The 43812-nt window shown below is 69.5% G+C and carries 45 protein-coding genes; 28 read left to right on the top strand and 17 right to left on the bottom strand.

Translation table 11 applies throughout. From position 1 onward, the window contains the following. Window positions 1–54: 54 nt before the first annotated feature. The 12 genes from AC3WPZ_RS16995 (at window position 55) to AC3WPZ_RS16940 (ending at window position 12157) form a co-directional block, all read left to right on the top strand. Window positions 55–531 carry a DUF1579 domain-containing protein gene (locus AC3WPZ_RS16995; RefSeq protein WP_382159151.1) on the top strand — a complete coding sequence of 159 codons (477 nt, stop codon included), beginning with the start codon at window positions 55–57 and terminating at the stop codon, window positions 529–531. Window positions 532–607: 76 nt separating this feature from the next. Then, on the top strand, window positions 608–1678 hold the full coding sequence (locus AC3WPZ_RS16990) for a flavodoxin family protein (protein ID WP_492440714.1): 1071 nt from the start codon (window positions 608–610) through the stop codon (window positions 1676–1678). Between the two features lie 92 nt (window positions 1679–1770). Beyond that, window positions 1771–2271, top strand: a complete 501-nt coding sequence (locus tag AC3WPZ_RS16985; protein ID WP_492432489.1) for a hypothetical protein — start codon at window positions 1771–1773, stop codon at window positions 2269–2271. Between the two features lie 149 nt (window positions 2272–2420). Beyond that, window positions 2421–2888 carry a (2Fe-2S)-binding protein gene (locus AC3WPZ_RS16980; protein ID WP_382323900.1) on the top strand — a complete coding sequence of 156 codons (468 nt, stop codon included), beginning with the start codon at window positions 2421–2423 and terminating at the stop codon, window positions 2886–2888. An 11-nt stretch (window positions 2889–2899) separates the two neighbouring features. Next, window positions 2900–5281, top strand: a complete 2382-nt coding sequence (locus AC3WPZ_RS16975; protein WP_382323899.1) for a xanthine dehydrogenase family protein molybdopterin-binding subunit — start codon at window positions 2900–2902, stop codon at window positions 5279–5281. 17 nt (window positions 5282–5298) lie between these two features. Continuing rightward, window positions 5299–6090: an FAD binding domain-containing protein gene (locus tag AC3WPZ_RS16970; RefSeq protein WP_492432491.1), complete on the top strand. Its 792-nt coding sequence runs from the start codon at window positions 5299–5301 to the stop codon at window positions 6088–6090. Continuing rightward, window positions 6087–6992: an AAA family ATPase gene (locus AC3WPZ_RS16965; RefSeq protein ID WP_492440712.1), complete on the top strand. Its 906-nt coding sequence runs from the start codon at window positions 6087–6089 to the stop codon at window positions 6990–6992. Before AC3WPZ_RS16970 ends, AC3WPZ_RS16965 begins: the two co-directional genes overlap by 4 nt. A gap of 451 nt (window positions 6993–7443) precedes the next feature. Next, window positions 7444–8619 (top strand): vWA domain-containing protein, encoded by a 1176-nt coding sequence (locus AC3WPZ_RS16960; RefSeq protein WP_492440710.1) that lies wholly within the window; start codon window positions 7444–7446, stop codon window positions 8617–8619. A 46-nt stretch (window positions 8620–8665) separates the two neighbouring features. After that, window positions 8666–9247 carry an SRPBCC family protein gene (locus AC3WPZ_RS16955; RefSeq protein ID WP_492440708.1) on the top strand — a complete coding sequence of 194 codons (582 nt, stop codon included), beginning with the start codon at window positions 8666–8668 and terminating at the stop codon, window positions 9245–9247. A 2-nt stretch (window positions 9248–9249) separates the two neighbouring features. Then, on the top strand, window positions 9250–10326 hold the full coding sequence (locus AC3WPZ_RS16950; RefSeq protein WP_492432493.1) for an XdhC family protein: 1077 nt from the start codon (window positions 9250–9252) through the stop codon (window positions 10324–10326). Further along, complete coding sequence (locus AC3WPZ_RS16945; protein ID WP_382323895.1) at window positions 10323–10961, top strand: nucleotidyltransferase family protein; 639 nt, start codon at window positions 10323–10325, stop codon at window positions 10959–10961. Before AC3WPZ_RS16950 ends, AC3WPZ_RS16945 begins: the two co-directional genes overlap by 4 nt. Before the next feature lie 122 nt (window positions 10962–11083). Beyond that, entirely contained in the window at window positions 11084–12157 is a 1074-nt protein-coding gene (locus AC3WPZ_RS16940) for a sigma-54-dependent Fis family transcriptional regulator (RefSeq protein WP_492440706.1), read from the top strand. Window positions 12158–12174: 17 nt separating this feature from the next. Here the strand turns inward: AC3WPZ_RS16940 and AC3WPZ_RS16935 are convergent, their stop codons facing one another. After that, window positions 12175–12783: a glutathione S-transferase gene (locus tag AC3WPZ_RS16935; protein WP_492440704.1), complete on the bottom strand. Its 609-nt coding sequence runs from the start codon at window positions 12781–12783 to the stop codon at window positions 12175–12177. A gap of 151 nt (window positions 12784–12934) precedes the next feature. On the opposite strand from AC3WPZ_RS16935, the gene AC3WPZ_RS16930 reads away from it, so the two are divergent. Then, on the top strand, window positions 12935–13387 hold the full coding sequence (locus AC3WPZ_RS16930) for an Lrp/AsnC family transcriptional regulator (RefSeq protein ID WP_492440702.1): 453 nt from the start codon (window positions 12935–12937) through the stop codon (window positions 13385–13387). A 753-nt stretch (window positions 13388–14140) separates the two neighbouring features. After that, window positions 14141–16897: an autotransporter family protein gene (locus tag AC3WPZ_RS16925; RefSeq protein ID WP_492440700.1), complete on the top strand. Its 2757-nt coding sequence runs from the start codon at window positions 14141–14143 to the stop codon at window positions 16895–16897. A 15-nt stretch (window positions 16898–16912) separates the two neighbouring features. Here AC3WPZ_RS16925 and AC3WPZ_RS16920 read toward each other — a convergent pair whose 3' ends face one another. Then, on the bottom strand, window positions 16913–17731 hold the full coding sequence (locus tag AC3WPZ_RS16920) for a hypothetical protein (RefSeq protein WP_382323890.1): 819 nt from the start codon (window positions 17729–17731) through the stop codon (window positions 16913–16915). A 158-nt stretch (window positions 17732–17889) separates the two neighbouring features. On the opposite strand from AC3WPZ_RS16920, the gene AC3WPZ_RS16915 reads away from it, so the two are divergent. Next, on the top strand, window positions 17890–18189 hold the full coding sequence (locus AC3WPZ_RS16915) for a hypothetical protein (RefSeq protein WP_382323889.1): 300 nt from the start codon (window positions 17890–17892) through the stop codon (window positions 18187–18189). A gap of 13 nt (window positions 18190–18202) precedes the next feature. Here the strand turns inward: AC3WPZ_RS16915 and AC3WPZ_RS16910 are convergent, their stop codons facing one another. From AC3WPZ_RS16910 to pedF, 4 genes are all read right to left on the bottom strand, one after another. Further along, on the bottom strand, window positions 18203–18574 hold the full coding sequence (locus AC3WPZ_RS16910) for a DUF779 domain-containing protein (RefSeq protein WP_382159183.1): 372 nt from the start codon (window positions 18572–18574) through the stop codon (window positions 18203–18205). A gap of 119 nt (window positions 18575–18693) precedes the next feature. Then, complete coding sequence (gene exaC / locus AC3WPZ_RS16905) at window positions 18694–20214, bottom strand: acetaldehyde dehydrogenase ExaC (RefSeq protein WP_444688653.1); 1521 nt, start codon at window positions 20212–20214, stop codon at window positions 18694–18696. Window positions 20215–20458: 244 nt separating this feature from the next. Then, window positions 20459–21331: a substrate-binding periplasmic protein gene (locus tag AC3WPZ_RS16900; RefSeq protein ID WP_492440698.1), complete on the bottom strand. Its 873-nt coding sequence runs from the start codon at window positions 21329–21331 to the stop codon at window positions 20459–20461. Window positions 21332–21345: 14 nt separating this feature from the next. Continuing rightward, window positions 21346–21837: a cytochrome c-550 PedF gene (pedF, locus tag AC3WPZ_RS16895; RefSeq protein ID WP_382323886.1), complete on the bottom strand. Its 492-nt coding sequence runs from the start codon at window positions 21835–21837 to the stop codon at window positions 21346–21348. Between the two features lie 442 nt (window positions 21838–22279). On the opposite strand from pedF, the gene AC3WPZ_RS16890 reads away from it, so the two are divergent. Beyond that, a complete protein-coding gene (locus AC3WPZ_RS16890) occupies window positions 22280–24337 on the top strand; it encodes a sigma-54-dependent Fis family transcriptional regulator (RefSeq protein ID WP_382323885.1) in 2058 nt (685 codons plus the stop codon). Here AC3WPZ_RS16890 and AC3WPZ_RS16885 read toward each other — a convergent pair. Together AC3WPZ_RS16885 and AC3WPZ_RS16880 are read right to left on the bottom strand one after the other, a co-directional pair. Beyond that, the gene (locus AC3WPZ_RS16885) at window positions 24314–25309 is read right to left on the bottom strand and encodes an MBL fold metallo-hydrolase (protein ID WP_444688650.1); all 996 of its coding nucleotides are present in this window, start codon (window positions 25307–25309) and stop codon (window positions 24314–24316) included. The two genes, AC3WPZ_RS16890 and AC3WPZ_RS16885, sit on opposite strands and share 24 nt — an antisense overlap. Next, window positions 25306–26442 carry an alpha/beta fold hydrolase gene (locus AC3WPZ_RS16880; protein ID WP_492440695.1) on the bottom strand — a complete coding sequence of 379 codons (1137 nt, stop codon included), beginning with the start codon at window positions 26440–26442 and terminating at the stop codon, window positions 25306–25308. The genes AC3WPZ_RS16885 and AC3WPZ_RS16880 overlap by 4 nt, the downstream gene beginning before the upstream one ends. Before the next feature lie 24 nt (window positions 26443–26466). Here AC3WPZ_RS16880 and pqqA point away from each other — a divergent pair, with 24 nt between their 5' ends. The 9 genes from pqqA (at window position 26467) to AC3WPZ_RS16835 (ending at window position 32393) form a co-directional block, all read left to right on the top strand. Then, window positions 26467–26541: a pyrroloquinoline quinone precursor peptide PqqA gene (gene pqqA / locus AC3WPZ_RS16875; protein ID WP_068167214.1), complete on the top strand. Its 75-nt coding sequence runs from the start codon at window positions 26467–26469 to the stop codon at window positions 26539–26541. A gap of 72 nt (window positions 26542–26613) precedes the next feature. Next, window positions 26614–27531, top strand: coding sequence for a pyrroloquinoline quinone biosynthesis protein PqqB (pqqB, locus tag AC3WPZ_RS16870; protein ID WP_444688648.1), 918 nt, complete (start codon window positions 26614–26616; stop codon window positions 27529–27531). Window positions 27532–27544: 13 nt separating this feature from the next. Continuing rightward, complete coding sequence (gene pqqC, locus AC3WPZ_RS16865) at window positions 27545–28276, top strand: pyrroloquinoline-quinone synthase PqqC (RefSeq protein WP_444688647.1); 732 nt, start codon at window positions 27545–27547, stop codon at window positions 28274–28276. A gap of 112 nt (window positions 28277–28388) precedes the next feature. Next, a complete protein-coding gene (gene pqqD / locus AC3WPZ_RS16860) occupies window positions 28389–28652 on the top strand; it encodes a pyrroloquinoline quinone biosynthesis peptide chaperone PqqD (RefSeq protein WP_382323882.1) in 264 nt (87 codons plus the stop codon). Continuing rightward, entirely contained in the window at window positions 28636–29763 is a 1128-nt protein-coding gene (pqqE, locus tag AC3WPZ_RS16855; RefSeq protein ID WP_382323881.1) for a pyrroloquinoline quinone biosynthesis protein PqqE, read from the top strand. Before pqqD ends, pqqE begins: the two co-directional genes overlap by 17 nt. After that, window positions 29760–30497: a hypothetical protein gene (locus AC3WPZ_RS16850; protein ID WP_382323880.1), complete on the top strand. Its 738-nt coding sequence runs from the start codon at window positions 29760–29762 to the stop codon at window positions 30495–30497. Before pqqE ends, AC3WPZ_RS16850 begins: the two co-directional genes overlap by 4 nt. Beyond that, window positions 30472–31083, top strand: coding sequence for a DUF2135 domain-containing protein (locus AC3WPZ_RS16845; protein WP_382323879.1), 612 nt, complete (start codon window positions 30472–30474; stop codon window positions 31081–31083). Before AC3WPZ_RS16850 ends, AC3WPZ_RS16845 begins: the two co-directional genes overlap by 26 nt. 12 nt (window positions 31084–31095) lie before the next feature. Continuing rightward, window positions 31096–31620, top strand: a complete 525-nt coding sequence (locus AC3WPZ_RS16840; protein ID WP_382327035.1) for a hypothetical protein — start codon at window positions 31096–31098, stop codon at window positions 31618–31620. A gap of 119 nt (window positions 31621–31739) precedes the next feature. Continuing rightward, on the top strand, window positions 31740–32393 hold the full coding sequence (locus tag AC3WPZ_RS16835) for a hypothetical protein (RefSeq protein WP_492440691.1): 654 nt from the start codon (window positions 31740–31742) through the stop codon (window positions 32391–32393). Between the two features lie 27 nt (window positions 32394–32420). On the opposite strand, the gene AC3WPZ_RS16830 is transcribed toward AC3WPZ_RS16835, so the two are convergent. From AC3WPZ_RS16830 to AC3WPZ_RS16800, 7 genes are all read right to left on the bottom strand, one after another. Then, window positions 32421–32741, bottom strand: a complete 321-nt coding sequence (locus AC3WPZ_RS16830; protein ID WP_444688642.1) for a c-type cytochrome — start codon at window positions 32739–32741, stop codon at window positions 32421–32423. Between the two features lie 82 nt (window positions 32742–32823). Continuing rightward, complete coding sequence (locus AC3WPZ_RS16825) at window positions 32824–34521, bottom strand: PQQ-dependent methanol/ethanol family dehydrogenase (protein WP_492440716.1); 1698 nt, start codon at window positions 34519–34521, stop codon at window positions 32824–32826. A 256-nt stretch (window positions 34522–34777) separates the two neighbouring features. After that, the gene (locus tag AC3WPZ_RS16820) at window positions 34778–35743 is read right to left on the bottom strand and encodes a quinoprotein relay system zinc metallohydrolase 1 (protein ID WP_444688641.1); all 966 of its coding nucleotides are present in this window, start codon (window positions 35741–35743) and stop codon (window positions 34778–34780) included. Then, on the bottom strand, window positions 35740–36528 hold the full coding sequence (locus AC3WPZ_RS16815) for a quinoprotein dehydrogenase-associated SoxYZ-like carrier (RefSeq protein ID WP_444688640.1): 789 nt from the start codon (window positions 36526–36528) through the stop codon (window positions 35740–35742). The genes AC3WPZ_RS16820 and AC3WPZ_RS16815 overlap by 4 nt, the downstream gene beginning before the upstream one ends. 2 nt (window positions 36529–36530) lie before the next feature. Beyond that, window positions 36531–37373, bottom strand: a complete 843-nt coding sequence (locus tag AC3WPZ_RS16810) for an ABC transporter permease (protein ID WP_382323871.1) — start codon at window positions 37371–37373, stop codon at window positions 36531–36533. After that, on the bottom strand, window positions 37355–38539 hold the full coding sequence (locus AC3WPZ_RS16805; RefSeq protein WP_444688639.1) for an ABC transporter substrate-binding protein: 1185 nt from the start codon (window positions 38537–38539) through the stop codon (window positions 37355–37357). Before AC3WPZ_RS16805 ends, AC3WPZ_RS16810 begins: the two co-directional genes overlap by 19 nt. Beyond that, window positions 38539–39507 carry a PQQ-dependent catabolism-associated beta-propeller protein gene (locus AC3WPZ_RS16800; RefSeq protein ID WP_444688638.1) on the bottom strand — a complete coding sequence of 323 codons (969 nt, stop codon included), beginning with the start codon at window positions 39505–39507 and terminating at the stop codon, window positions 38539–38541. The genes AC3WPZ_RS16805 and AC3WPZ_RS16800 overlap by 1 nt, the downstream gene beginning before the upstream one ends. A gap of 248 nt (window positions 39508–39755) precedes the next feature. Here AC3WPZ_RS16800 and AC3WPZ_RS16795 point away from each other — a divergent pair, with 248 nt between their 5' ends. Genes AC3WPZ_RS16795 through AC3WPZ_RS16785 form a run of 3 tightly spaced genes read left to right on the top strand, consistent with a single transcriptional unit; the run spans window position 39756 to window position 41669 of the window. Then, window positions 39756–40739, top strand: coding sequence for a tripartite tricarboxylate transporter substrate binding protein (locus AC3WPZ_RS16795; protein ID WP_444691508.1), 984 nt, complete (start codon window positions 39756–39758; stop codon window positions 40737–40739). Further along, on the top strand, window positions 40736–41470 hold the full coding sequence (locus AC3WPZ_RS16790; protein WP_444688636.1) for an ATP-binding cassette domain-containing protein: 735 nt from the start codon (window positions 40736–40738) through the stop codon (window positions 41468–41470). The genes AC3WPZ_RS16795 and AC3WPZ_RS16790 overlap by 4 nt, the downstream gene beginning before the upstream one ends. Before the next feature lie 7 nt (window positions 41471–41477). Then, window positions 41478–41669 carry a hypothetical protein gene (locus AC3WPZ_RS16785; protein WP_382159231.1) on the top strand — a complete coding sequence of 64 codons (192 nt, stop codon included), beginning with the start codon at window positions 41478–41480 and terminating at the stop codon, window positions 41667–41669. 18 nt (window positions 41670–41687) lie between these two features. On the opposite strand, the gene AC3WPZ_RS16780 is transcribed toward AC3WPZ_RS16785, so the two are convergent. Then, window positions 41688–43544, bottom strand: a complete 1857-nt coding sequence (locus AC3WPZ_RS16780; protein ID WP_382323868.1) for a sensor histidine kinase — start codon at window positions 43542–43544, stop codon at window positions 41688–41690. Next, a partial coding sequence (locus tag AC3WPZ_RS16775; RefSeq protein WP_492440687.1) for a response regulator transcription factor occupies window positions 43537–43812 on the bottom strand: 276 nt, incomplete at its 5' end. The genes AC3WPZ_RS16780 and AC3WPZ_RS16775, both read right to left, overlap by 8 nt.

Here is a 43812-nt window from a genome sequence, read left to right as displayed (position 1 = left end):
CACCGCCTCACCCCCACCGCCCGTTCCGCTTTGCACGCCTGAAGGAGCCACCCCATGAACACCAGCGACCACGACTTCGACTTCCTGCACGGCCACTGGCGCGTGGAACACCACCGCCTGCGCGAGCGCCTGAGCGGCTGCACCGACTGGGAGCGCTTCGACGGCACCTGCACCGCCTGGCCCGTGCTCGGTGGCCAGGGCAACGTGGACGACAACCTGCTGCACCTGCCCGGCGGCAGCTACCGCGCGGCCACGCTGCGCAGCCACAACCCGCACACCGGCCGCTGGTCCATCTGGTGGCTGGACGGCCGCCAGCCCCACCAGCTGGACGTGCCGGTGGTGGGCCACTTCGACCGCGGCGTGGGCACCTTCTTCGCCGAAGACGTGCTGGACGGCCGCCCGATCCGCGTGCGCTTTCGCTGGACCGACACGCAGACCGCCTCGCCGCTGTGGGAGCAGGCGTTCTCGGCCGACGCCGGCCGCAGCTGGGAGGCCAACTGGACGATGCGCTTTCACCGAGCCCCGGCCTGAAGCCAGGGTGCGGTGGCGAACAGACGCGCCCGCGGGCGGCTCCGATATTGGGTCACCCCACCCACACCACCGCACCATGACCCAGATCCGAAAAGGACAGGCGCCCGCTCCCCTGGAGCGCGCGGCATTCAGCGAGCGCTTTCGCGCCTCCTTCTTCGACCCCGCCTTCCGCACCGAGGACGCGAGCATCGAACGGCTGGAGGCCATCGCCTGGGAGGCCTACCAGGAAGGCCGCAAGGCGCCCGTGACGCAGAAGGCCGGGCCGGGCTACGCCGACCCGGACTACGACCTGTCGTCCGAGTGGGTGGCGACCAAGGCGCGCCTGGACGCCGCGCAGGCGAGTTGGTCGTTGCCCAGCACGCCGTCGCGGGTGCTGCTGGTCTGCGGCTCGGCGCGCAACGACGGCACCTGCCCCGGTGAGATCTCCAAAAGCTACCGGCTCACCCGGATCGCGCGCGAAGCGCTCGAACAGCAGCACATGCAGGTCGACGTGCTGGACCTGAGCCTGCTCACTTCCGAATACGCGCTGCACATCCACCCCTGCAAGGGCTGCGTGTCCACCGCCATGCCGCTGTGCCACTGGCCCTGCAGCTGCTACCCCAACCACGCGCTGAACCAGACGCACGACTGGATGGCCGAGATCTACGAACGCTGGGTGGCGGCGCACGCCGTGCTGCTGGTCACACCGGTCTACTGGTACCAGAGCCCGAGCCCGCTCAAGCTCATGATCGACCGCCTGGTGTGCGCCGACGGCGGCAACCCCGACCCGACCTCCACCGGCGGCAAGAAGCCCGAGAAGGCCAAGGCGCTGGAAATGGCGGGCTGGGACTACCCGCAGCACCTGGCGGGCCGCGCCTACGGCGTGGTGGTGCACGGCGACGTGGCCGGCATCGAGGGCGCGCGCCGCTCGCTGTGCGACTGGCTGGACTGGATGGGCCTGATCGACGCCGGCCCGCAGGCGCGGCTGGACCGCTTCATCGGCTACTACGAACCCTACGCCACCAGCCACGACACGCTGGACGACGACCTGGCCGTGCAGGACGAAACCCGCAACGCGGCCTTGGCGGTGAGCAAGGCGGTGGTGGAGCTGCGCAGCGGGCGGTTGCAGGCGGTGCAGCCCCACCTGCCCCGCCCTCGGCCCAAGTAGCCACCGGGTATTCTTGCCGGGCCACCGGCGGGCCCCGCGCCCGGGTGCCGAACCACCCGAACTCCGCGGCTTCGCCCGCATCCAACGCCCACATGAACCAATTCCTCGTCTGCTCGGCCCTGCTCCTGTGGTGCGTGGGCGCTTCGGCGCAGGCGCTCTGGCGCGGCGTGCCCGCCGGCGCCACGCCGGCGGAGGTGGTGGCGCTGATTCCCGAGGCGGCGGCCCCGGGCACGCTGCGCCCGGCCACCGAAGACGGCCGCGTGCTGCTGGAAATTCCCGCCCATGACGTGGTGGGCGCCGACTTCCAGGTGGCGTTCGGGTTCGAGCAGGACCGGCTGCAGAGCGTCGTGCTGCGCGCCCAGGCCGGCTCACCCGAAGAGGCGCGCGCCCTTGCCCAGCGGCTGACGGTGTCGCTGCGGTCGAGGTACGGGCTGGAGATCAGCACCAAGAGCCGCCAGGACCCCTTGACCGTGGGCATCGACCGCAAGTGGTCGTACCGCCGCACCAGCGTGCACCTGCAGGTGGTCGAGGACACGGTGGTGCGCCTGCGCTACCGCGCCGAGCTGCCCCGCTCATCCAGCCCGCAGCTCTGAGCCGGGTCGCGCAAGCCCCCTGAGCCGCGCGCGTCTCAATTTGAGAATGATTGGCGCCGGCCAGAGGATTTCAGGGTTAACCCGCAAATCACCGCCCGGGCCGCGTGCTCAACTTGTTGGTGCCCCATCACCACAACAAGGAGACAAGCATGCAGGTTCAACTCAGGGTCAACGGCAAGGCCGTGACCATCGACGCGCCGCCCCACACGCTCTTGGTCCAGGCGATCCGCGAACACCTCCGGCTCACCGGCACCCATGTGGGTTGCGACACCGCCCAGTGCGGCGCCTGCACGGTCTTGCTCGACGGGCGCGCGGTCAAGTCCTGCAACATGCTGCTGCCCCAGGCCGCCGGCTGCGAAGTGACCACCATCGAAGGCCTGGCGGCGGCCGACGGCACCATGCACCCGATGCAGGCGGCGTTCAAGGAATGCCACGGCCTGCAGTGCGGCTTCTGCACCCCGGGCATGGTGATGAGCTCGGTGAGCCTGTGCAAGTCGAACCCCGGCGCCACCGGCACCGAGATCCGCGAGCTGCTCGAAGGCAACCTGTGCCGCTGCACCGGTTACCAGAACATCGTCAAGGCCGTGCAGCAAGGTGCTGCCGCCATGAAGGCCTGAGGAGAACGACCATGGGTGCTTCCGACTTCTCCAAACTCCCCCACATCGGTGAATCGCTCAAGCGCAAGGAGGACTACCGCTTCCTCACCGGCGCCGGCCAGTACACCGACGACATCGTGCTGCCCAACATGCACCACGCGGTGTTCGTGCGCTCGCCGCACGCGCACGCCAACATCCGCAAGATCGACAAGTCCGCCGCGCTCAAGGCGCCGGGCGTGATCGGCATCCTCGACGGCGACGACGTCGCGGGCGACAAGATCGCCGGCCTGCCCTGCGGCTGGCTCATCACCGACACCGCCGGCCAGCCCATGAAGGAGCCGCCCCACCCCATCCTGGCCTTCGGCAAGGTGCGCTACGTGGGCGACCACGTGGCCATGGTGGTGGCCGACACGCTGGAGAACGCGAAGAACGCCGCCGAGCTGGTGGAGGTGGACTACGAGCCGCTGGCCGCCGTGGTGGACGTGCGCGACGCCATGAAGTCCGGCGCGCCCGCGCTGCACGAGGCCGCCGCCGACAACCACTGCTACAAGTGGGCCATCGGCGACAAGGGCCAGGTGGACGCCGCGTTCAACGGCGCCGCGCACGTGACCCAGATCGACCTCGTCAACAACCGCCTGGCGCCCAACCCGATGGAGCCGCGCGCGGCCATCGCCAGTTACAACCGCGCGGGCGACGACTACACGCTCTATGTGGCCAACCAGAACCCGCACGTGGAGCGCCTGCTCATGACGGCCTTCGTGCTCGGCCTGCCCGAGCACAAGGTGCGCGTGATCGCGCCCGACGTGGGCGGCGGCTTCGGCGCCAAGATCTTCCTGTACGCCGAAGACGTGTGCCTGACCTGGGCCTCGAAGAAGCTCAACTGCGCGATCAAGTGGACCTGCGACCGCTCGGAAGCCTTCCTGAGCGACGCGCACGGCCGCGACCACGTGACGCACGCCGAGATGGCGCTGGACAAGGACGGCCACTTCCTCGCCTTCCGCGTGCACACCGACGCCAACCTCGGCGCGTATCTCTCCACCTTCTCCACCGCCGTGCCCACCATCCTGTACGCCACGCTGCTCGCGGGCCAGTACAAGACGCCGCAGGTCTACGTGGAGGTGGACGCCTGGTTCACCAACACCTCGCCGGTGGACGCCTACCGCGGCGCCGGCCGACCCGAGGCGACCTACCTGCTCGAGCGCATCGTGAGCCGCTGCGCGTGGGAGACCGGCCTGTCGCAGGACGAGATCCGCCGCCGCAACTTCATCACCGAGTTCCCCTACCAGACCCCGGTGGCGCTGCAGTACGACACCGGCGACTTCCCCGCCTGCATGGCCCAGGCCAACGAACTGGCCGAGATGGCCAGCTTCGAACAGCGCAAGGCCGCCTCCAAGGCCAAGGGCCTGCTGCGCGGCGTGGGCTACAGCAGCTACATCGAGGCCTGCGGCCTGGCGCCGTCGAACGTGGCGGGCGCGCTCGGCGCGCGCGCCGGCCTGTTCGAATGCGGCGAGGTGCGCGTGCACCCCACCGGCAGCGTGACGGTGTTCACCGGCTCGCACAGCCACGGCCAGGGCCACGAGACCACTTTCGCGCAGGTCGTGGCCTCGCGCCTGGGGCTGGACCCGTCGCAGGTGGACATCGTGCACGGCGACACCGGCCGCGTGCCCTTCGGCATGGGCACGTATGGCTCGCGCTCCATCTCGGTGGGCGGCGCGGCCATCATGCGCGCGCTGGACAAGATCGAGGCCAAGGCCAAGAAGATTGCGGCCCACCTCATGGAAACCGGCGACGCCGACGTGGACTTCGCCAACGGCGAGTTCACCGTGAAAGGCACCGACAAGAAGGTCACCTTCGGCCAGGTCGCGCTCACCGCGTACGTGCCGCACAACTACCCGCTGGACAAGCTGGAGCCGGGCCTGAACGAGACCGCGTTCTACGACCCGACCAACTTCACCTTCCCGGCCGGCACGCACATCTGCGAGGTGGAGATCGACCCCAACACCGGCGTGGTGCGCATCGACCGCTTCACCGCGGTGGACGACTTCGGCACCATCATCAACCCGATGATCGTGGAAGGCCAGGTGCACGGCGGCCTGGTGCAAGGCATCGGCCAGGCGCTGCTGGAGCACTGCGTGTACGACCGCGAGACCGGCCAGCTGGTCACCGGCTCGTTCATGGACTACGCCATGCCGCGCGCCGACGACGTGCCGGACTTCCGGCTCGGCCACGTGACCACGCCCTGCACCACCAACCCGCTGGGCACCAAGGGCTGCGGCGAGGCCGGTGCCATCGGCTCGCCGCCGGCGGTGATCAACGCCGTGCTGGACGCGCTCGCGCCGCTGGGCGTGAAGGACCTGGACATGCCCGCGAGCCCCAGCCGCGTGTGGACGGCCATCCAATCGGCCAAGGCCTGAAACGGAGGAGACACACCATGTACGCATTCACACTCGAACAACCCAAGACCCTGGCCGATGCCAAGCGCTTCAGCGGCGCGGGCGCGCAACCCCTGGCCGGTGGTCAGACCCTGATCGCTTCCATGAAACAGCGCCTGCTGCGCCCCGAGCAACTGGTGGACCTGGGCGGCGTGGCCGAGCTGCGCGGCGTCAAGGTCGAAGGCCAGACCCTGGTCATCGGCGCCATGACCTGCCACCAGGACGTGGCCGACAACGCCGACGTGCGCAAGCACATCCCCGGGCTGGCCGCGCTGGCCGAAGGCATCGGCGACCGCCAGGTGCGCGCGCGCGGCACCCTGGGCGGCTCGGTGGCCAACAACGACCCGGCCGCCTGCTACCCCAGCGCCGTGCTGGGCCTGGGCGCCACGGTGGTGACGGACCGGCGCCAGATCGCGGCCGACGACTTCTTCCAGGGCCTGTACACCACGGCGCTGGAGCCGGGCGAGATCATCACCGCGATCCGTTTCCCCATCCCCAGCAAGGCGGCGTACGCCAAGTTCCGCCAGCCGGCCTCGCGCTTCGCGCTGGTGGGCGTGTTCGTGGCGCTCACGCCCTCGGGCCCGCGCGTGGCGATCACCGGCACCGGCAACGGCGTGTTCCGCCACGCCGGGCTGGAGGCTGCGCTGGCCAAGAGCTTCACGCCCGACGCGGTGAAGGACGTGAAGATCGACGCCAGCGACATCAGCGGCGACCTGCACGCCAGCGCGGCCTACCGGGCGCACCTGGTGACGGTGCAGACGCAGGTGGCGGTGCGTCACGCCAACGGATGAGCCGGGTGCCCGACGACACCGACAGCATCGACGGCCTCACCCACGCCCTGCAGGGCGTGGGCTACCACGCTCCCCGGCGGCTGGCCACCGCCGTGTTTCTCGCGATGCGCCTGCAGCGCCCGCTGTTGCTCGAAGGCGAGCCGGGTGTGGGCAAGACCGAGCTGGCCAAGGCGCTGGCGAAGGTGCTGGGCCGGCCCTTGTTGCGCCTGCAGTGTTACGACGGCATGGAGCAGCGCGAGGCGCTCTACGAGTGGAACCACACGGCGCAGTTGCTGCACATGCGCGCGGCGCAGGCCACGTCCACGCCCGACGAGATCGAGCGCGAGGTGTACCAGGCGCGTTACCTGATCCGCCGCCCGCTGCTGCAGGCCTTGCAGACGCCGGAGCCGGGCGCGGTGTTGTTGATCGACGAGGTGGACCGGGCCGACGAGCCGTTCGAGGCTTTTCTGCTGGAGTACCTGGGCGAGTACCAGGTGAGCATTCCCGAGCTGGGCACCATCCGCGCGGTGGCGGCGCCGCTGACCATCCTGACGAGCAACCGCACGCGCGATCTGAACGACGCGGTGAAGCGGCGTTGTCTGTACCAGTGGCTGGACTACCCGGAGCGGGAGCGCGAGCTGGCCATCGTGAAAAGCCAGGTGCCGGAGGCGAGTGCGGCGTTGACCGAGCAGGTGACGCGTTTTGTGTCCCGTCTGCGCAACCAGCCGTTCGCCAATGCTTTTCAGCGCAGTCCTGGCATTGCGGAGAGTGTGGAGTGGGCGAAGGCGCTGGTGGCTTTGGATACGCTGACTTTGGACCCTGAGGTGATCCAGGACACGGCGGGCATTCTCTTCAAGCAGCGGGAGGATGTGGCGGCCTTGCTGCCGATGCTGGATCAGTTGTTGGCGCCTGAGCCTGTGTGAGTTTTGTGGATACCTTGCTTGCTTGCATTGGTTCAAGGCCGCTGGGGCGTGTGCCCGTTCTCCGGCGCACTGTCGCGGGCGTCTGCCCGGGCGCGAGTGAAACCACTGCGTTAACGCCATGGTCTGGACGCTTACTCTGTGGCAACCGCGAATGGCGCCTGCGCCCGGACACCCACCCCATCGACCCCAGCCGCACCCAGGCACGCCACACGGGAGAAGACCCTTTGCGCGCCTGCATGTCACTCTCGACGGATGGTGGGGTTCGCGGGCGCAGGCGCCCATTCGCGGTTGCCACAGAGGGAGCGCGAGGGGGTCGTGTTGACGAAGTGATGGTCGTGGACCCGGGCAGACACCCGCGAGCAGCGCCGGAGAACGCGGACCCCGCCAGCCGTCAGCGCGAGGTGCATGCAACCCACCACGACGTGCCAAGCAAAAAGCAGGCAGAAAAAGAATGATCCTGGGCGACGCCAGAAGCGGGAAACTCCCCGACCACATCACCGCCTTCGGCAGGGCCCTGCGCCGAGCCGGTGTGCCGGTCGACAGCAGCCGCGCCGCGCTCGCCATCACCGCCGCACAAGCCGTGGGCGTCGAACGCAGAGACGACCTGCGCGCCGCCCTCCAAGCCGTGATGGTCAGCCGCCAACAAGACATCGGCGTCTTCAACGAAATGTTCGACGCCTTCTTCCGCAACCCCGAACTCGCCCAACAACTCCTCGCCCAGATGCTTCCCAAAGCCGCCAAAGCCCACCCGGTGCGGCGCAAAGCCCGCGTGCAGGAAGCCCTCAGCGTCGCCGGCCTCAAAGCCCGCACTCCCAACCAGGGCGAAACCGAACTCAAATTCGACGCCGCCATGACCGCCAGCGACCAGCAGCGCCTGCGCCACGCCGACTTCGCTGGCCTCTCCGCCAGCGAATTCCGCCTCGTCGAACAACTCGTGCGCGACATCCCCCTGCCCCTGCCCCCCGTGCGCTCGCGCCGCGAACGCGCCGGCACGCGCGGCCACCGCCCCAACTGGCCGCGCGCCCTGCAACAGGCCCGCCGCCACGACGGCGAACTGCTGCAACTGCCCCTCATGAACCGCCGGCCCCAGCCCCTGCCGCTGCTCATCCTGGTCGACATCTCCGGCTCCATGGAGCGCTACGCGCGCCTGCTGCTCGCCTTCCTGCACCAGGCCACGCGCGGCACCCCGCGCGCCGCCTTCGCCTTCGGCACCGAACTCACCGACCTGCGCGCCGCCTTCCGCCACCGCGACACCGACCAGATGCTGGAGATGGCCAACGCCGCCATCGACGACTTCGCCGGCGGCACCCGCCTGGGCGCCTCGCTCGCCAGCCTGCGCACGCAATACCCGCGCTGCCTCGTCGGCCGGCGCACCGTGGTGCTGCTCATCACCGACGGCCTGGACACCGGCGCGCCCGAACTGCTCGACCAGGAACTCACCTGGCTCGGCCGCCACAGCCGCCGCCTGCTCTGGCTCAACCCCCTGCTGCGCTACGACGGCTACGCCCCCCTGGCCACCGGCGCCAGCGTGCTGCACCGCCACGCCCACGGCATGCTGGCCGTGCACAACCTCAGCCGCCTCGAAGACCTCGCGCGGTCCATGGCCGCGCTGATGCAGCGCGGCTGATGTCATCTGTTTCATTCATCATTCCGACCTGACAGGAGAAACCAACGTGGACATGCAAGGAAGCCGGCCGCTCGCCGTGACCCAGCAACAGGCCTGGGAGGCCCTCAACGACCCGGAGATGCTCAAGGCCTGCATCCCGGGCTGCGAGAAATTCGAGCACACCGAACCCAACACCTACGCCGTGACCACCGCCATCAAGATCGGCCCGGTCGCCGCGCGCTTCAACGGGCGCGTGACGCTCTCGGACATCGTGCCGCCCAGCTCGTACAAGATCGGCTTCGACGCGCAAGGCGGCGTGGCCGGTTTCGGCAAGGGCGAGGCCGCCGTGCAGCTCGCGCCGGCCGCCTCCGGCTGCGAACTCAGCTACACGGTGCACTCCACCGTGGGCGGCAAGATCGCGCAGCTCGGCCAGCGCCTGATCGACGGCGCGGCCAAGTCGCTGGCCGAAGACTTCTTCCGCCGTTTCGACGAGGCGCTGCAGGCCCGCTACCCGAGCGCGGCCGCGCCCGCTGCGACCGACGCCACACTCAAACCCATGCCCAAGGCCGGCGGTGGCATGCCCACCTGGGCCTGGGCCGCCATCGCCGTCGTCGTGGCGGCGGTGATCTACATGGCCACGAAGGGGTAACTTTGGAAAATCTGGATGTCACCGTCCTGCGCACGCTGCTGGGCTGGCGCAACGAAGGCCGACGCGCGCTGCTGGCCACCGTCGTGCGCACCTGGGGTTCGTCGCCGCGCCCGGTCGGCTCGGTCATGGCGCTGTGCGAAACCGGCGCGGTGGTCGGCTCGGTCTCGGGCGGCTGCATCGAAGACGACCTGATCTACCGCTACAGCCGAGCGCACGGCGCGGTGCAAGGCAGCACGGCACCGCCCGGCATCACGCACGAGATCCCCACCGGGCCGCCCGAGCGCGTGAAGTACGGCGTGAGCGCCGACGAGGCCCACCGCTTCGGCCTGCCCTGCGGCGGCACGCTGGAGCTGGTGCTCGAATTCAACCCCGACGCCACCTCGCTGGACGAGCTGGTGCGCACGCTCACCGCCGGCCACCTGGTCGAGCGGCGCACCGAGCTGGCCACCGGCCGCGTGGAACTGCGCGCGGCCGCCACACCCGCGGCGCTGGCCGACGAGAACGGCTGGCTGAGCAACACCTTCGGCCCCGAATACCGCATGCTGCTGATCGGCGCCGGCCAGCTCACCGAGTACCTCGCCACCATGGCGCTGTTCAACGGCTTCGCGGTCACCGTGTGCGACCCGCGCGAGGAATACCGCAGCGCCTGGGCCGTGCCCGGCGTGACCCTCGTCACCGAGATGCCCGACGACGTGGTGCGCGAGTTCCGCGTGGACCGGCGCAGCTGCGTGATCGCGCTCACGCACGACCCCAAGCTGGACGACCTGGCGCTGCTCGAAGCGCTGGAGACCGAGGCCTTCTACGTCGGTGCGATCGGCTCGCGCCGCAACAACGAGGCGCGCCACGCCCGCATGATCGAGCACTTCGACCAGACCGAAGAAAGCCTGGCGCGGCTGCGCGGGCCGATCGGCATCTACATCGGCAGCAAGACGCCGGCCGAGATCGCGGTGAGCGTGATGGCCGAGGTGCTCGCGGTGAAGAACGGCGTGCCGCTGCCGCGCGACATGGAAGTGGCGAACGCGAAGAACACGCTGTCGGCCGCCGAGGCCTCCGCGCCCACCTGCTTCGTCTCGCCGTGAAGACGGGTTTCGTCATCCTCGCCGCCGGCGCCGGCCGGCGCATGGGCGGGGTCGCCAAATGCCTGCTGGAGCTGGAAGGCCGCACCCTGCTGGAGCGGCTGCTCACCCACCTGCAGCCGCTGCGCGGCCCGGCGCGGCACGACCTGGTGCTGGTGCTGGGCCACCACGCGCACGACATCCAGGCCCACGTGGCCCGGCTGCCCGACGAGCTGGCGCCGCTGTGCGTCATCAACCCCCGGCCCGAAGACGACACCGCCTCGTCGCTGCGCGCCGGCCTGCGCGCGCTGGCGCACGACGTGAAACAGGTCGTGGTGCTGCTGGCCGACCAGCCGCTGATCGACCGCGCCGACGTGCAGCTGGCGCTGGACGCCTTCACCGCGCGCGGCCCCGGCATCCACGTGCAGGTGCCCATGGTGCACGGCCAGCCCGGCCACCCGGTGATCTTCGACACCCGCGTGCGCAGCGCGCTGACCGAGCCTCTGCAACCCAGCCTGCGCCAGTGGCGCGCGGCCCACCCCGAGGCGGTGCGCCTGTGGGCGGTGGACAACCCGCACTACACGCGCGACCTCGACACCCCGGCCGACCTGGAGGTGCTGGTGCGCGAGACCCGCTGGAGCTGGCGCTGGCCGGGTTAACCCGATCCGGGCGGGGGGTGCACGGGCGGCCAAACGCTGCTCTAATGGCAAAGACCTGTCCGCAGCCCGGCCTCGGCCCAGCCACCCCCCTGCCGATCGTGACCCCACAGCCCCAGCCTTCGATGCCCCAGCTGCAGCGCCTGGCCCTGATCGAGCAGGCGCGCAAGGCGGTGCTCGAATCGCGCGCCCCGCTCAGCCCGCCCCTGCTGGCGCCCTGGGTCGAACGCTCCTGGCGGCGCTGCCTGGACCTCGGGCTCGAACCGCGCCAGCACATCACCTTCGACACCGTCACCAGCGGGGCGGCGCAGCGCGCCATCGAAGCCAACCAGCCGCTGCTGCGCGCGGCCGCACCGGTGATCCAGTCGCTCTCGCGCGCCATGGCGCACACGCGCTACTTCGCCATCCTCACCGACGCGCGCGGCCTGGTGATCGACGTCAACGGCCCGGTGGACCGCCACGACCCGCACGCCGCCAACATCGCGCGCATCGGCGTGGATCTGTCCGAACGCGCCGTGGGCACCACCGCCATCGGCACCACCCTGGCCGACCTGCAGCCGGTCTGGCTGCACCGGGGCGAACACTTCTTCGACGACACCAGCGTCTACAGCTGCGCCGGTGCGCCCATCTGGGGGCCCAACGGCCAGTGCGTGGGCATGCTTGACCTCACCGGCGTGAACGTGATCGAACAGCCCGCGCTCAAGCACCTCGTCACGCAATCGGCGCGCAGCATCGAGAACGCCCTTACCCTGAGCCAGCCGCACCGCCTGCTGCTGTGCCTGAGCTGGCCCGGCCGCATGCCGGGCGACGCCAGCGACGGCCTCGTCTGCGTGGACGCCGACGGGCAGATCACGGCGATCAACCGCCCGGCGGCCGACATGCTGGGCATGGCCGCCGGCATGGCGCCCGGCCATTGCAGCGAACTCTTCGCCGTGCCGGTGGAAACCCTGTTCGACGCCGCGCGGCACCAGCGCGGCCCGCTGGAAGTGCCACTGTGGTCGGGCCTGCGCCTGAGCGTGCTGGCCCAGCTCAACCCCGGTGGCGAACGCGGCGCCAGCCACGGCCTGCCGCTCAAGGACGTGGAGACCGCCATGATCCGCAAGGCGGTGGACGATGCGCGCGGCAACGTGAAGGAAGCGGCGCGCGCGCTGGGCATCAGCCGCGCCACCGTGTACCGCAAGCTCGGCCGCAGGAGCTGAAGCCGCTCGGCCGCACTTCAGGCGAAAGGCGCCGCGCGGAAGGCATCCAGCCCCTCCGCCTCGCTCGAAAAGCGAGCCGTTGCCGGGTAGGCCTGGGCATCCACTTCACCAGGCACCATCTCCTGCGCGAAGCGCCAGGCCACAGCGGCCGTGACCCCGGCCTGGTCGATGGAAGCCACCTCCACCGGCAGGGGCTGCGCCACCATCTCCGCCTCCAGCTGCGCGAAGGCGGCCACCAGTTGCCCCTTCACCCGAAGCATCCAAGGTTCGTGCAGCTTCTCGGCCGGGCGCAGATTTCGCTCGTAGACGATCTGCACCGCCTTTTCGCAGGCCGCCAGGCCCAGACCAACGATGCGCAGCGCGCGCTGTCGCTGCGGCCCGCCCGTCGGCATCAGGCTGCGGCCCGCGACGGACTCGATGTGGTCAATGATCAACGTGGAGTCCATCAAGGTCTGGCCGTCGCTGCACACCAGCGTGGGCGCCTTGACCACCGGGTTGATCGCATGAAAGTCATCGAAAGTGCGAAACACCGAGATCGGCCGATGCACATAAGGCAGCCTGAGCAGTTGCAAGGTGACTGCCACCCGCCGCACATAAGGCGAGTCGAGCATGCCGATGAGTTCCATGTTTCCGTCCTGGGTTGAAGGGCCGTCGCGGGGTGCGAAACAGCTTCGGCCCATGCTAGACAATGGCAGCGCCGCCTCCAAGCGCGGGCCATCGGAATCCGGCCCTCAAAACCGATGGATCATCGCTGCCCGCGCCACACGACACACCGCCATGAAGCTGGACAAGAAAGACCTCCTCATCCTCGAAGCCCTGCAGCGCGACGCGCGGCAAAGCCTGGCCGCCATCGGCAAACGCATCGGCCTGTCGCAACCCGCGATGAGCGAGCGCGTGCGCAAGCTGGAAGACGCCGGTGTGATCGAGGGCTACAGCGCGCGCGTCAATCTGCGCGCCATCGGCATCGGGCTGCAGGCTCTCATTCGCATCCAGACCACGCACGCCGGTATTTCCCAATATGTGCAGCTGTTCGAGAACATGCCCGAGGTGCTGGAAGCGGACCGCGTGACCGGCGAAGACTGCTTCATCGTGCGCTGCGCCATCGCCGAGCCGAAGGATCTGGAACGCGTGGTCGACGCGCTCGCGGTGCACGGCAGCGTTACCACCTCGCTGGTGCTCTCCAGCCCGGTGCGCAAGACCGCCACGGTGCTCGCCACGCGGCGGGCGTAGGCCTCACCGCCCCCGGCGCTGGCGCGCATGTGCTCATTCCGCCGCGATCGACTCGGTGTAGATGAAGCTGCTGCAGGCGGCCACGAAGGCCCGTGGCGTCTGCCGCGCGCCGAAGCCGTACACACGCACCCCCTCGCGCGCACGCGCGCTTGACGATGAGCGCGCCGTAACACGCGGCGCGCAGCAGGATGGAACGGATCAGTGTGTGAGAGACGTTTTCCGCGTCGATCAACACGGCAATCTTCTGTTGCTTGTGCTGCAGCCTGGGCATGGAGTGCCCGCCTCCCCTGTTCGTGGAGGAACAGCCGCCGCCACACAACACAGAGTGGCGGCGGCCCGAACGGGCTGAGAACCGGGAACACACGGCAACCGGCAGGACCTTTCGGGCCTCCCATTCGGGTCGCCAAAGCATGGCGCCAGAATGACAGAGGCCGTGTTCCTTGTCAGGTTCACGGCCTCCGCCGTGCATTCGCGGGTTCTCAGGCCCGGCTCACCTTTTTCGTGAGCGGCAGAGACTTCACCTCAATACGACGAAAGCATTCATGTTGTGCGCATGAAAAATTCGCCGTGGACGGCCACGGTGCGACCGCCGCCGCGTGCTTCGACTTTAGTAGCACGCACACCTGCCGATAAGTGACAGGGTAAGACTTGCCTGTCACGAGATCGCCCGGGATGGAACGGGAAGGGCAGCAGGTTCCATGTGTCAACCAACCGGAGGCCCGCGCCGTCATGACCAAGAAGAACATGCCTGGGATGCGACCATCAAAACGAGCGGGCCGCCATGGCGAATTTTTCCGCCACCGGCGCTCTCACCTGTCGACGGCGGTGCTGGCCCTTGCCTGCGCGACCCTTGGGCCTCGCGTCGCGCTGGGCCAATCCGTCATCGGCGTGGGCGACGTCAACCCGGGCCCCTTGCCGGTGCCGTCGCCGAACTGGGTCGAGGCCGGGGAGATTTACGTGGGCGACACGGGCGTGGGCACCTTGACCATCCAGGGCGGCGGCACGGCCACCAGCGCGACCGGCGCCCTGGGGTACACCGGGGGCACGGGCACGGTGATCGTCACGGGCAGTGACGGCAGCGGCAACGTGTCGAGCTGGACCATGCCAGGCCAGTTGAGCGTGGGCTATGGCGGCACGGCCTCCTTGTCCATCCTCGATGGCGGCCTGGTCAGCAACGCGCACGGCAACATCGCGTATGGCGGCGGCACCGCCTCGGCCACCGTCTCGGGTGTGGACGCGCACGGCAATGTCTCCACTTGGATCAACAACAGCGCGCTCACCGTGGGCAATGAAGGCGCGGGCTCGCTGCTCATCCAGAACGGCGGGCTGGTGCGCAGTGCCCAGGGGGCCATCGGCGGCACCACCGGCGCGGTTCCGGGCCTCTCCTCCGGCACGGTCACGGTCTCGGGCAGCGACGGCCATGGCAACGTCTCGACCTGGGCGCTCGGCGACAACCTGTACGTGGGTTTTACCGATCCGGGCACGCTGTCGGTGGATGCGGGCGGTGCGATCACCGGCCACACCGCCTACATCGGCTATCAGGGCACTGGCGACGGCACGGCCGTCGTCTCGGGCCGCGACGTGGTCAGCGGCCGCGCATCGAGCCTGGACTTCTCGGCTCAAATGAACGTCGGCTATGAAGGCATCGGCGCGCTGACCATCGAGGACCACGGCAGGGTGCAAACGCCGCTGACCCAGATCGCCGTGCAGGCCGGCTCCACGGGCACGCTGACCCTCCGTGGCGATGCGGTCAGCCGCGGCCTGCTGGAAACGAGCACGGTCGTCCACGGCAGTGGAACCGCCACCCTCAACCTCGATGGCGGCATCCTGCGCGCGACCTGGAACGCGTCCGATTTCCTGGAAGGCTTCACCACGCTCTCGGGCGGCGCCGAAGGCGTCTGGTTCGACACCAACGGCCATCAGGTCGGCATCCGCACCGCCTTCATCGGTGCGGCCGGTTTCAACAAGCTGGGTGCGGGCACGTTGACGATGCACGGCCTCAACACCTACGCGGGCGCCACGGCCATCAACGCCGGCACGCTGCGCGCCGGTGTGGCCGGCGCCTTCAGCGCGGCCTCCGCGCACACCGTGGCCAACGGCGCCACGCTCGACACCGCGGGCCTGAACCAGACCGTGGCCAGCCTGGACAACGCGGGCACCGTCTCGCTGCGGGGCGCCACCCCCGGCAGCCGGCTCACCGTCCGTGGGGCCTATGTCGGCCAGAACGGGGTGTTGAGGATCGGCACCGCGCTGGGCAACAGCATCAGCCTGAGCGACCGGCTGGTGCTCGATGGCGCCGGCGCCAGCGCCAGCGGAAGCACCACCCTGCAGGTCACCAACCTCGGCGGCCTGGGCGCGCAGACCACCGGTGACGGCATCGAAGTCATCAGCGCGCTCAACGGCGCCACCACCACGGCCCAGACCACCCGCGACGCCTTCCACCTCGCGGGCGGACACGTCGACGCCGGCGCCTACGAATACCGCCTGTACGCCGCGGACGCCAATGACGCGGGGGAAAGCTGGTTCCTGCGCTCCAGCACGCTCGCCGCCGGGCCCACCACCCCCGCCTACCGGATGGAGGTGCCGCTGTTCGCCGCGCTGCCCGAGCAACTGCGCCTGGGCAACACGCTGATGCTGGGCAGCCTGCACCAGCGCATCGGCGATGGCGCCGGCAGCGGTGTCGAGCGCCAGACCTGGGCCCGTCTCATCAGCGCGGAACGCACCGTCGCCCAGAACGGCGACGTGAGCCCGCGCAGCCAGGGTCGGCTCCATGGCCTGCAAGCCGGCATCGACCTGTGGGCGCAGCCCGGCTGGCGCGCGGGCCTGTACGTGGGCCAGCTCAACGGCACCATGAACGTCCGCGGCTTCGCCAGCAGCGTGGCCGACCAGAACGTCGGCGGCAACCGGCTGCGCAGCCACTACCTCGGTGCCTACACCACCTACCACCACACCAACGGTTTCTATGTGGACACCGTGCTGCAAGGTGGGCAGCATCGCTACGGCGTCTCGCCGCTCACGGCGCCCGCCAGCCACGGCAAGGGCGACAGCCTGCTCGCGTCGGTGGAAGTGGGACGGGGCTACCAGCTCCCGTCGGGCTGGATGCTGGAGCCGCAACTGCAGCTCATCCACCAGCGCATCGACCTCGACGGCGTGGTGATCACGGGCGCCGACGTGCAGCAGAACACGCACAGCCGCTGGACCGTGCGCGCCGGCCTGCGCTTGAAAGGCGAACTGTCCACCACCGCCGGCAAGCTGCAACCCTACGCCCGCCTGAACCTGTACCACGGCAGCAAAGGCCGGGACGTGACCCGCTTCACCGGCCCCGCCGGCGCCACCGACGTGGCCACCGGCACCGGCGGTGCCAGCACCGAACTCGCCGCCGGCGCCACGCTCGCCCTGTCAACTTCCACCAGCCTCTACGGCGAGATCGGCACCGTGTGGGCCGCCGGCGGGCATGCGCGGCACAGCGGCGGCCTCAACGGGACACTGGGCCTGCGAGTGCGCTGGTAGCCGGGCGGGTTCGCCTCAGTGGCCGGGCACCCACACCATGGCGATGCTCAGCCAGACCCCGACGCTGAAATAAGGCGTGAGCCACAGCGCATCCGCTTTCCACGCCGTCCAGCTGCCGCTGCACACCCGGCGCTGCCAGGCATCGCGCGCGCCCTGCTCGACGCACAGGTAGGTCTGCCCGTTCGACCGCCCGAGGCGGTAACGGCGCCAGTACATCGGCGCATCCACGCTCAGGACGTACGCCACGAAAGCCAGGCAACAAAGAATGCCGAAGATCGCCAGCGAGTTGACCCAGCCCGTGCTGTACAGGGCGGTGACGCCCAGCAGGACCGCCATCCAGGAAAAGCCGGCCGCCCAGAGCAGGGACTCGACGGCCTGGGTGATGTGGTTGAGCGTGAGCACGCTGTGCCAGCAGAAGCCTTGTGCCACCACCATGAAGACCGGGACCACCCAGGCAGCGCTTTGCACCCACGGCAGGCCCGCGTGCACGCCCAGCTGATGGATCAGCAGCCCGAGCTGGATCGCGAAGCAGATCTCGGCCACCGTGGCTGCCGCGCGGCCCAGGAAGATGTTGGACAGGCGCGTGTCCACCACCACCAGCCGCTCGAGGTCCACCCGGGGGAACACCGAGCGGTAGGCGCACACCAGCACGTAGACGCCGGACAGCGTGAGCTGCAGCCCCCCGTGGAAACCGGCCACAGGCGCGAAGTGCCACACGGCCAGCCACAGGCCGACGTTCACCGCCGCCAGCGCGCACATCGCCCGCCACCACCGAAGCACCTGGGCATCAGCACCGGCAATGCCCGGCACCCTGCTGCTGAAGATCAACGACATACCGCGCTCACCTCCATCGTTCACAAGCTCACATCGTAGGCAATCCATCGCGCCGGCGCTGTAGGACAAAAGCGATCGTTGAGGGCTTCGGCCATCTCCTTCGCCGACATGGGGCGTTCTCCTACCCGCTCCAAGGCGCCTCACTCGCATGCTGGGGCATGGATATTCCCTCCCCCAAGTTCCATGCGTGGAAAAAGGCCGAGGCCGAGCTGGCCGACATCGAGCGAACGTTCCGGGCCCTGTCCGTCGATCTCTCCCCATCCGACCGCGAAAGGGTCACCCAGCAGCTTGCCGCATTGAAAGCGGCGCGGCTGAGGGTTCGCCTGCTGTTTGAAGAGGTGATGAAGGAGAGCGCGATCGTGCTGGAGCAACTCGCCGCCAGCGAAGCGCCGCCGCCGCCGCCTCCACCGCCGAGCCACGACCCGCGTCGGCCTGACGCGGAAGACTGGTTGTCCTAGCCTTCGCGGCGGTTCAGGGCAAGGCCTGCGCGTCCAGCTCGGCCATCTCCTGCGCCGTGAACACCCGGGATCGCGTGTGGAAGGCCTTGCCTTGCGGGCCTTCGAGCGAGAAGGTGCCGCCGTGGCCGTCGATCACGTCGATGATGAGCTGCGTGTGCCGCCAGTACTCGTACTGCGCCTTGCCGATGTAGAACGGGCAGCCACCGATGTCGCCCAGGTACACGTCACCCGCGCCGGTGGTGATCTCGCCCAGCAGGTAGCAGTTGGCCGCGCTGTTGTCGCAGCAGCCGCCGCTCTGGTGGAACATGAGGCCGGGGCCATGCTGCGCCTTGAGCCGTTCGATCAATTCCACGGCGGCCGGTGTGGCGATGACTCTTTCAACCATGAGAGATCTCCTAAGGTCTTTCCGGAGCGAAGTGCCCCAGCCAGAACGCGGCGGATCCGGCTTGGCCGGTCCGCACGCGTTGCCCCCTGGGGGGTGACGCGCCGGCGGCGCGGGGGGGATTAAAAGAACCCCAGCTTGTTCTCGCTGTAGCTCACCAGCAAGTTCTTGGTCTGCTGGTAGTGGTCCAGCATCATCTTGTGCGTCTCACGGCCAATGCCCGATTCCTTGTAGCCGCCGAAGGCGGCGTGCGCGGGGTAGGCGTGGTAGCAGTTGGTCCACACGCGGCCGGCCTTGATGGCGCGGCCCATGCGGTAGGCCACGTTGCCGTTGCGGCTCCACACGCCGGCACCCAGGCCATACAGCGTGTCGTTGGCGATCGCCAGGGCTTCGGCCTCGTCCTTGAAGGTGGTCACGGCCAGCACGGGGCCGAAGATTTCTTCCTGGAAGATGCGCATCTTGTTGTGGCCCTTGAACAGCGTGGGCTGCACGTAGTAGCCGCCTTCGAGCTCCCCCCCCAGGTTCGCCTGGCCACCACCGGCCAGCACCTCGGCGCCTTCCTGCTTGCCCAGGTCGAGGTATGAGAGGATCTTGGTGAGCTGTTCCTTGCTGGCCTGCGCGCCCATCATGCTGTCGGTGTCCAGCGGGTTGGCGTGCTTGATCGCGGCCACGCGCTTGAGCACGCGCTCCATGAACTTGTCGTAGATGCTTTCCTGGATCAGCGCACGGCTGGGGCAGGTGCAGACCTCGCCCTGGTTGAAGGCGAACAGCACCAGGCCTTCGATCGCCTTGTCCAGAAACGCGTCGTCCTTGTCCATGATGTCGGCGAAGAACACGTTGGGCGACTTGCCGCCGAGTTCCAGCGTGGCGGGAATCAGGTTGTTCGCCGCGGCCTGCGCGATCACGCGGCCCGTGGTGGTGGAGCCGGTGAACGCGATCTTGGCGATGCGCTTGCTGGTGGCCAGCGGCATGCCGGCTTCGCGGCCGTAGCCGTTGACGATGTTGAGCACGCCCGGCGGCAGCAGGTCGGCGATGAGTTCGGCCAGGATCAGGATGCTGATGGGCGTGGACTCGGCGGGCTTGAGCACCACGGCGTTGCCGGCGCCCAGCGCGGGCGCGAGCTTCCAGGCCGCCATGAGGATGGGGAAGTTCCAGGGAATGATCTGGCCGATCACGCCCAGCGGTTCCTGGATGTGGTACGCCACGGTGTTCTCGTCGATGTTGCTCAGCGCGCCTTCCTGCGCGCGCACGCAACCCGCGAAGTAGCGGAAGTGGTCCACCGTGAGCGGGATGTCGGCGTTGAGCGTCTCGCGGATCGCCTTGCCGTTGTCCACGGTCTCGGCGTAGGCCAGCAGCTCCAGGTTCTGCTCGATGCGGTCGGCGATCTTGAGCAGCACGTTGGCGCGCTCGGCCGCCGAGGTCTTGCCCCAGGCATCGGCCGCGGCGTGCGCGGCGTCCAGCGCGAGTTCGATGTCTTCGGCGGTGGAGCGCGCGGCGCGCGTGTACACCTTGCCCGAGACGGGCGTGATCACATCGAAGTACTGGCCTTTGACCGGCGCGAGCCAGCGACCGCCGATGAAGTTGTCGTACTGGGTCTTGTAGGCGATCTTGGCGCCAGCGGCGCCGGGGGCTGCGTAAAGCATGTTGTCTTCCTCAGGATGGACGTTGATGGCAAGGCCTGTGTCTTCAGGCCCTCTGCTCTCTTCAAGTTCCATGCCATGGGCTTGGGCCCGGTGAAGCGCTGCACGAAAGCACACATGCGGGGTTCGCACTGTCCCGGAACCGCGCACAAGCGAACCGGCTGTCTCAAAGCGGCACACACGCCGGCGCCATGAAAAAAGCCACTGGTTGCGCGCGCAACCAGTGGCTGTGTTGAAGCGTCGGGCGTCAGGGCGCGGTGAGCGTGAGCCCATGTTGCTGGAAGATGGCCAGCAGCTCGCCGCTGTCGCGCATCGATTTCAAGGCCCCTTCCAGCGCCAGGCCCAGGTCCTTGTGTTCGGCCTTGATCGCCATGCCCACGGCCCAGCCGGTGTCGGGCACGCCGCCGAGCGAGAGCGTGCTCAGGCGGATGTGGCTCGGCCTCGGATCGGTGTGCGAGAGCACCGACTCGGCCTGCGCGCGCGTCACATACGCGGCGGCGGCCTTGCCCTCCACCACGGCCTGCACCGCCTGCTCGCCGCTGTTGTGGATGCCCACCTGCGCGCGCAGCAGACCGCCGCCATGGCCCATGAGCGCGCTGGCCGCGCCGGCCCCGCGCTCGGCGGCCAGCGGCAGGCCCTTGAGGTCTTGCGGCGTGGCCACCTCGGCGACGCGGCGCGTGTCGTGCGCCAGCACCAGCTGCTGGCGCATGTAGGGCGCGAGGATCATCACCTGGCGGTTCTTCTGCATCAGGTAGCGGTCCACCGGCACCTGCAGCATCACGTCGGCAGGGCCGTAGCCCAGGTAATGGCCGCGCCAGACCATGTTGCGCAGGTCGTCGTTCATGTTCTCGCCCGCGTCGAACGGCAGCAGCGCCAGCCTCAGCTGGAGCTGGCGCGCCAGCGCGGCGGCGATCGACACGTCCAGGCCGTGGAGGTCGTTGGCCGGGCCGTCGGAGAACGGCGCGTTGTCCTTGTAGACCGCCACTTTCAGCGCGCCATTCGCGCGGATGCGTTCGAGGTCGCTCAGGTCGGCCTGCGCGCGCGCCAGTGGCACGCTCGCGGCGAGCAGGGCCGCCAGCACCTGGCGGCGGTCGGGGTGGTGGTGATGGGTGGTGGTCATGCGCGTCTCCCGTCTCAGGGCTCGCGGCGGGTTTCGAGGTAGGTCTTGATCGACCAGATCGCCTCCTGCGACAGCGTGCCCTCGAACGGCGGCATGTACACGCGCCCGTCGCGCACGCGGCCCCGGCGCACGGTGGCCATGTAGTAGTCGTCCATCTCCTTGAAGCACGCGGCCTTCTTCGCCGCGTCGGCGTAACCCGAGCATTCGCCGTCGAACTTGCGCAGGTCGGGCGAGATGCCGCCGGAGATCGCCTCCAGGCCGTGGCAGCGCGCGCAGTTCTGGTTGTAGGCCGAGGTGCCGATGCGCAGCGCCTCCTTGTTCGCGGGACCGCTGCTGTAGGGGTTGGCATCGAGCCACTTGGTGCCCAGCTGCGGCAGGGTGCTCGTGTCCACCGCCTGCGGTGTCACATCGCCATGCGCCATCACGGCGGCCACGCCGCAGGTGACGGCCAACGCGAGCAGGCCGCGCGCGCCCCGCAAGGAAAGAGAGAAACGCGAAATCTTCATGGGTTGTCTCCGGTTCAGAAAGGGTCTTTTCCGGCATGGACAGCAAGTTGCAGGCCATGGCGCCGTGGACCGGAGCCACGCAAGGGACGGGCCCGCCCGCAGGCCCGGTCAGGCCCGTGCAAGGTGTGCCAATTTGAATCACCGGGTCGCCTGCGATCGCACCGGATGTCACAGTCCGCCGCTTCATGGGCGCCTTGTGTGTCAACTTTGCGCGCCACGGCCTGGCCCAGGTGGTGGCCGGCTCTTTGCTAACAGCGAAGGTGTGACACCCGGGACACGCTGTTGCATCTCGGGATTAACCAGTGTTGCTCACAGGGACAGATATGAAGAGAATTGCATGAACCCGCGCGACCAAGACGACAGCCCGTCTGACGACCCGGAGCACCCGCCACGATGGGTGCCCGACTACTGGGGGGGATTTCCCCCGGATCCAGGAGACAACATGAGTGCTGCCCTCTTCACGCCTCCCGGCGGAAGACACGATGCGCCCGCGCCCCCCGGCCCGGACGGCAACGCACCACCCGATCCCATCGGCCAGGCCCACCGCCGGTCGCAGGCCTATGGCATCGACTCCACGGACGCGCCCGATTTCTCCAGCCCCGGCGTGGGTCTGCTCAACGATGCACGGGAAGAGAACCGATTCCTGTTCCAGCACGCCGCCCCGGTCATGGAGACGCTCTACGACCAGATCGTGAACACCCACAGCATGGTGCTGCTCACCTCCGCCAAGGGCCTGGTGCTGCATTCGCTGGGCGACACCGACTTTCTCGAAAAGGCCTCGCGCGTCGCGCTCACGCCCGGCATGGACTGGTCCGAGAAAAACAAGGGCACGAATGCGATCGGCACCGCGCTCAGCGAACAGGAAGCGCTCACGGTGCACGGCAGCCAGCACTACATGGACGCCAACAAGTTCCTCACCTGCTCGTGCTCGCCGATCTTCGATCCCTACGGCCAGGTCATCGGCGCGCTGGACGTGACGGGTGACCATCGCAGCTACCACCAGCACACGCTGGCGCTGGTGCGCATGTCGGCGCAGATGATCGAGAACCACATGTTCGCGGACATCTTCCCCAAGGCCATCCGCATCCACTTCCACACCCGCTCCGAGTTCCTGGGCACGCTGGTCGAAGGCATCGCGGTGTTCTCGCCCGAGGGCCGCTTCCTCTCGGCCAACCGCAGCGCGCAGTTCCAGATCGGGCTGCCGTTCAGCGCGCTCAAGGCCCACACCTTCTCCTCGCTCTTCGGCATGCCGATCTCGGCCCTGTTCGAGCTGTTCAGCGGCGCCATGCCCACGCCCAAGCAGCTGTGCATGCACAACGGCGTGTCGGTCTGGTGCCGCGTGAAGATCAAGGCCGCCAACCCCTGGTCGGGCGGTGGCAAGCCCACGGGCGCCGCGCCCGACGCGGCACCCGCTTGCGCCGCCGCCGCGGCCGAGCCGCTCAGGCCCACCGGCCGCAAGATGCAGTTCTCCTCGCTGCAGTACCTCGACACGGGCGACCCCCAGGTGTCGACGGTGATCCACAAGCTGCGCCGGGTCTCGGGGCGCGACATCCCGGTGATGATCCTGGGCGAGACCGGCACCGGCAAGGACCTGCTGGCCCAGGCCATCCACGGCGATTCCACGCGCTCGGCGCAGCCCTTCGTGTCGGTGAACTGCGCCTCGATCCCGGACACGCTGATCGAGTCCGAGCTGTTCGGCTACGAAGAAGGCGCCTTCACCGGCGCACGCAAGAAGGGCTCCATCGGCAAGATCCTCCAGGCCCACGGCGGCACGCTGTTCCTCGACGAGATCGGCGACATGCCCAAGCACCTGCAGGCCCGCCTGCTGCGCGTGCTGCAGGACCGCAAGGTCAGCCCACTGGGCGCGGGCAAGGAGGTGGAAGTGGACGTGACGGTGATCAGCGCCACGCACAAGAACCTCAAGGACATGATCGCGCGCGGCGATTTCCGCGAGGACCTCTACTACCGCCTCAACGGCCTGGTGGTGCGCCTGCCGGCGCTGCGCGAGCGCACGGACTTCGAACTGGTGGTGCACAAGATCCTCAAGGCGCTGTGCGACCAGGGCCAGCAGATCGGCATCGCGCCCAATGTCATGGCGCTGTTCAAGCGCTACCAGTGGCCGGGCAATTTCCGCCAGCTGCACAACCTGCTGCGCACCGCCGTCGTGATGGTGGGCAGCGACGGCGTGATCGACGTGGCGCACCTGCCCGACGATTTCCTCGACGAACTCGAACACGCCCAGGCCGCCGATGCGGCGGAGGGCGGCCTGGCCGAGTCCTTCGGCACCGCCCCGGGCAGCGAACCGCTGCCACCGCCCGCGCCGCTGAGCGAGGTGGCACCGGGCGATGGCCAGCGCCTGCAGGACGTCACGCTCAGCGCCATGGCGCAGATGCTGCGTCTGCACAAGGGCAATGTGTCGGCGGCGGCGAAGGCGCTGGGCGTCTCGCGCAACACCATCTACCGCAAGAAGGACCAGCTACCGCCCGACCTGCTCGGCTGAAGCCGGCGGCGGCGCCTGCCGCATCCACAGCGGCTCCAGCTCGCGCCAGGCGCGCTGCACGTTGAAGTCCTGGCGCTGCGCGTGGCCGGCCCAGCCGCGCCATTCGGGCATGGGCACGGTGGCGCTCTCGCCGGCGTGGCGCCCCTGGTCCATGGCGCTCAGCACCTGATCGCGCAAGGCCTGCAGGTAGCCGCGTGTGCCCGAAAGAGCCACGGGCCCTGAATCGCCCTGCGCGCTGGACACCACCGCGCCGATCACGTGGCGCGGCCCCAGTGCCTGCAAACGGTCCAGCGCGGCGAGCCAGCCGTCCACGCTGCCCTGCGCGAGTTCGGGCAGGCGCTCGCCGTACACCAGACCCCCCGCCCACAACACGCCCTGCTGCGCGTGCCAGAGCACCAGGTCGCTCTCGGTGTGCCCCTGCTCCACGCGCATCACGCGCAGGCGCTGCGCGCCCACCGCCAACACCGCGCCTTCGATCAGGCCGCGCGTGGGCCACACGATGGCCGTGCCCGCCATGGCCTGCGCGCCGGCGCGTTCGATGAGGCTTTGCAGGCAGGCCGGGCAGCGCTGCTCCATCGCCCGGCGCGTGCCCTCGGTGGCGAGCACCGTGGTCTGGCCGGTCTCGATGCGGTCGGCCCAGGCGCCATTGGCCAGCACGTTCTCGGCGTGCGCGTGGGTGTTGACGATCCAGCGCACCTGCACCCCGAAGCGGCAGGCCAGCGAGGCGCGCACGCGCTCGCCATGCCGATGGCTCGGGCCGGGGTCCACCACCAACGCCTCGCCGCCGTCGATCAGCACCGAGGTCGGCACCACATGGCCGGCGTTGTCGGGCGAGATCTCCTGCGGCGCCGGCGGCGACCAGGCCCACACGCCCGGTGCCACAGGTTGCCAGGGCACGCCGTCCGGGCAGTCGCGGCCCTGTGCGTTCACGGAGACACACAGCGCGAACAGCAAGGCGCCCAACGCTCTCATGGCAACGAGCGCCTCACGCACGCGCGCAGACACGCCAGTATCGTCGGCTCGCCACCGAGGTGGCCGCTGGGCGGCAGGTGCAACACCACCGGGCCACCCGCCCGCCGGCCCAACGCGGCCCAGCGGGCGCTGTTGGCCGGTGGACAGATCGCATCGAAGCGCCCATGCACCCAGTCCACCGGGATGCGCTCGCGCGCGAGCAGCGCCACCGCGCGGTCCAGCCCGCCCGGGCGCATGAAACCCCGGTGCAGCAGGTAGTGCGCCTGCACCCGGTACCGGGTCCGGGCCGCGCGGTCGCTGCGGCGCACACCGGGCTGGGGCAGGCGCGCCAGCGCGCGCCGCTGCTGGCGCTGCAGGCCGGCCCATTCACGGCGGATCGGGTTCGCCCAGGGCGAGCCGGTGTGCGCCGCGTGGCGCAGGCTGCGCCGCAGGCCATGCGCCGCGTCGGCGGTTTCGCGCAGGCCCCAGCCGCGCCACGCGCGCAGCGATGCAACACCGGGTGTGCCGTTTTGAATCAGTTGTCTCAGCCGTTGCAACGCCACCGGCACACCGTCACCCGGCCGCACCGGCCACAAAGCGGCCGGCGCCCTCAGGGTTTGCCCTCGCCTGGCCGACGGCAACAGCAGGCCGCCGATCTCGCGGCGCGTGAGCGCGAAGGCGCCGCGCAACACCAGGCGCTGCACGCGCGCGGGGTGTTGCTGCGCATACGCCAGCGCTACCACCGTGCCCCAGGAACCCGCCAGCACCGACCAGCGTTGAATGCCCAACTGCTCGCGCAAGCGCTCCAGATCGGCCACCAGCGCGAGGGTGTGGTTGCCCTGCGTGCGGCCACGCGGCCGCGAGGCGCCGGCACCGCGCTGATCGGGGGCGATCACGCGCTGGCGGCGCAGGTCGAAGGGCCGCAGCATGCCGGGCTGGCAGGCGCCGCCCGGCCCGCCGTGCAGCAACAGCCAGGGCTCGCCGCGCGCCGCGCCGAGCTCGCGCCAGGCCATGCGATGCAGGCCACCGACGGGCAGGCGCCGGGGTGCTGGCCAGGGGGTGGCGTTCGGGGGCTTTTGCATGGCATCGATATTGCTGTTCAGGGTCGCTGCCGGTGTGGCGATGGTGCCATCCGGCTTGCAGACATGTTTCATGCCAACCCTTTCTGGAGAACGACCATGCAATGGACCACCCCGGCCTTCACCGACCTGCGTTTCGGCTTCGAGATCACGATGTACATCGCCAACCGCTGATCGATCGATCCGCCAGCGCACGTGTGAACAGCGCGTGCGCTTTTTTTGACCCTTCACCTTCCTCCATCGACCATGCGCATCCGGGTTCTGGGCTCTTCGGCCGGCGGCGGTTTCCCCCAGTGGAACTGCAATTGCCCCAACTGCGACGGCCTGCGCCGCGGAAAGCTCATGGCCCACGCGCGCACGCAGTCCTCGATCGCGGTGAGCGCCAACGAGGTGGACTGGCTGCTGGTCAACGCCTCGCCCGACATCCTCGGCCAGATCCGCGACACGCCGGAACTGCAGCCCGCGCGCGCGGTGCGCGACAGTGGCATCGCCGCCGTGGCGCTGATGGACGCGCAGATCGACCACGTCACCGGCCTGCTGATGCTGCGCGAGCGCGCAGGCGCGCTGCCGCTGCTGGCCACGCCCGAGGTGCTGTCCGAACTGGACAGCGGCTTTCCCATCACCCGCCTGCTCTCGCACTACTGCGGCGTGGCGCCCCATCCCGTGCCCACCGACGGCCGCACGTTCACCGCGCCCGGGCTGGAGGGCATCGAGCTGCAGGCCGTGCCGCTCGCGTCCAAGCCGCCACCGTATTCGCCGTTCCGCGGCAACCCGCGCCCGGGCGACAACATCGGCCTGGTGCTGCGCAACCCGGCGACTGGCGCGCGCGTGTTCTACGCCCCCGGCCTAGGCGAGGTCACGCCCGAGCTGCTGGCGATCATGGCCACCTGCGCCGTGGTGCTGGTGGACGGCACCTTCTGGACCGGCGACGAGATGCAGCGGCTGGGCCTGTCGCCCAAGGCCGCGGCCGACATGGGCCACCTGCCGCAGAGCGGGCCCGGCGGCATGATCGAACACCTGGCGCGGCTGCCGGCGACCACGCGCAAGCTGCTGATCCACGTCAACAACACCAACCCCATCCTGATCGAGGACTCGCCCGAGCGCGACGAACTCACCCGCCAGCGCATCGAGGTGGCGCGCGACGGCATGGACATCCGCTTCTGAGCGCGGGCACGCCATGGACATCGCCACCACCCCGCGCCCCCGCACCGGCCTGCCAGCCTGGACGCGCGGCGAGTTCGAGGCCCAGCTGCGCGAGAAGGGCCGCTCGTACCACATCCACCACCCGTTCAACGTGCGCATGAACAGCGGCGGCTGCACGCCCGACGAGCTGCGCTGCTGGGTGGCCAACCGCTTCTACTACCAGATCTGCATCCCGCGCAAGGACGCGGCCATCCTCGCCAACATGCCCGACCGCGCGCACCGCCGGCTGTGGATCGAGCGCATCCTCGACCACGACGGCCATGGCGACCACGAAGGCTCGGCCGCCGGCGGCATCGAGGCCTGGACGCGGCTCGGTGAGGCCGTGGGCCTCGCGCGCGAAGACCTGTGGTCGCTGCAGGGCGTGGTGCCCGCCGTGCGTTTCGCCTGCGATGCCTACGTGAACTTCGCCGCCAGGGCGCCCTGGCAGGAGGCGGTGTGCTCCTCGCTCACCGAGATGTTCGCGCCCCAGATCCACAAGGACCGCCTGGCCACCTGGCCCACGCACTACCCCTGGATCGAGGCCGAGGGACTGGCCTACTTCCGCAAGCGCATCCCCCTGGCCGGGCGCGACGTGGCACACGGCCTGCGCGTGACGCTGGAGCACTTCGACACCCGCGAGGCCCAGCACCGCGCGCTGGACATCCTGCAGTTCAAGCTGGACATCCTCTGGAACATGCTCGATGCCATCGAGAAAGCCTGTCAATGAAGACCCCCCCTGCGCCGCTTCGCGGCTTCCCCCCTGAGGGGGGACCACACCAGCGGCCTGGCAGAGCCAGTTCCGCGGTGTGTGCTGGTCCAACGATCTCTTTGCGCCGACCATGACAGCCATCTCCACCCATCCCAAGCTCTCGCGGCGTTTCCGCCTGCAGTACGAGCCCGCGCAGGAGCGCTGGGTGCTGCTCTACCCCGAAGGCATGGTGCAGCTCAACGAGAGCGCGGCCGAGATCCTGAAACGCTGCGATGGTGAGCGCACGTTGGCCGCCATCGTGGAGGATCTGGAGACCACGTTTTCCATCCAGGGCATTGGCCGCCAGGTGAAAGACCTGCTCGAAGAAGGAGGCCGCCGTGGCTGGATCGATTGAACCGCCCGGCCCGCCGCTGTGGCTGCTGGCCGAGCTCACCTACCGCTGCCCGCTGCACTGCGTGTTCTGCTACAACCCCACGCAGCACGCGCGCATCCAGCAGGAGCTGAGCACCGCGCAGTGGGTGGACGTGATGCGCCAGGCGCGCGCGCTGGGCGCGGCGCAGCTCGGTTTCTCGGGCGGTGAGCCGCTGCTGCGCGACGACCTGGAAGAGCTGGTGCAGGAGGCGCACGCGCTCGGCTACTACACCAACCTCATCACCTCGGGCGTGGGCCTGACCGACGCGCGCGCCACGCGCCTGAAGGCCGCCGGCCTCGACCACGTGCAGCTCTCGTTCCAGGACAGCACGCGCGAACTCAACGACTTCCTGAGCCACACGCGCACCTTCGAGCTCAAGCAGAAGGTCGCGCGCATCATCAAGTCGCACGACTGGCCGATGGTGATGAACTGCGTGCTGCACCGGCACAACCTGCCACACGTGGGCCCGATCATCGAGATGGCGCTGGACCTGGGCGCGGAATACCTCGAACTCGCCAACACGCAGTACTACGGCTGGGCCTGGGTCAACCGCGACCACCTCATGCCCACGCACGAGCAGCTGGTGGAGGCCGAAGCGGTGGTGAACCGCTACCGCGAACAGATCGGCTCGCGCTGCCGGCTGCTGTTCGTGGTGCCCGACTACTTCGAGCAGCGCCCCAAGGCCTGCATGAACGGCTGGGGCTCGGTGTTCCTCTCGGTCGCGCCCGACGGCCTGGCCATGCCCTGCCACAACGCGCGCAACCTGCCCGGCCTGGCCCTGCCCAACGTGGCGCACACGCCGCTGGCCGACATCTGGCGGACCAGCCAGGCCTTCAACGCCTACCGGGGCGATGGCTGGATGAAGCCGCCCTGCCGCGACTGCGACGAGCGACACAAGGACTTCGGCGGCTGCCGCTGCCAGGCCTTCCAGATCACGGGCGACGCGGCGCAGGCCGACCCGGTGTGCGGCAAGTCTCCCCACCACGACCAGGTGGTGCAACTCGTGAAGCAGGCGCCCGCGCAGCGCCACATCCCCATCGTGTTCCGCAGCGACACCGAGTCGCGCGGCCTGCACCCCGAGGTGCCGGCATGAACACCGCCACCGGCCACCACCGCATGCTGGGCGCGGCGGTGGTCAGCCACCTGCCGGTGCTGCGGCGCGGCCCGTTCGCGCTGGAGCACGCGCCGCACGGTCTCTTCCTGCTGTGGCTCGCCTTCATGGGCCTGGTGGGTTTCGGCGCCCTGCTGCTGTGGCAGGCCGGCGCCTGGCACCGGCTGGTGCACGCCGACCCCACGGGCCTGACCGTGGTCATCGTGCTGCTGTTCATCGGCGGCTCGCTCTGGGCCGGCCGCCGCGCCTGGGTGCTGGGCGAACAGCGCCTGCGGCTGGACGCCGCGCGCGAAGACCCGCTGGACACCTGGAGCGCCGAGTACCGCGACGGCTGCGCGCGGGCCGGTGCCGACCCCACGGTCTGGCTGCAGGTGCTGGGCGAGCGCGCGCACGGCCCGCACGAAATGGCCTGGTGGCTCAATGGCATCCAGCTCAAGCTGGGCCTGCTGGGCAAGGTGATCGGCTTCTCCATCCTCGCGCTGCAGCTCGGCGAGGTGCAGAGCTTCGACGCGAGCCAGTCCACGCAATTGCTCAAGAACCTCACCGGCGGCCTGGGCATCGCGCTGCTGACCACCGTGACCGGCCTCACCGGCAACATCCTGCTGGGCCTGCAGCTCATGCGGCTGGACCGGTTCGCCGACGCGCTCATCGCCGACACGCTGGCCACCACACCGACCCCGGAGGCGCGCGATGGCGATCGGCCGAGCGGTCCGTGACACCGAGACCGACCCGTTCTACGACATGTTGTTCAACATGCTGATCGCGTTCGTCTTCTGTTTCGTCATCGCGCTGCTCGCCTTCAACCCCAAGGCGCGCAAGAGCGGCGACATCCCGGCCAAGGCCGAGTTCATCGTCACCATCTCCTGGCCCGACAACAATCCCAACGACGTGGACGCCTGGGTCAACGAGCCGGGCGGCAAGACGCTGTGGTTCCGCCAGCGCGACGCCGGCATGCTGCACCTGGACCGCGACGACCGGGGCGCGAAGAACAACAGCGTGATCGTCAACGGGCGCGAGATCCGCAGCCCGGTGCGGCAGGAGATCGTCACGCTGCGTGGCCTGGTGCCGGGCGAGTACGTGGTGAACGCGCACTACTACGACTCGCGCGACCAGCAGCCGGTGGATGTGTCGGTGGCGGTGGTGAAGGTCAACCCGCAGGCGGAGATCGTCTACACCGGCACGCAGCAGATCCCACGCAAGGGCGACGAGCGCACGCTGGTGCGCTTCACCCTCGACGAGGCCGGCAGCGTGACCGACCTCAACACCCGACCGCTCGCGATCGTGCAACGCACGGGCCTCTGAACACCGCTTCCCATGATCCCCACCGTCTCTTCCCAATTGCTGTGGCTGGTGCTGGTGTACGCGCTGCTGGCCTTCCTGTTGCTGTGCCTGCTGCTGGCCACGCGCTGGCACTGGGGCGTGAAGCTGGGCGCGGTGCTGCTGGTCAGCGGCTTCTACGCGCTGAGCCACGCCACGCTGCAGGGCATCGCGGGCTGGCCGAGCGACGCTCCCCTGCCCCCGCGCTTCGTGCTGCTCTCGGCCGTGTTCGACGAACCCAGCCCGGGCCGAGGCCACGCCGGCGCGATCTACATCTGGGTCAATCCCATGACGGACAACCAGCCGCTGGCGATGCCGCGCGTGCACCGCCTGCCTTACGAGAAGGACCTGCACCGCATCCTGGGCGACGGCCTGCGCAAGGCGCGCGACGGCAACACGCAGATGGGCAGCACCGAACCGGTGCCGGGTGCGGGCGGCTTCGCCTGGCTGCGCCCGGCCGGCAACGACCGCCTGCAGATCAAGCTGAGCGACCTGCCGCGCGCGCAGCTGCCGGAGAAATGAGCCCCCCCTGCGCCGCTTCGCGTCTTCCCCCCCGAGCGGGGGACCCCACCACGGGCCCGGCAAAGCCGGATCCAGGGTGGGTCTGGAAGGGGATGCCGGCGAGCGTTGCAACCTGGGTAATGCTGACCAGCTGCAGCGGTCAGGGTGGCGGCGAAGGCTGGTTTCCGCTGATCGAGGGCGAGCGCATGGTCTACGCCGTGACGGTGGAGAGCGACGAAGCGCCACCGCCCGAGACATGGACGCTCACCGTCACCGCGCCGCAGACCGTGGCCGGCCAGCGCACCCAGGTGCGCCACCATTCGGCCGGCGTGAGCTACCACCTGCTGAGCGACGAAAAAGGCATTCGCCGCGTGGCCACGCGCACCGACATCGACCGCGAGCCCACGCCCGACAAGGAACCGCTGTGGGTGCTCAAGGCGCCCTACGAAGTGGGCACCGAATGGACCACGCCCACCGTGCCCTACCTGATCCTGCGCCGCAACGAGCACCCGCGCGAACTGCGCTACAGCCACCGCGCGCCGATGGCCTGGCGCATCGAGGCCGTGGACGACGAGGTGAAGACACCCACCGGCACGCACAAGCCGTGTCTGCGGGTCGTGGGCCGCGCCAAGCTCAACCTCTTCACCGACCCGGTGAACGGCTTCACCGACGTGCCGCTCACCAGCCGCGAGTGGTACTGCCAGGGCAAAGGCCTGGTGAAGTTCGAGCGCGAGGAGACCGTGCCGCCCGGGTTTCTGGTCGGCGGGCGGTTGACGGCGGTGTGGGTCAGGTGAAGCGCCCCGGCCCTGGCCGGACGGCGCTCAGGGTTTGACCGTGAGCACCCAGGCCGAGAGGGTCTTGAGGTCGGCCGCGTTCAGGCTGGGATGCGGGGGCATGGGGATGCGGCCCCACTTGCCCTTGGAGCCGTTCTGGATCGACTGCGCGAGCGAAGCCGCGGCGTCCTTGTCGCTCGCGTACTTTTCCGCGATGGCGCTGAAGGGCGGGCCGACCACCTTGTCGGCGTTGGCGTGGCAGGTGTAGCAGCCATTGGCTTTGGCGAGTTCCACGGCGGCCAGGTCGGCGGCGGTGGCGTGCTGGGCCAGGCCGGCCAGCACGGTGGGGAGGATCAGGAGGTAACGCATGGCGGGCACCGGAGAAAGGAAGGAAAGAAGGGACAGAAAAAAGGGGTGGCATGGCCTGGGCCACGCCACCCCCAACACCACATCACTTCATGAGCTTGAAGGTCCAGACCGAACCGCCCTGTTCGAGGAAGTTGACCTTCTTGGCCACTTCACCGCCCCACAGCGGCACGGCACCGCCCCAGCCCGAGACCACGCTGACGTACTGCTCGCCGCCCTCGGTCCAGGTGATGGGGGGCGCGACCACGCCGGAGCCGGTCTGGAACTGCCACACCACCTTGCCGGTCTTGGCGTCGGCGGCCTTCAGGTAACCCTCGGGCGTGCCCCAGAACACGAGGTCGCCGGCGGTGAGCACACCGCCCCACAGCGGCGCGCTGTTCTTGACTTCCCAGGCCACCTTGCCGGTCTTGGGATCGATCGCGCGCAGCGATCCGATATGGTCGTCGAACAGCGGCTTGATGGTGAAGCCCGCGCCCAGGAAGGCCGCGCCTTTCTTGTAGGTGATGGGCTCGTTCCAGATCTCCATGCCCCATTCGTTGGTGGGCACGTAGAACAGGCCGGTCTTGGGGCTGTAGGCCATGGGCATCTGGTTCTTGCCACCCAGGAAGCCCGGCGCGGAGAACACCGCCTTGCCCTTGGCACCGTCGCCACCGGCGGCGGTCGGGTCGCCCGGGCGGTTGGTGTCGTCGAAGTTGGGGCGGCCGGTCTTGAGGTCGATGCCGGTGGCCCAGGTCACCTTCTTCACGAACGGGAAGGCGTTGACCAGTTTGCCGGTGGCCGCGTCGTTCACGTAGAAGAAGCCGTTGCGGTCGGCCTTGGCGCCCATGCGCTTGCCGCCCATGTCGAAAGTGACGAATTCGTTGACGCCGTCGTAGTCCCAGCCGTCGTTGGGCGTGCTCTGGTAGTGCCAGACGATCTTGCCGGTCTTCACATCGATCGCGACGGTCGAGGCCGAGTACAGGTTGTCGCCCTTGCGCACATGGCTGTTCCACGGGCCGGGGTTGCCGGTGCCGAAGTAGGCCAGGCCGGTCTTGGCGTCGTAGGTGCCGCCCAGCCAGGTGGCCGCGCCCCCGGTCTTCCACGTCTCGCCCGGCCAGGTGGCGTTGGTGGTGCCGGTGATGCCGTTTTCCTTGCCGTCCTTGTAGCCCATGTGGCCTTCGACGACGGGGCGCGTCCACACCATCTTGCCGGTGCGCGGGTCGCGCGCTTCCACGCGGCCGACCACACCGAACTCACCGCCCGAGACACCGGTCATCAGCAGGCCTTCGGCGATGAGGGGCGCGGCGGTGTAGCTGTAGCCGGCGGCGTAGTCGTCGATCTTCTCGCGCCACACCACCTTGCCCGTGTTCTGGTCGAGCGCGACCAGCTGCGCGTCGAGCGTGCCGAAGATCACCAGGTTGTCGTACAGCGCGGCGCCGCGGTTGATCACGTCGCAGCAGGGCATGATGCCTTCGGGCAGGCGGTGTTCGTACTTCCAGAGCTTCTCGCCGGTCTTGGTGTTGACCGCGTAGATGCGCGAGTAGGACGCGGTGACGAACATCTTGCCGTTGTGCACCAGCGGCTGCGACTGCTGGCCGCGCTGCTTCTCGCCGCCGAACGACATGGACCACACCGGCACGAGCTTGTTGATGTTGCGCTCGGTGATGCCGTTGAGCGTGGAATGGCGCTGGCCCTGGGTGCCCAGGCCCCAGCTCAACACGTTGTCGGGGGTCTTGGCGTCGTCGGCGATCATCGCGTCGGTCACGCCCTGGGCGCTCACGTGGGCGGTGGCGGCCAGAATCATCAGGCTCAATAGGGTGCGTTTCACAGTGTGTCTCCTGCTCGTTCGTGGATGTGTGATGCCTGCGACCGAGCACCATGCCCGGCCGCCCGTGAACACCCCGGCCCTGCAGCCGTCGGGGTTTGCACAGACAGCAAATGGCAACATCCATGCCAGCGTTTTCGAGCGGTTTTCCGGCCTGAAATGCGCCACCCCCGGGCCTCGCGGCGGGTCGCGGCTGTGACACTGTTCAGAAACGAATCAACCCCTGCAACAGGGTTCAGCGCGCGCGCGAATCCAGCGCCCGCTGTTCGTACCGCGGGTACCACTGCACGAGGCTGCGGTGCAGCTCGGCGGGCTGCGCGGCCCAGCCGGCGAAGCGCGCGGGCACGGGCGTGCGCAGCAGCTCGCTCAGGTCCAGGCCTTGTTCGGCGCTCGCCTGCATGAGCGTGGTGAGCCAGCGCAGCCAGTCGCGCGTCTGCTGCACACCCACCGGCCCGCTGTGCACCGGGCCGTGGCTGGGCACGACCTGCCGCACCTCGCCCGCGGCGAGCCATTGCGCCAGCGTGTCCAGGCTGGCGAGCCAGGCGGCGGGGTCGGCGTGCGGCGTGGTGGGCACGCGCTCGGCGAACACCAGGCCGCCGGCGAACAGCACCCCGGTGCGGTGGTCGATCAGCACCAGGTCATCGCCGGTGTGGCCGCTCAGGCGCCGCAGCTCCAGCGTGTGTGCGCCCAGGCTCAGCGTGCGCGGTTCGATGGCTTCGCGTGCCGGTGTGGGCTCGGTGCCTTTCATCCAGTCGCCGCACAGGCGGTAGAGGTTGTCGGCGTAGGCCGCGCCCTCGGCTTTCATGCCTGCGATGCTGCCGGCCAGGGCCTGCGTGGGGCGGTCGGCCCAGGCCTGGTTGCCGAAGAAGTAGTCGGGGTGCAGGTTGAGGTTGAACACGTGGCGCACCGGTTCGTGCGTGAGCTGTTCGATGGCGCGGCGCTGCTGCTCGCCATAGCCGCGCGAAGGACCGGTGTTGACCACCACCACGCCCTCGCCCGTGGCGATGAAGGCGGTGTTGATGATGTTGCAGCCGTTGGCGCGCGAGAAGTCGGCCACCGCGCCTTCGATCACCCAGGTGTGTTCGGCGACCTGGCGCGGCCGCAGGCCGTGGTCGAGCCGCGCCACGTCGGGCTGCGGTTGCGCGTGGACCATGGCCGCGAACAGCAGGGCCGCTGAGGCCAGCGCGCCGCGCACCGTCACGCGGGCACCTCGGCATCGATGCGGTTGCCGTTGTTGTCGCGCCCGGTCAGGCGGAAACCGCCCACGTGCTGCGGCGGCAGCTCGAAGGTGAGCAGCGGGTTTTCCGACACCGGCTCGTGCAGGGCCAGGCGCCACCAGGCCTGGCCCGCGCTGTCCACCAGCTGCAGCTGCTCGATGTAGAACGCGGGGATGCCCGCGACCAGGCCGGTGTCCATCGGGTGCATCACGCGCACGCGCAGGCGACGGCTGCCCTCGATCACATTCGGGAAGAAGCGCGCCTGCACCTGGTTGAGCGTGCGGCTCCACGAGCCGTCGGCGCGCGTGGCGCCGGGCACCGTGCAGCCCCCACCGGCCGCCTGCACCCAGGTGCCGCCCACGTGCCAGCGGCCGTCCGCCGTCTGCACCATCGCGCGCACCGGCGATGCCTGTTCCATGCGGATGCGGAACGCCAGCATGGGCAGCGCGCGCAAGGGCTCGAAGGCCAACACCTCGCGCACCGGGTTGCGGTCCACCACCACCAGGATGCGCGCCACACCGCCGCCCGTGCGGGCCAGGCCGCGCGCGTCCACCAGCAGCGGCACGTTCATCGCGTCGTCCGCGAAGGCCGGGCCGCGCACCGTCACCGCCTCGGAAAACACCATGGGCGCATCGCGCAGGTACTGCTGGCGCAGCGTGGGCCATTGCATGGAGCCCAGCGGGTCGCCCCCGGTGCGGTCTTCGGCGGCAGCCCACAGCGGCGGCGCGCCCAACAGACCACCCCACAACAAGGTTCGGCGCCGCAGCATGCTCAGCCCCCGCCCTTCTGGCGGATGAAGCCGCGCTGCGGGTCGTAGCCCCAGAGCGCGAGCACGAAGAACACGGCGGTGCACCCCAGCACCACGGCCCAGGCCACGGCGTTGAACTGCCCAACCATGGCAAAGCGCATGGCCTCCACCGCGTGGGTGAAAGGGTTGAACTCCGCGATCTTCAGCAGCCAGTAGGCGCCCGATTCCTCCAGCTTCCACAGCGGGTACAGCGCAGGGCTGATGAAGAACATCGGGAAGATCACGAAGTTCATGGTGCCGGCGAAGTTCTCCAGCTGCTTCACGTACACCGAAAGCACGAGCCCCAGCGCGGCCAGCATCGCGGCGGCGCAGGCCATGGCCAGCAACAGGCCCGGCAGATGCGCCCAGGCCAGCTCGACGCCGAAGGCCAGCGCGATCAGCAGGAACACCGCCATCTGCAGCACCGAGAGCACGGTGCTGCCCAGGAGCTTGAAGGCCAGCAGCCAGCCGCGCGCCAGCGGCGCGGTGAGCAGCAGGCGCATCACGCCCATCTCGCGGTCGTACACCATGGAGAGCGAGCTCTGCATGCCGTTGAACAGCGCCACCATGCCCAGCAGGCCCGGCACCATGTAGACCTGGTACTCGATGTAGGTCTCGTAGGGCGGGATGATGGCCACGCCGAACACGTTGTGAAAGCCGGCCGAGAACACCACGAACCACAGCAGCGGGCGCACCAGCGCCGAGCCCAGGCGCGTGGGCTGGCGCAGGAAGCGGCCCAGCTCGCGACCGACCACGGCGCGCAGCGCGCGCGCCAGGTGCAGCGGCAGCGAGGGCGCGGCCAGGGGGCTCAGGGGCGTTGCCGGCATGCGGTCTCCGCTTCGTCCACGCCCAGCGTGTCCAGCACGTCCTTGGGGTGCAGCACGCCGTCGAGCGGCGCCACGCCCGCCACGCCGTCGATGTGGCTCAGGAACACGGGCTGGCGCAACTGCCCGTCCCAGGCGCGGAAGGACAGGCGCGGGCCCTTGAAGCCGTCGATGAAGACGCTGCCGCCGCGCAGCTTCTTCAACTGCTGCGCCAGCGGTGCCTTGGGGTCGTCCACCAGCACCGCCGCCACCGCGCGGCCCGCCACCCAGGCCGACCAGTCGTGCGACCGCATGGGGCGCTGCGCGAGCTTCTGGAAACGGCGCGAGAGCTGCGGCCCGCCGTTGCGCTCCCACTGCGCATGCCAGGCGCTGGCCACCAGGCCGCTGGCACCGACCACCGGGCGCGGCCACTGCGTGGCGTAGGGCAGTGTGCGCGCGAACTCGCCGTCGGCGTCCATCACGGCCACCACCTCGTGCTCGCGCTCGCCGGTGAGCAGCCGGGTGTTGGCCAGGTCGCGCTCGCGTGGGTCGCCGGTGAGCTTGAAGGGTTTGCTCTGCACGATCTTCAGGCCGTAGCGCCTGGCCGCGCGGGTGAAGGACTCGCCCATGAGCAGGTCGGCCGGCTCCGGCCCCTGCAGCAGCAACACCTTGCGCCAGTTGCGCGCGGCCAGGTACTGCGCCAGTGCATCGCTGGCCATGTGGCGGCTGGGCAGGGTGTGCAGCAGGTGCGCGGCGCAGCCCTGCGCGCGCAGGCTGTCGTCGTCCAGCCCGGTGTTGAACACCATGGCACCACCGAGCGCGGCCGGCGCGCTCTGCACCAGCTGGCGCAGTTCGGCCAGCGGCAGGTCGGCCACGAGGTGCTGCACCTTCGCCGCCTTCAGCTCGGCCAGGGCCTTGGGCAGCGCCGCCGCATCGGGCAGCACCACCTCGCGCAGCGCGAGCTCGATGCCGGCGGCGTCCAGCTCGAACGCCGCGTCTTCCAGCGCGAGCCGCACGCCCTGCACCGCCCGGCCCTGCGGGTGGCCGGGGTAGGCGCGCTCCAGGCGGCGCGGCGCGTAGCGCGCGTCATCGGCCAGCGAGACCACAGCCACCGTCAGCTTGACCGCGGCGGCGTGCACCGACGGCGCACCGAGCAAGGCGGCCAGCGCGAGCAGCGGGGCTTTCCACATCAGGGCGCCACGATCACGCTGTGCGGCACGCGGCCCACGGCCACCGTCTTCACCGCCTTGGCGCCGGCCGTGTCCACCAGGGTCATGTCGTCCGACAGGCCGTTGGTCACGTACAGCGTCTTGCCGTCGGGGTGCACCGTCAGGCCCCAGGCGCGCTTGCCCACCAGCACCTGGCGGCCCACGGTGCGCGTGGCCACGTCCACCTCTGCCACGTGGTTGGCGCGGCCCAGCCCGACCCACAGGGTCTTGCCGTCCGGGCTCAGCGCCATGCCCACGGGGGTGATGTCGGCCTCGCGCATGCCCTTCACCGCAAACTTCACCGTGCCCTTGACGCTGTGGTCTTTCGTGTCCACCACGCTCACGGTGGCGTCGAGTTCGTTGCTGACCCACAGCTCGGCGCCGCCGGCGGCGAGCACGAAGCGGCGCGGTCGTTTGCCCACCTTGATGTTCTTGATCACCTTCTTCTGGCCCAGGTCGATGACGTGCACGACGTTGGCCACCTCGGAGGTGACGTAGGCGAACTTGCCGTCGGGCGTGATCAGCACGCCCTCGGGCTCGCCACCGGTCTTCACCTCGAACAGGGGCTTCTTGCTCGCCAGGTCGTAGGCAGCCATCACGTTCTCGTCCTCGATCGACACGTACACCGTCTTGCCGTCGGGGCTGAGGTCGAAGATCTCGGGACTGTCCCCCAATGGAACAGTGCCGGTCATCTTGCCGCTGGCGGTGTCGACCACGCCAAGCTGGTTGCTGTCGCCGCAGCACACGTAGAGCTGGCTGCGGCTGGCATTGAACATCATGTGGCGCGGCCGCTTGCACACGTCGATGGCCGCGAGGCGCTCGCCTTTCGCGTCGAACACATAGAGCTTGTTGTCCTTCTCACTGGACACATACACCTTGCCCTGGGCCATGGCGAGGGTGGCACAGCCCAGCAGGGTGGCAAGGGTGAGCAGGCGAAGCGGGCGGGTCATGTCGGTGTCTCCTGAAGGGGTCTTGTGGGTGGCACAGCGGTCACCCGGGTGGCGCCGCTGCCCTTGTTCCGCAAATTCGATGCCAGCGCCAGTGGGGGAATGGAAATTGCGTTGACCTGCCCCAAACACCCCGTTGGCGACCCGATCGCTACGGACAAACCCTGAGACCACACGGCTTCGCAGGCCCGCACCGCATGACCCGACTGCCCCACGGCCCTCCCGACTGTTCCAGCAAGGAACACTGTTCTGTGACACGCCGCCGTGCGCTGGCCTGGGGCCTGGCGCTGGCGGCCTCGGCGGGCCCGTCGCTGGCCAGCACGGCGGCCTGGCCCATCCGGCCCCTGCAGCTCATCGTGCCCTGGCCCGCCGGCGGCGCGACCGACCTCACGCTGCGCATCCTGTGCGAGGAAGCCGAGCCCCTGCTGGGCCAGCCCATCGTGGTCATCAACCGGCCCGGCGCGGCGGGCACGCAGGTCGCGCCGCTGCTCAAGGCCGCCGAGCCCGACGGCCACACCATTGGCCAGGTGCCCATCACGGTGTACCGGCACGCGCTCATGAACCCCGTGCCCTGGGACCCGGTGACGGATCTCAGCCCCATCGTGCAGGTCTCGGGCACCACCTTCGGCGTGCTGGTGCCCAGCACCAGCCCCTGGAGGCAATTGCCCGAGATGCTCGACTGGGCGCGCGATCACCCGGGCGAACTCATCCTGGGCTCCACCGGCATCGGCACCACCGCCCACCTGGCGATGGAAGAGATCCTGTTGCAGCGCGGCATCCGTTATGTGCACGTGCCCTACCGGGGCACCGCCGACCAGATGCTCGCGGTGGCCAGCGGCCAGCTGATGGCGGGCGTGAACTCCACCGGCTTCGCGCCCTGGGTGGACCAGGGCCGCATGCGCGTGCTCGCGATCTTCAGCGCGCAGCGCAGCCCGCGCTGGCCCGACGCACCCACGCTGCGCGAGCTGGGTTACCCGCAATCGGTCTACACCTCGCCCTGGGGTCTGGCCGCGCCGCGCGGCACACCCGAGCCGGTGGTGCGGAAACTGCACGACGCCTTCGCCCGCGCGATGCAGAGCGAGCGCCACCTGCGCGAGCTGGCGCGCTACGACCAGACGCTGGACTACCTCAACACCCGCGACTACCGGCAGGCCGTGCGCGACACGGTGGAGCGCGAGAAACGCCTGCTGCAGCGCATGAACCTGCTGGCCCGGCCGATGGGAGCGACGGGATGAACCCCACCACCCTGCTCCAGGCCGGCGGCCTGCACAAGGCCTACGCCGGCAAGCCCGCGTTGAAAGGCGTGGACGTGGCACTGCGGGCCGGCGAGGTGCTCGCGCTGCTCGGTCCCAACGGCGCGGGCAAGTCCACGCTGCTGCAACTCCTCACCGGCCTGTTCACGCCCGACCAGGGCCGCATCGAGGTGCTGGGCCACGACATGTGCCGCCACCCCAGCCGCGCGCTGGCCGGGCTGGGCGTGGTGTTCCAGCAGAGCGCGCTCGACCTGGACCTGTCGGTGATGGCCAACCTGCTGTTCCACACCGACCTGCACGGCCTCCCGCGCGCGCAGGCGCGCGAGCGCATCGCGGCGCACCTCGATGCCATGGGCCTGGGCGAACAGGCGCGCGCCGTGGTGCGCAGCCTCTCGGGCGGCACGCGGCGCAAGGTGGAGCTGGTGCGCGCGCTGCTGCACGAGCCACGCGTGCTGCTGATGGACGAAGCCACCGTGGGCCTGGACCCGGCCTCGCGCCAGCAGTTGCTCGACACCGTGCGCACGCTGTGCCGCACACGGGGCATGGGCGTGCTGTGGGCCACCCACCTGATCGAGGAAGTGCACGGTGCCGACCGCCTGATGCTGCTGCACCAGGGCACGGTGCGCTTCGAGGGCTCGATCCCGGCCTTCATGGCGCAGGCACAAGGCGCGGACTTTCAGGCCGAGGTGCTGCGCCAGCTCGGGCCGCCATAATCAGGGCATGCCCGACAAAGACCCGGACGCCCGCTTCAAGACCGCCCTGCAGGTGGTGGGCATCCTGGGCCTCACGGGCATGCTCGCGATGATCTTCCACAAGGGCTTCGCCGACATCTCGTTGCTGTGGCAACAGCACTCCGGGGGCGACTTCTGGGTGGCGCTGGCGCGCTACTTCTTTCGCAACCTGGCGGGGTGAGATGCGTCCGCCGAACCGTCAGGACAACTGGATCTCGACCACCGTGCGACCCGGCGCGCTCTGAAGAGAGAGCACCGCGCCGATCGCGCGGGCGCGTTCCCGCATCGCCAGCAGTCCCTTGCGCCACGCCACGGTGGCGTCGAACCCTCGGCCGTTGTCCACGATGCGCAGGCGCACACCCTGCTCGGCCGCGACGGCTTCGATGCACAGCTCGGTTGCCTGCGCATGCTGCAGCACGTTCGACAAGGCCTCGAAGACCATGAACTGCAGCTGGCGCATCGCGCCGGCGTCCAGCCGCTGCAGCGGCTCGATCAGTTCCACCGCCCAGCGAAGCGCGATGTCGCTGGCCTGCAGGCGAGGCTCCAGGCGGTAGCGCAGGTTGGCCAGCAGCGCCGTCACGTCGCCCGGCGGCAGGTTCATGGCGTCGATCGACAGCTTGAGCTGATCCAGCGAGTCGCGCAGCGTCTGCAGCAGCTCCTGCTGGCTGGACCGGCCCGACTCGAGCTGCCGGATCGCCGAGCTGATGTGGGCTCCCACGCCGTCGTGCATGTCGCGCAAGATGCGGGTCCGCTCGAAGGTGCGCTCCTGCTCGCGGGCCAGTTGCTCCACCCGCCGGTAGGTCTCGGCGAGCTCGCGCTCCTTCTCGCTCACCCGCGCGGCCAGGGTGTTCAGGAGGTCGCGCACCTGGGCCGACACCCGCCGGAACCGCTCGATCACGATGTAGACCAGCCCCAGGCCGAACACCACCGACGAATACCGCATCAGGCTGCTGTCGGCGTAGGTCGGGTCGATGCGAAACACGTAGAGATCGCGAAACCCCACCGCCACGTTGAGCAGCACCGCCAGCGCCACCACCCGGTGAGGCATGCTGGCGCCACGCAGCGCCTGGCCCAGGAAAACCGCACCGAACAACAGGAAGGTCAGGCCCAGCGCCGCGTACCACGCCGTGAGCGCCAGCGGGTGACCAAAGCCCAGTGCCCAGATCGCCATGGGCCCGCTGGCCAGCATCAGGGCGGTCAGCCAGGTGGCCATCAGGCGCCCGGCCGGCCGATTCTCCCAGCGCGCCACGTTCATGCAGAACAGCCCCATGCTCCAGCTCCAGACCGCGAGCGCCACCACCGGCACAACGCCCCACCAGGGCCAGGCCAGCACCGGGTTCTCGATGAGCACATCGCCGACGCGGACCGCCCAGAACAGTTCGGCCAGGCCGGCATACAGGTACAGCGGGTCGCGCCGCTGGTGAACCGTGTTGGACAGGTCGGGCTGAGTCACCCACAGGGACAGCGAGATCAGCCCGACCAGGAGGCTGAAGCCGACCACGACCATCGAGCCCGTCACCCGCCAGCGATGGGCCTCGGCGTACTTCGCGACGACCGCCTCCCGTGGCCCGATCCAGACGGTGGAGAGCCCACCCCGGCGGCCCACGTCGGCGCGCACCCGCACCTGCAGGGTGTTGTGTCGCTGCAGCAGGCCTGCGGGCAGCGGCGCCATGCGAGGCACCTGTCCGTAGTCGGCCCCGTTGGGCCGCAGCATGTCGCCCTCGTGCTGCACCCGCATGCCGTTAAGCCAGATTTCGTAGGCGTTGCCCAGCCGGGGCAGGTAGATGCTCCAGGGCTCCTGCGGCACCTCGGGCAAGGTGAAGCTCAGGTCGAAGGTCGCCCGGCCGGCTCGGCCGGGATGGTGCCGGTCCCAGTGGTAAGGCAGGGTCAGCAGGCGCTGCTCGATGCGATCGTCCACCACCACGGTGGCCTGGGCTTCGCGCAGCTCCAATGCGGGGTGATGGGGCGTTTCCCGATCATCGGCGTGCAGCGATCCCGTCAGGCCCAGGGCCAGACTGAGGCACACCAGCCAGCGCCACCCGATGCCCTCAGTCATGCCGAGGCAACATGCCCATGCGCGTGGCTTCAAACACCGCCTCCATCTTGGAATGCACCGCCAGCTTGCTGTACAGGCTCTTGATGTGCGCCTGCACCGTGTGCACGCTCACGCCCTGCAGGACAGCGATTTCCTGGTACGAGAAGCCTCGGGCGATCAGGCCGAGCACCTCCTGCTCGCGGCGCGACAAGGGCGGGCGTTCGACCGGCGGCGGCGCGGCGGCGGGGGGCGGGACGACGGCCTGGCGGGTGGCGTACTTGGCCAATAC

It is taken from the genome of Hydrogenophaga sp. FW305-3-2-15-A-LB1, from assembly GCF_058787875.1.
This window is presented reverse-complemented; position numbering and strand designations above follow the sequence as displayed.

Bases quoted from the DNA above. Each gene is read 5' to 3' on its own strand.
- pedF (WP_382323886.1), bottom strand. From the start codon at position 21,837: ATGAAGATTTCGCGTTTCTCTCTTTCCTTGCGGGGCGCGCGCGGCCTG.
- AC3WPZ_RS16790 (WP_444688636.1), top strand. From the start codon at position 40,736: ATGAACCCCACCACCCTGCTCCAGGCCGGCGGCCTGCACAAGGCCTAC.
- AC3WPZ_RS16810 (WP_382323871.1), bottom strand. From the start codon at position 37,373: ATGCCGGCAACGCCCCTGAGCCCCCTGGCCGCGCCCTCGCTGCCGCTG.
- AC3WPZ_RS16925 (WP_492440700.1), top strand. From the start codon at position 14,141: ATGCGACCATCAAAACGAGCGGGCCGCCATGGCGAATTTTTCCGCCAC.
- exaC (WP_444688653.1), bottom strand. From the start codon at position 20,214: ATGCTTTACGCAGCCCCCGGCGCCGCTGGCGCCAAGATCGCCTACAAG.
- AC3WPZ_RS16935 (WP_492440704.1), bottom strand. From the start codon at position 12,783: ATGGAACTCATCGGCATGCTCGACTCGCCTTATGTGCGGCGGGTGGCA.
- pqqC (WP_444688647.1), top strand. From the start codon at position 27,545: ATGGACATCGCCACCACCCCGCGCCCCCGCACCGGCCTGCCAGCCTGG.
- AC3WPZ_RS16780 (WP_382323868.1), bottom strand. From the start codon at position 43,544: ATGACTGAGGGCATCGGGTGGCGCTGGCTGGTGTGCCTCAGTCTGGCC.
- AC3WPZ_RS16785 (WP_382159231.1), top strand. From the start codon at position 41,478: ATGCCCGACAAAGACCCGGACGCCCGCTTCAAGACCGCCCTGCAGGTG.
- AC3WPZ_RS16910 (WP_382159183.1), bottom strand. From the start codon at position 18,574: ATGGTTGAAAGAGTCATCGCCACACCGGCCGCCGTGGAATTGATCGAA.
- AC3WPZ_RS16995 (WP_382159151.1), top strand. From the start codon at position 55: ATGAACACCAGCGACCACGACTTCGACTTCCTGCACGGCCACTGGCGC.
- AC3WPZ_RS16980 (WP_382323900.1), top strand. From the start codon at position 2,421: ATGCAGGTTCAACTCAGGGTCAACGGCAAGGCCGTGACCATCGACGCG.
- AC3WPZ_RS16985 (WP_492432489.1), top strand. From the start codon at position 1,771: ATGAACCAATTCCTCGTCTGCTCGGCCCTGCTCCTGTGGTGCGTGGGC.
- AC3WPZ_RS16890 (WP_382323885.1), top strand. From the start codon at position 22,280: ATGAGTGCTGCCCTCTTCACGCCTCCCGGCGGAAGACACGATGCGCCC.
- AC3WPZ_RS16825 (WP_492440716.1), bottom strand. From the start codon at position 34,521: ATGATTCTGGCCGCCACCGCCCACGTGAGCGCCCAGGGCGTGACCGAC.
- AC3WPZ_RS16915 (WP_382323889.1), top strand. From the start codon at position 17,890: ATGGATATTCCCTCCCCCAAGTTCCATGCGTGGAAAAAGGCCGAGGCC.
- AC3WPZ_RS16800 (WP_444688638.1), bottom strand. From the start codon at position 39,507: ATGACCCGCCCGCTTCGCCTGCTCACCCTTGCCACCCTGCTGGGCTGT.
- AC3WPZ_RS16885 (WP_444688650.1), bottom strand. From the start codon at position 25,309: ATGAGAGCGTTGGGCGCCTTGCTGTTCGCGCTGTGTGTCTCCGTGAAC.
- AC3WPZ_RS16805 (WP_444688639.1), bottom strand. From the start codon at position 38,539: ATGTGGAAAGCCCCGCTGCTCGCGCTGGCCGCCTTGCTCGGTGCGCCG.
- AC3WPZ_RS16845 (WP_382323879.1), top strand. From the start codon at position 30,472: ATGGCGATCGGCCGAGCGGTCCGTGACACCGAGACCGACCCGTTCTAC.
- pqqB (WP_444688648.1), top strand. From the start codon at position 26,614: ATGCGCATCCGGGTTCTGGGCTCTTCGGCCGGCGGCGGTTTCCCCCAG.
- AC3WPZ_RS16900 (WP_492440698.1), bottom strand. From the start codon at position 21,331: ATGACCACCACCCATCACCACCACCCCGACCGCCGCCAGGTGCTGGCG.
- AC3WPZ_RS16965 (WP_492440712.1), top strand. From the start codon at position 6,087: ATGAGCCGGGTGCCCGACGACACCGACAGCATCGACGGCCTCACCCAC.
- AC3WPZ_RS16960 (WP_492440710.1), top strand. From the start codon at position 7,444: ATGATCCTGGGCGACGCCAGAAGCGGGAAACTCCCCGACCACATCACC.
- AC3WPZ_RS16930 (WP_492440702.1), top strand. From the start codon at position 12,935: ATGAAGCTGGACAAGAAAGACCTCCTCATCCTCGAAGCCCTGCAGCGC.
- AC3WPZ_RS16920 (WP_382323890.1), bottom strand. From the start codon at position 17,731: ATGTCGTTGATCTTCAGCAGCAGGGTGCCGGGCATTGCCGGTGCTGAT.
- AC3WPZ_RS16815 (WP_444688640.1), bottom strand. From the start codon at position 36,528: ATGCTGCGGCGCCGAACCTTGTTGTGGGGTGGTCTGTTGGGCGCGCCG.
- AC3WPZ_RS16975 (WP_382323899.1), top strand. From the start codon at position 2,900: ATGGGTGCTTCCGACTTCTCCAAACTCCCCCACATCGGTGAATCGCTC.
- AC3WPZ_RS16835 (WP_492440691.1), top strand. From the start codon at position 31,740: ATGCTGACCAGCTGCAGCGGTCAGGGTGGCGGCGAAGGCTGGTTTCCG.
- AC3WPZ_RS16940 (WP_492440706.1), top strand. From the start codon at position 11,084: ATGCCCCAGCTGCAGCGCCTGGCCCTGATCGAGCAGGCGCGCAAGGCG.
- AC3WPZ_RS16880 (WP_492440695.1), bottom strand. From the start codon at position 26,442: ATGAAACATGTCTGCAAGCCGGATGGCACCATCGCCACACCGGCAGCG.
- AC3WPZ_RS16830 (WP_444688642.1), bottom strand. From the start codon at position 32,741: ATGCGTTACCTCCTGATCCTCCCCACCGTGCTGGCCGGCCTGGCCCAG.
- AC3WPZ_RS16970 (WP_492432491.1), top strand. From the start codon at position 5,299: ATGTACGCATTCACACTCGAACAACCCAAGACCCTGGCCGATGCCAAG.
- AC3WPZ_RS16990 (WP_492440714.1), top strand. From the start codon at position 608: ATGACCCAGATCCGAAAAGGACAGGCGCCCGCTCCCCTGGAGCGCGCG.
- pqqD (WP_382323882.1), top strand. From the start codon at position 28,389: ATGACAGCCATCTCCACCCATCCCAAGCTCTCGCGGCGTTTCCGCCTG.
- AC3WPZ_RS16840 (WP_382327035.1), top strand. From the start codon at position 31,096: ATGATCCCCACCGTCTCTTCCCAATTGCTGTGGCTGGTGCTGGTGTAC.
- AC3WPZ_RS16850 (WP_382323880.1), top strand. From the start codon at position 29,760: ATGAACACCGCCACCGGCCACCACCGCATGCTGGGCGCGGCGGTGGTC.